This is a genomic window from Leptolyngbya sp. Heron Island J, from assembly GCF_000482245.1.
In the GTDB taxonomy this organism is placed as follows: domain Bacteria; phylum Cyanobacteriota; class Cyanobacteriia; order Phormidesmidales; family Phormidesmidaceae; genus Leptothoe.
Genome location: NZ_AWNH01000038.1, coordinates 57,672 through 115,342, shown reverse-complemented (window position 1 = coordinate 115,342; position 57,671 = coordinate 57,672). Strand labels below are relative to the sequence as shown.

The window sequence follows — 57,671 nt, the reverse complement described above, 5'->3', positions numbered from 1 at the left end:
CAAGGGGGAGTTAGAGGGGGTAGTGTCATCTCAACGCTATTTAAAGTCACTTGTGTACATACCGTAGATCATCATGGATATTAGTGAATTAAGACAAGAATATATTCGCGAAGGTCTCAGACGGGAATACCTGGAACCCGATCCCTTTAGTCAGTTTGAGAAATGGTTTCAGCAAGCCTGTGAGAGTGATGTGCCAGAACCCAATGCCATGAGTCTGGCGACTGTGTCAGCTGATGGTAAACCTTCACAGCGAATGGTGCTTTTGAAATATTTTGATCGCCAGGGATTTGTGTTTTTTACCAATTATGAAAGCCAAAAAGCTCAACAGATCGATGCAAATTCCCAGGTCTCTCTCTTATTTTTCTGGATTGCCCTGGAGCGTCAGGTCCGAATATCAGGGCAGGCGACTAAAATATCCACTGGTGAATCGTTTAAGTATTTTACGACTCGTCCACGGGGCAGCCAAATTGGAGCCTGGTGTTCACAACAAAGCACTGTCATCTCATCGCGTCAAGTGCTGGAGTTAAAGCTAGATGAAATGAAGCGTAAGTTCCAGAATCAGGAGGTGCCGCTTCCCTCGGCATGGGGGGGATATCGTGTAGTCCCCAATCAGTTTGAATTTTGGCAGGGTAGACCTAACCGGCTGCATGACCGCTTTTTATACTCTTTAGCCAATGAGCAATCTAATTGGACGATTCAACGCTTAGCCCCTTGAGGGAAATACCCAAGCATAAGCCCTGAGATTTTTTCAGTCTGTAAAATCTCAGGGCCTGTTGTAGGTTTATGTCAATTGGTTACTTACTCTTGATACCCCCGCAACTTACAAGCGAGTTCACCGCCGATCATTTGCTCTGACTTAGCAGAGTTGTCTAGAACAATAGGCGATGGAGAAACTTTCCAGATGTTTTGGCAATATTCTTGGATGGAGCGATCCGATGAGAAATTCCCCATACGGATAGAGTTAAGGATGGACATGTAGGTCCAGTGCCCTGTCTCACGATAGGCGTCACCGACGACTTGTTGACAATCGATGTATGACTGATAGTCGGCCATCAGCATAAAGGGATCGACATTGAGCAGTTTGTCTAAAATTGGTTTGAACAGGTCAGTATCACCCTGGGAAAAATGTCCGGAGGCAATCAGGTCAATGGCGTCTTTTAAGTACGGGTTACTCTCATAATAGTCCCGAGGCTTATAGCCTTCAGCTTTGAGTTGAGTGACTTGCTCAGCTGTCAAACCAAATAGAAAGAAATTGTCGGCACCGACGGCCTGGCGAATTTCAACGTTAGCGCCGTCCAATGTGCCGATAGTGAGGGCACCGTTCATGGCAAACTTCATGTTGCCAGTGCCTGATGCTTCAAAGCCAGCGGTCGAAATTTGTTCTGATAGGTCGGAAGCTGGATAAATTCTCTGACTGTTGGTGACGTTGTAGTTGGGTAAGAAGATAACCCGCAGCTGATTATGGAGGTCAGGATCCTTGTTGATCATGCTGCCGACTGAGTTAATCAGTTTAATGATCAATTTGGCCATGTGATACCCTGGAGCCGCTTTACCACCAAAGATAAAGGTGCGTGGGGTCACCTCTAGATTGGGGTTTTGTTTGAGCTGACTGTACAGGGTGATAATGTGCAATGCATTCAAATGTTGACGCTTATATTCATGAATGCGTTTAACCTGGACGTCAAATAAGGAGGCGGGGTCTACGAGAATACCAAATTGGTTATGAATACGGCTGGATAAGTCTCGCTTAGTGGCTTGTTTAATCTGTCGCCATTCTTCTTGGAATCCAGGGTCATGGGCTAAGGATTCTAGCTGCTGTAGCTCACCTAGATTCTTCAGCCAGCTGTCGCCAATGTGTTGGTTGATCATCTGAGTTAATCGGGTATTACTCAGGGCAATCCAACGACGGGGGGTGACCCCATTAGTCATATTGCAAAACTTTTCTGGGAAGAGTTCGTAAAAGTCTTTGAGCACCGTTTGTTTTAACAACTCACTGTGCAGCTCTGCCACACCATTGATGGTATGGCTGCTGACGCAGGCTAGATTGGCCATGCGGATATAACGCTCGCCACTTTCGTCAATCAGAGACATGCGGGCAAGCCGCTTGGTGTCTTTGGGAAACCGCATGCGGACGAGATCTAAAAATCTAGAGTTGATTTCATAGATGATTTCTAGATGACGCGGTAGCAGTTTGCCAAACAGGCTGACTGGCCACTTTTCCAGGGCCTCGGGCATGAGGGTGTGGTTGGTGTAGGCTAGGGTCTTTTGGGTGGTTTCCCAGGCCAGGTTCCAGTCGAGGTGATACTCATCTACCAGTAGACGCATCAGTTCTGCGGATGCGATCGCAGGATGCGTATCATTGAGCTGAATTGCAAATTTTTCAGGAAACTTCTCAATGGGAATATTTTGCCCCTTCAAAATGCGGAACATATCCTGTAGCGAACAGGAGACAAAGAAATATTGTTGTTCTAGGCGTAGCTGTTTACCGGCTAATGTCTCATCATTAGGATAGAGAACTTTGGTCAAGTTTTCAGAGGAAACTTTTTCTTCAACAGCGCCGTAATAATTACCCTGATTAAAAATGGCAAAGTCAAAAGACTCAATGGCCTCTGCTTTCCACAAACGTAAGGTATTGGCCGTATTGACCTTGTATCCAAGAATAGGGGTATCGTAGGGGATGCCTAATACTTCTCGCTCCGGTATCCAGTGAACCCGATACTGTCCCTGATCGTTGACATGGGCTTCAGTCTGTCCCCCAAATTTAACTTCCATTGCCCATTCTGGTCGGGCAACTTCCCAAGGGTTCCCATAGCGTAACCACTTATCAGTACGCTCTACTTGCCAACCATTACGAATCTCTTGGTGGAAAATTCCAAACTCATAGCGAATCCCATACCCTAGGGAAGGAACTTGTAACGATGCTAGCGAATCCAGGTAACAAGCGGCTAGTCGCCCCAGACCACCGTTTCCTAAGCCGGGTTCTTCTTCCTGGGCCAATAGCGCATCAAAGTCTAGACCGAGCTCCTCTATGGCTTGTTTAACCTGATCATAAATACCCATATTGATCAGGTTATTGCCCAGATGCGGCCCCATCAAAAACTCAGCTGAGAAATAGCACACTGTACGCGATCGATCCTGGGTGTAGCTTTCTGCTGTACTATTCCAGCGATACAGCATGCGATCGCGTACGAGATGGGCCAGGGCCATGTAATAGTCATGCTGAGTTGCCAAGGCAACGGGTTTGCCCTGAACAAAAAAGAGACTGTCTAAAAATGCTTGCTTCAGTGCTCCAATGGTAATGCCTGTACGATTTTCTGAAAGTACTGAGGGAATCGGGGCATAGTTGGCTTGGAGAGAATCGCTCATAGGAAGTTCAAAACTTTCAGCAAGAAAGCTTCTAAATGGACTGTTGGATTGATAAAGCTCAAAAAGAGTGTGGGACTTCTGTCGCTTGAGACACAGTTTTATTATGTTTTAAGCTTTCTGCCTGATCAGCAACATCTAGAACAGATTAGTCTAACTAACTCTTGGTTCCAACCGGTGTGCAACAAAACTCTACTATTGTGTTCTGCATAAATCATTAAGACTTTCTTGGTTGTGAGTCTCTGAATCATGTGGTTGTGGTTCTTGATGCAGAATGTTGTCTGGTTGAGGAGACAAGTTGCGATCGCAATACCCTGTGTTAAAACTGGGATAGGGTATTTGAGCCAATAGCTGCAGTTTGAGGATCTGCCAGGTTTTCTGCGACACCAATTTAGGGAGTACCAACAGAACAGATTGATCACGTTCTTCAATCAATCTGATTAATTGCTGAATAGCCATACTGCGCAAGGTATTGTCAATCTCATCATCTAATAATTGACTTAATCCAATGATCAGTGGATTAAGTTCTATCTTGTTCAAGCTTTCTTGAGCTAGAGAGTGAATGTTGGACTGCGTCTGTAAGCGGCATAGAAGCTTGACTAGAGGTGAGACAGCAGCACTGCCAAACTTAGTTAGCTGCAGGGCAAGTTGTTCACGAGTATGTTGCGATTGGGTGGTGATCAACATATGGACTACCATTCCCAGAAAATTGTCAAAGCTATAATTTTCGATATCCTCAGCCATCCCCTCAGCGCTGGCTAAATCACAGATTTTCAACATATCTTGACTTTGGAGACAGTGTTGACTGTTCAGTGCGACTAAGCGAGTGTCAAACAGAGTAGACATAGCAAAAACCTGCTAGCTGTAGGCTAGGATGTGGGTTGGCAGACTGAGGCAAAGCCTCTCTCAAATATCAGACTGCAAATTGCAATTTTTTATTTCAATGGAAACGATAGATTCAGGAGTTAAAAAAATGGAACTTATCTGCTAAGGCTAAAATTTATTGGGTTTAAACCTTAGTTGGCAAATAAGAGAAAGTAGGTATTGATTGATACGTTTCTACTTAGTACCTAAAGTTGTACAACGTGTTAAAACGTATTGCAAGTTACAGATGCAAAAACTTTAGTAGGGTGTGCTGATCTCCTGACATTGTTAGGTGTCAAGACTGTAAAATAATTATCCTTTGTCAGGTAGAGGATAGATTTTTAGGGAATAGCGATCACCTAAAAATCAGGCTATCGTTGCCCGCATCTTGTTCCCTAGAAAAGTAGTTAAACCCAGGGCAATAGCTGATTTCTAAGAATAGTGTCTATAATAATTTAAAGTCTCATGGGGCATGATGTCTGTTGAAGTGTAGACCCCATTTGCATATATTGAAAAATTTGACTGTATTTATATAAACTCTTGATGTGAAATCTTGAATATTGTTGAACTTAGAGTGCTAGAGGCATCCCCATGGGGATGCCTCTATAAGAGCCTTGATTACTGAGATAAGCTTTCGGGGCTCACCTCAATTGACTGTGCGGTGCCATCACGTTGTACTTCGACGGTAAGCGGCTGGCCAACTTTGCCATTGCTGACAATTCGCTGAACTTCGGTAGACTCGGTAACAGCTGTGCCGTCAATGGCGGTAATCACATCTCCGGCCCTCAGGCCACCCCTGGCTGCCGGTGAATCAGAGATTACCCGAGCAATGAGAATTCCCTTATCTTCATCAACGGTCAAGCCGCTATTGGGGTTGGTGTTAATATCCGCCTTCACGTCTGGACTCAGGGTAACCATTTGAATGCCTAAAAACGGATGCTGCACCTGACCGGTTTCGGCTAGTTCAGTGGCAATTCTTTCCACCATGTTGATGGGGATGGCAAACCCCAGACCCTGTGCGCCATTGATAATGGCGGTATTCACGCCGATCACTTCACCCTGCTGGTTGAGTAAAGGACCACCGGAATTGCCGGGGTTGATGGCTGTATCGGTTTGGATAAACTCCACCCGCTTATCGGGGACGCCGACCTGATTGCTAGAACGCCCTACGGCGCTGATAATCCCCACGGTGACGGTATTATCGAGACCCAGGGGGTTACCAATGGCGATGGACCATTCTCCTGGCTGTAGTTGCTCAGAGTTGCCTAGCTCTACTGTCGGTAGATTCTGCTCATCAACTTTGATGACAGCAATGTCGGTGACGGGATCACTACCCAGCACCTGGCCATCTAAAATGCGCCCATCTTTGAGGGTGACGGTAACGGTATCAGCGCCATCAACGACATGGGCATTGGTAATAATTTTGCCGTCATTGCTGATGATGAAGCCTGACCCTAAACCTCGCTCGGTGCGTTCTTGGCTACCCTGGGGGATACGATTACCAAAGAACTGTCGAAATGTGGGGGCCTTGAATACGTCAGGAATTTGTCGGCTCACGGTACGGGATGCATCAATCCGGACAACGGCTGGACCCACCTCATTGACCACATCGGTAATAAAGTTGGGGTTTGCGGTGGGAGCAATAGCGGGCGCAGTCGGTGGTGAAGTCTGGGCTACAGCTACTTGATTGTTCTGCCGCAGTGGTGATGCGGGTGACCAGGCTAAAAAGCTACCGGCTGTAGCTAACCCAGCTCCCAGGACCAGGCTGCTGAGGACCGAGATATGCCAGGGACGAGTGGATGGATGATGACTTGAATTAGACATGATTTGGGACACTTTTGATGCAGTTGTCCATAGCTTAAATAGTTGATGTGACATTCCTGTGACATCACGTTGTCGGTTTTGCGATCGCTAAATGCCCCCAAACTTTTGCCACTGCTGGGGAGGGGGTGGCAGAAACTCATAGGAGCCTGCAGCACTGCCAGGCTTTGCGGTTAAGACAACATCAAACGAGAGAGAAATTCTCAAACCCTCGGTATGGTTCATAGTAACGCCATGACGCTGTTTAGCCGGAAACAAAATTAATCGGCCTTCCGTAGGAAGATACATGGCCTGGTCCTGGTTGAGATAGTTCCAGCTCGCAATAATATTCGTGTTTTCGCTGCCCAGACCTGGGCTGACTTCATTGGGGCGCACATCGTCAAAAAAGACTAAACTACCGGCTTCATCACTGCCGGAGTTGGGCACTGAAACATAATAAACAGCACTAATGTGAGCCGTATTATGGCTATGGGACCCGACTTCTTGCTGGTGACGCGAGATGACTGGCCATGCTCGCTGGATATAGAGATCTATCTGATTGAGGTCTAATCCCAATGTTTGCAGATACTGCTGCACGTGAACTTCTACCTGACCGACAATCCAGCTAAACCGAGGGTCTATATGGATTTGTTCGGCTCCATGGAGATCACCAGTCCAGGCCATTTCTGGAAAAGCACGACGTTCATACCCCTCCTTTTCTAGCTGTAGGGACGCATCGATCAGCTGCTTTTTGTGGTTGTTAGCATCGGCTAGATCTTCGTAATAAACAGCGAGGGGAAACCAGGTGTCAACGGGCATGGGGATTTTTGCGATCGGAGAGCATCGTGTCAGGCGTTACGTCTGTCTGTTGAATCCAGTCATATAGCAGGTGCCAACAGGGCAGAAAATGATCCGCTAAGACCGCATCCATCTGCCAGAAATTACTATAGCTGTCACCGGAACAGTAGCAACCAATAAAAATCATCAACAGATCGTGGTACGGCGGTGGCTCAGCCGGGCCGTTGGCCACACCCGTAATCACCTCCTGGCAAACATCAACACACAAATGATTGATTGTGTTTTGTAAATAGACCAGATTGGTGGCAGCCTGACAAAAAATTCCCTGACTCGATTTGAGGGAGGATAAATAATGCTGACGATAGTTCTCTAAAAAAATCTCATGAAGGCGGCTTAATTTTTGTTTTAGATGAGCTTGTAATTCTAGGGAAGGAGACTTGATACCCCGGTCTTTCCAATTAGAGAGAATGCCTTGTTCCAAAGGGGAGGTCTCTAAGGCAGAAATGTTTATTTTTAGTAGTGGATTGATCACCCTAATAAATAGAAAGTCGAGATCGATCAAGCTGAGATCCAGTTTGACAGGTGTCGTCTTAAATACTGATGAGCTCGGGAGTTCATCCGTGAATTCTGGATTACACCAAACATACTTAAATTCGGCTACATCGGCCATCATTTCGCCAATTAGATGGGTGAAGACAAGCCCTAATCGCTGTTGCACTTCACCATGGAAAAAGACCTGGGCTTTCTCTTCATTGAGAGCAACTTCATCATCAGTTGGAGAGAACAACTCTCGGCAAGTAACAGGACCATTTTCTGTATAAGCCGTTTCTCCTACACGTAACGGTTCATCGCAGTGGGCCAAAACTGCATAGTCGGCTTCAAACTGGGTCATCATTAGCTGCCAATAATGTCCCCAAATGTCGTGGATCAGAAATGCTTCTGCTTTGTGGGTAGGTAAAATACTAACCGAGCTAGAGAGTGCCTCAATCACATGGTCAACAGATTTGTCTAACTGTTGCGCAATGAGAGTTGCCCAGGTGATGTCAATGTTTTGAGGCTGACAGGGACCAAAGGTAGGAAATCGGCGAAACTGATCAAAGCTAAAGGTTTGCATCGACTCTAGCAGCTGGGTAAGCCGCTGCTGATCGGTGGCAGAAATCTCGGCAAAGGCTTCAGATTGGTCGGTGGTTAGACAAAAATAAATTTGGAGCGGTGTGTAGACAATGTCGACTAGATGAGCGGGGAGCGTGATGCCAAATAAATGTTTGAATAAAACAGCTGCCTGGATGCGGCTCAGTTGAGTGGCTGTTTCGTCTTGAATGGTAGTTAGCCCTACGCTACGCAGAACGGCTTGAATGGTGGTGGCTTGTTCTGCAATGCGCTGCTCAATTTGTTGTAATGTGTCGGTCAGCTGACGCTGATCCTGGTTTGATAATTGAAAGTGTTGGCATAGGCTAACAATAGCTGTGTCTGATTCCAGAGCAAGGGGGATTTTATCCGGTATTTGTTTGCTGAGTGTGGGGGAGGATATTGTTCCCTGCCACTGGTGCCCAGCCAGTTGGTAATAGCGCTTGGTTAATAGGGCTGCCCTGACAAAGGCCCTGCGCACCGCCGTGGGGATACTCTCAGGGAGTTGTACTTGCTGTCTAATGGGATGTCGCCGCAGACTACCTAATTCGTCATGCAGTGTTTTGAGCCGCTGTTGTCGTCGGTGGTAAAAGGCATCCTTGGCAGAATCTCCACGTTTCCGTAAACAGCGAGCAATATCCAATGCTTCTGTTAATAATTCCTGATGGGTTTCGACCAGTGGTTTAGAGTGCATAACAAATTTATCTGTGGAGTAGTGCTGCCCCCTACTCCTTATTTTAAGGAATCAAAATTATTCTTGATTGATCCGGACTAAGCGAATCTCTGTGCGCTGATTGCGTGGATCATTGGCAGCTATGCCTGATAGGGGCTCGTTAAAGCCTTTGCCTTCAGCCAAAATGTTATGATTCACGGCCTGGCTTTTTAAGTACTGCACTACCGCTTCAGCCCGCTGCTGACTGAGGCGCTGGTTGAGGGTGGCAGTGCCGGTTTTGGAGGTGTGACCAATGACGCGGATGGCCACGGTTTCGGTATTAAATTCGTTAATCTCGGTGGCTAGCTGTGTGAGGGTTTGCTGTCCTTCCGCTGCGATCGCTGCTGATCCTGTCCCAAACGTTACTTTACCCCTAACTTCCAGGTCACCGATTGGCTGAGAACTTTGAATTGCTTCAGCTGTGAGCTGAGCTTGCGGCGGCGCTGCGTCTGCTTCTCCAGTGAGAAATTTAGCCAACTCAGGGTCATCCGCCTGTACTAGCTGAATCAGCGACTGAGTATTGGCAACGGCATCAGCAATAAAGCGATCGCTATAGAGTTCGTTTGCCAGGGGCACCTCAGGTAGTTGACCCGATAGCACCAGAATGGCAGCAGTTGCAGCAATCCGTTTTTCCAGGGTGCCATCGTCCATCCAGCGTCCAGCTTCTACCGACGTGAAAAAATCAATGCCATCAATCACTAAATCCGCCTGGGTGGGGGATAGACCTCCATCGGTCTGAATCAACGCTTTTAATTGGCTATTATCGCGGGCCGCTTGATCCATCCGTCGATAGTAGGTTGATAGTAAGTCTGTCAGCTTTTCAGGATCGTCTTGGATCACATCATCTGAGGCTACGATGACATCCAAAATGGCATTGGGCGCATCCTGGCTAGAGAGGACGACCGTATGACCTTGGTCGCGGGCCTGACTGACAAACGGCTCCCAGAGGACGGCGACCGCAATATTTTGGCTGGGGTCTTGTAACGTTTCCCAGGCTTCTGAGGCCTCTGCTACTTTGAGCTGGTTAAAGTCAGCTAGATTAAAACCATCAAAGCGAATATCCAGCACCTGAGCTAAAAACTCACTGGGGGTATCGGCGGCATAGGCTAAGCTCAGAGGCTGTCCCTGGGCCACCAGCTGACTGAGATCGTTGAGGGAGGTTAAGGTTGAATACTGAGGGGTATTGAGCACCACCGCATCCGCCCCCACCGTCCGATCAATGAGGCCCACAATCTGGCCGTCTGGTTGATGTTTCAGATACTGATCCAAGGTGGTAACAATCAGGTCGGCATTGCCTTTTTCCAGCCGTGCCGCTCGTTCAGCCTGGTCAAATTCATTTTCGAATCGTAACGATAAGCCCGATTGTTCTAACTCTTCATTAAAATCCGAAGAACGAAATATGCTGTAGCCGCTAAACGTGTCTCCCAGAATGACCAGATCATTCGTGTCACCACTGATAACGGCTAGCGGTTGTTGTGACCACGAGAATAATGTGTCCTTGAAGTTCCAAAACCCTAAAGAGACCGCAACAACACCCAAAATATAGACAATTGGTGGGGGGCCGCCTGTACGTTTTGACACTAACACTACCTCCAGTAATTTCCCATAAAGCTACCTACAGCCTCTATACCAGCGGGTCAGAATAGTACGTAGATTCCTGTATGGTCCTTATGTTAGTAAACCCCAAGGTTAGGTTGGTCATAACTCTGGTTATGATTTTTGGCCAGGAAACTGAGGGTTTTGGGTGAGTGTTTGCTGGCGTTGTTTAAGCTGCTGTAGGCGGCGAGCAATTTCTTGTTGCTGAGCCATGGGATCAATGGCTGACACCGCTTGTTCTGCCGGATTAACCGATAGCTCTACAAATGCTCGTTTCTCTAAATAGCGGGTATGCACGGAGTTTTTAGCGGCTTCAAATTGAGCACGGGCAGATTCGATATCCTGCTCATTGTGGGTTTCGGCAATGGCGGCCAGAGCTTCATTCACCTCGGTTAAATTTTTGAGGGCCTGCAGATCACTTTTATAGCTTTCTAGACGGGCTCGCTCCTGACGTAATTTTGCTAGGGAAGCATTGACGAGGGCTTCGGCTTGTTCGACCTGGGCTTCGATTTTTGGTAAAAGCTGCTCCAGGTGAATAGCGGAGCTAATGGCGGCTTCGGCGTCATCATGCCGTCCTTCTTTTTCAGCGTTGAGGGCTGATTGTTCGGCCCGTTTGAGGGCGGCTACTTTTTTTAGATAGACGCCTTTTTCCCGTTGAAAGGTGGCGTATTGTTGGTTGGTGGCTTCAGCTAGCTGCCGGACGGATGCTTGCATTTTTTGGATAGCGGCTTCGGCGGTTGCGATCGCATCATCATCCAAATCCGCATCTGATTCAGGCCCTGGACCCTCTTCAGAAATTCCCCACAGCCAGTTCCATACAGCCAGGGTTACCTTACCTCCACGCTCCCCCATCAACCAATAAACGGCCTTTTTCATGTGTCGTTACAGTGGAAACAGTATAGATATAGCAATTGCTTATTCAGGCACTTAGCCATCCCATCGGAACCGGCGCTAATGGGCCAGTATTCCTATCCTAATCAATGGGATCAACACTACAGTCATTACTTCAGACAAATCACACATAATTCCTCATATTTCACGGCGATCTTGATCACAGAGTTAGCTCAGTTTTGTTCAGATAACCCTTACCCAAACCTTAGAAACCCATCAACCTAGACTCAGGCATGACTCGGATAGTAGTAATCGAAGCCGCACACCGCGCTTCCATTCACTAGGAGACTACAAGGAAAAACTAAACCATGAAGAATCTACTATCCACTGGTCTATCTGCTTTAATGCTGACTGTTGCCATCGTCCCTGCTATCGAGACTATCCGCCTTAACGATGCCCTGGCGGCTCAACCTAGCATTACCCAAACGGTCGCGGCTAAAACCTTATTAACCTCTGGACAGTTTGTCACCGTTGACCAAAGCCATGCTACGACCGGTACAGCGCGCATTGTTGAAAAAGACGGTCAGCGTATCCTCGAATTTGATGGTGCTTTTGACACTGCCCGTGGTCCAGATGTTCAGGTTGTACTCTACAAGGGAGATTCTGTACCTGCTAGTTTGGCCGAGGATGATTATGTCTATGTCGCTGACTTAAAGAGTTTTGAAGGCTCTCAGGGGTACGTTTTACCCGCTGACATTAACCTTGAAGACTACGGCTCCGTTGCTATCTGGTGTGCAGAGTTCAACGTTACCTTTGGCTATGCGGATATCTAACGAATTCCTATGAGTAGTTGCTATTAACTGGATTCTTCCAGGTCTCTCCTGTTGCCAAGATGAGGTCTGGAAGAATATGCCGATTTCCCAAGTATTGCCTACTCAAACTCGGGTAAGTCTAGCTGCTTTTGCTTTTGTACTTCTATGGTGGGGGCCTGGGCTGGCATCAATTCCTTCTGACGCTCTTCTAGTTTCAGCGGCAGCTCGACTTTCTGTGGTTTCTGCGTCTTCGCTTGCTTCACCTTCGGTAGGCTACGTTCCAAATCATTCAGCGGTCGAGGAATGACCATAACAGCACTGAGTTCACCGATGCGTTCAGCTTCATGCATGCCTGCTTCGACGGCAATGGCTACATTCGATAGGGAACCTCGAATCAAAATCGTACACAGTCCTTCACCAATGGTTTCGTGGGAAATTAGTTCCACTTCAGCCGCTTTAGTCATGGCGTCTGCGGCTCCCACCATGGCTGGAAAACCACGAGTCTCTAATAAGCCAATAGCACCGCTACTCATCTGGGTTTCCCCAATCCCGTCTAGTTCACTGAGGCGGGGCAGAATGGGCAACACCTTTTCCATGTCGGCCATGGGTCTTGGAATCAGCGATGATGATACCAACTGGCCAAACTGCTTAGCGGTTTCCACTCCCGCATGCACCGCCATGCGAACATCGGCTACACCGCCTCGAACAATGGCGCTGCACTGCCCGCCGCCCGTCTTTTCATAGCCGACTAAATACACGTTAGACGACTTAATCATGGCGTCAGCAACGCCAATAATGGCCGGAAAACTTGTTGTCGATACCACACCCAGGGCTGAATCTTTGACCTGTCTTAGTAATGACCGGGCCTGATCGGTTGAACTAGCTAAAGCGGAAGAGTTTACTGGCATTGTGCGTCTCAAGTAGCGTTAGGGAGCCCTTGGGTGCGTATGGTTGTTTAAGGTCTAAACCAAGTTCAAGTTGAAACCTATAGTCGTCTTGACGGTAAAATTCCAGCTCTGAACATAGATAAATTTTATCTCAACACTCTATGGTGACAGTTTCAATAAAGGCTTATTAAAGGCGATATTACGTATCAATCTATTGATAGTTGTTGAGAAATCTTTAATGAGAGAGTTTCATCCGAGTGGATAGTACTCTATGTATTCCCTATCTTAAGAGTCTTGCTCAGCTTGACTACTGGTATCCTCTGTGTTTAGCGGTTGTCGATAGGGGAAGAGAGCCGATAGCAGAGTGTTGAGATGATCACGCCCATAAACGTACTGATTTGCAACAGTGGATGACGCATTGTTACCGTTTGTAGTGCTTGACGGTGGTACCGTTGGTTCATCAATATCGGGTACGTTGACTGCTTTAGGAGAAACTGCCTCCGGCTGTACCGTGGGTGATGTGCGTGGCGGCATCGGCATTGAGGGGACGGGATTGACGGGATTAGTGTCAGACTGAAAATTGGGTGTCTGAAAGCCGTTACTGGCTCCATTCTGAGAAGCTGGCGCTCCTGTTTGAGCTGTGGTTGCTTCTATCAACGAACAAGGGGGAATAACGGTACTAGGTGCGATCGCAGGGTTGATCAACGTACTGGACGGTCCTACACAAACATCCTTACCTACATATCCGTGCCCCACAATCAGAGCTCCTGTTCCCAAGCTGGCCCCCGCCTCAATAGATATACGACCCTGCCTGGCTTGGATAACGACCCCTGCACCCACACATACACCGGGACCAATGTGAACCGATGAGCCATCAGACGCAGCCCGCAATACTACACCTGGAGCAATAGCTGCTGAAGCATCAATAACAACGTCACCGCCGCGATAGTAATGGGTTTGACTCACAAAATGAAGAGGCGAGGGTTCCATCGCGACGGTCTCAGGTTACAGATATAGACTACGGACGCTGAATCGTTGTTTCCAACACACGGCACTTGGCGCGAGGGTCAACTCCTACAAGCCGGACATACTGACCCGCATGCTCAGCTAGCTGAGCCTTTAAGGCTGCAATCACCTCAGAAGGACGATTGCCACTAATGGGAGTACCGGTTTGCCATGCACCGCTGCGATAGCGACGCTTATCGGCATACTCAGTGCTAACGCGGTACCCTTGGTTGACCAGCTGAGTTACTTGCTGAGCTAGGTCTGGGCTCACCGAAGTACTACTGCCGTTACCGTTGGCGGTTGCCGGACGACTACTGCTATAGGTAGACGTTGACTCTGCACTAGCGCTTGAAACACTGACAGCCTGCCCTGGTTTCTGGATCGTGAGAGCACGACCGCGCTGTTTAACTCGGGGGTCAACCGCAAAAATTCTGACATAGTCATTAGCATGCTCTGCCAAAACCTGTTGGATGGCGGCAATGGCTGCGGACTCATTGACAGCTGATACGGCAGGAGCAGTTTGCCAGATGCCACTGCGGTAGCGACGCTTATCAGCAAACTCAATGCCAATTTTTTGTCCTTGAGCCAAAATTGAGCGGACTTGTGGGACTAACTCATTGCTGGTGGTAGGTGCTGCACCATTTTGACTAACTGTCGGAGCAGAACCATTGGTAGCTGTCTGTAGCGCGACTGGCTTACCATCACCTCGTTGAATCGTTATAGGCGCTATCCGACACTTGGCTACCGGATCAATGCCAAACATCCGCACATACTCGCCAGCATGCTCCGCTAAGCAACCTTGCAAAGCTGCCATAGCCTCAGATTCACGGGCTGCTTGAATCGGTGCGCAAGTTTGCCAAACACCGCTGCGATAGCGACGCTTATCGGCATGCTCGGTACCTATCTTGTAGCCTTGACGAATCCACGCACGTACCTGACCGGCAATATCTCCACCGACAGCAGCACCGTTTGTTGCAGGAGCAGAGACTTGAGAGGGAGCAGCTGAACTTCTGGTAACAGCAACAGGCTTTCCGTCGGGACGCTGTACTGTGAGCATGCCCACTCGACGCTTGCCCACCGGATCGATCCCAAAAATACGCACATAGCTGCCCTGATGTTCTGCCAGACAGCGCTCCAAGGAAGAGAATACTTCACCTTCACGATTGGACTGCACAATGGGGCAGCTCTGCCAAACGCCGCTGCGATAACGCCGTTTGTCGGCATATTCTGAACCAACCTTGTAGCCCTGGGCTAAAAACTGGCGAACCTGTTGAACAATTTCGGGTGCTAGTGCTTGCATAGTATCTCTACCAACATTATCAGTGGCGTATGGGGTGTGTGGGCTGCTCGCCGCATGGCGGGCGGAGTGAACAGGTACAGTGTTGGCTGCACCATTGGGGTATTTAAACGCTTTTGAAGCGTTGCCCGCCAGAGGATCGAGGGCACGCTCATGAAGATGGGGCTCAATAATATCTCGCACCAGGGCCAGATCCGCCTCAGTGACTTTGGGTAATGCATCAGCCTGCGCCTGGGTCGTGACCACCGAACCAGATGGTACACACCGACCAGGCGGCACTTCAACATCTTGAACTAGGGCGTGCATCATAACGATAACGCCTGCCCCCAGTCGTGCATTGAAGATGGTTGACCTAAATCCCACAAAACTCGCTTCACCCAGGTAAACCGGACCGTGAATCAATGCCTTGTGGGTCAAGGTAACGTTTGGGGATAGCCAAACGGCATACTGCTTGCCGTTGTCTCCTTGGACACAACCGCTGCTAAGACCGTGTATGACAACGCCATCCTGGATGTCACAATGACTACTGATGTAAAAGGGTAATCCCTCATCTGCCCGGATTGAGGTGCCAGGGGCAATCGACACGTCAGCCCCGACATAGACACTGCCCACGACCTGCGAAAACGAATGGACAAAGGCAGTAGGCTCAATCGTTGGCTTAGCCAATGATTGAAATTGAGCAGGGGATGTTGCCATGGTTTGCTTAACCATTGGCCCATATCCTCCCATGAAAGTTTTTAACTAAAATCCTCACGCTTGTCGTAGAGTGAGCCAGAATCCAAACTAACGGTATCAACAATAGCGACAATCGCTGCATCAACGGGGCGACCTTCGTAGCCACTATGTTGACGAGCAGAACTGCCGCGGGTAACCAGAACCCATTCACCGGGACCGGCACCCACAACATCGGCTGCTACCTCATAATCGGGCAGTAAATCGCCATTCTCACTAACAAACTGAATTAGTAAGAACTTGACCCCCGTTAAGCTTGGCTCCTTGCAAGTGCTGACAACCGTGCCACGAACTTTCCCTAGGCGCATGCCTTATCTACCGTAGGGACGAATGCCACTCACGCTTTCACGAAACTGCTCAACAGCCTCGGTGTAGCGAATAGGTAATACAAACTCCAGGTTCTCGTGGGGACGAGCAATAATATGTGTGGACAGGGTTTGACCGCCGTTGACCCGCTTAACGTTCTCGACGCCAGCGGCCACCGATGCCTGAACCTCAGAAACGTCGCCGCGCACGATAACAGTCACACGACCGCTACCGATTTTTTCATAACCAACTAAGGTTACACGAGCCGCCTTAACCATGGCGTCAGCCGCCTCAACTACCGCTGGGAAACCCAGGGTCTCAACCATTCCTACTGCGATTGCCATCGATTTTTACCTTGGTGTAATGCTATCTACTTGGATCTAATTCGAATCACGCTAAGTCCTAAACTGTTCGACCGCCTCGGTGTAGCGAATAGGCAGCACAAACTCCAAGTTTTCGTGGGGACGGGCAATAATATGGGTAGAGAGAACCTCCCCGCCGTTAACGCGCTTGGCAGACTCAACACCAGCCGCAACTGATGCCTGAACCTCAGAAACGTCGCCGCGTACGATAACAGTCACACGACCGCTACCAATCTTCTCGTAGCCTACCAGGGTTACACGGGCTGCCTTAACCATTGCGTCAGCAGCTTCAACGACAGCGGGAAAACCTCGCGTCTCAATCATTCCTACGGCAATCGGCATTGTCGCAAATCTCCTAGATAAAACAGCTTTAGCTCAAGCATTCGGGTCTCGAAAAATTGAGTTAAGAATTCCTTTAGAATTACTTCACACATCGAGACCTATCTTGCAAACCTTTAGTCTGCAATAACTCCATGACTACAATTCAGAATACGAGGGGGTTAGCCGTTTGACAATATAAGTCTCAATGATTGTTTCTAATGTTAAGCATTATCAATGCTGATAATTATTTGCTACAAAACGTAACTCACGGTTTTTATTTGTGTAGTGCGAAAATAGCTCAATTTCCCATGGGCATTTGTGCCTAGGAAATTTGAGGGGGTGAGCAATCTTGACGCTTGTCGATAGCTTTGGTGGAGGGCTGGCTTGGAGTCAAGCGGGGTATGGGAATTGAGAAATGCCCTTGTTTAGGGGTGTTCATCAGGTACCATTAATAATTATAGGTAATCTCAAAGCTAACTATAGAGATTCGTCTGGGATTGATCTGTTTAGGATTGAGGTTGCAATGGAAGTCCGATATCTGAGTTTTTTGTATGCCTCGTCTTGCTATCTTCCACCCATTACGGAATTAAGGGATGATTTAAGCAAATCTGTATTGTTAGCTCCGGATATTTGATTCTGGTGCGTTGGTGTTGGCAATATATACGGATTTGCTCGGTACTTTGGATGTTTACAGGTTGCCGGTGGGCGTTTGAATGGCAATGATGCAGGCTTTGATTCAGTTAAGTTGGCTGATCCCGCTTTATGGGTTCTTGGGGGTGATCCTGTCCTTGCCTTGGTCTATGGGCTGGGTGCAGCGCACCGGACCTAGGCCAGCGGTTTACATCAATATATTGATGACTGCGATCGCATTTTTCCATGGAGCCTTTGTGTTTATGGGCATCTGGAATGTAGGTTCTGTTGAGCTGCATTTTCCATGGTTGCAGGTCGCTGATATGGCCTTAAGCTTTGACCTGGATTTGTCGGTGCTTAATCTAGGGGCGATGGGGTTGTCGACGGGGTTAGCCCTGCTAGCTCAGGTCTATGGCCTAGGTTACATGGAAAAAGACTGGGCCCTGGCGCGCTTCTTTTCGCTTTTGGGCTTTTTTGAGGGAGCTGTGAACGGTGTTCTGCTCAGCGGTTCTTTCTTTTTGGCCTATTTCTTACTAGAAATGTTGACCCTTTCCACCTATTTGCTGGTGGGTTTCTGGTATGCCCAGCCTTTGGTGGTAAAGGCTGCCAGGGATGCGTTTTTAACCAAGCGGGTGGGCGACATTTTGCTGCTGATGGGCGTCTTGGGCCTAGCCAGCTGGGCTGGAGATTTACATTACAACGAGCTATACGAATGGGTTAAGGTGGCGGACTTGACGCCGCTGTCCGCCACGCTATTGGGGTTAGCCTTAATTGCAGGGCCAACTGGAAAATGTGCTCAGTTTCCGCTGCATCTTTGGTTGGATGAGGCCATGGAAGGCCCGAGTCCAGCGTCAATTTTGCGTAATTCAGTGGTGGTTACCTGTGGAGCCTATGTGCTGATTAAGCTGCAGCCGATTGTAGTGTTGTCGCCTGTGACCTTAGCTGTTCTGATTGGCATTGGCACAACAACGGCCATAGGAGCGTCACTGGTTGCGATCGCGCAGGTTGACCTTAAACGAGCTCTTTCCTATTCCACCAGCGCTTACATTGGTTTGGTCTTTATCGCTGTAGGAGCTGAATGGCCAGGGGTAGCCATAGGGTTGTTATTTACCCATGCCGTGGCCAAGGCACTGCTCTTTATGAGTTCTGGGGCAATTATCAACAACACCAGCTGTCAAAACATTACCGAGCTGGGGGGCGTATGGTCTCGGATGCCAGCCACAACGATTGCCTTTGTTGTGGGCAGTGCTGGCATGGTGGGTGTTTTACCCCTGGGTGGTTTTTGGGCACTGCAGCTCGGTATCGACTTTTTACGCCGTGAACATCCTGTTTTAGCGGCTGTATTTTTAGTGGTTAACGCCCTGACCGTCTTTAACTTGGTGCGCATCTTTCGACTGGTGTTCTTAGGGAAAATCACTCCCAAAACCCGTCGTTCTCCTTCGGTGAACTGGCTGATGGGCACCCCCATGATCGGTCTCAGTATTTTTGTTATTTTGCTGCCCTTGGCGTTGGTGCGAATGTCGCTACTACCACCTCTGCGCTACTGGGAGCCTTTGGTCTTTGGTTCATTAATTGTGTCAGGGATAATCGGTCTGGTCCTGGGCTGCACGGTGCCGTTAAGTCGCTCCCTGGCACGTTCTACCCAGCGGTCGATGCGCATTATGCAAGACTTTTTGGCCAATGACTTTTACACCGAACGGTTGTATCGAGTCACGGTGGTGTTTTTAGTCAGCCAGTTCTCTCGGGTTGTGAGCTGGTTTGACCGCTATGTGGTAGATGGAGCCGTCAACTTGGTGGGGATGGTTTCATTAATGAGTGGTGAGGGCCTGAAATACAGTATTTCTGGTCAGTCCCAGGGATATATCTTCACGATTGTTTTGGGGGTAAGTCTTCTGGGCGTTTTGATGACATGGGCGATGTGGTAAGGGGAAACGGATGCTAAGTGCGCTGTTATTGATTCCATTGCTAGGGGCCCTAGCAATTGGTTGTTGGCCAGGTAAGCTAACTAGCGAACGAGCTAGAACTGTAAGCATTGCCTTTTTGGCGGTTAACCTGATTGTCAGTCTTTACTTGCTAACGCAGTTTGACTTGGCGGTTGCCGGACTCCAGTTTAAAGAATCGTTACCCTGGCTCGAAACCCTGGGGTTGGGGTATGAGGTCGGCGTTGATGGTCTGTCACTCCCATTGTTGATTATCAACAGTCTGCTATCGCTGGTGGCAGTTTATGCCAGTGATACGGATACGCCTCGACCCAGACTTTACTATTCTTTGCTGCTGGTGATTACCTTTGCCGTAGCTGGAGCATTTGTAGCGCAAAACCTGTTGTTGTTCTTTATCTTTTATGAACTAGAGCTCATTCCCCTTTATCTGTTGATTGCGATTTGGGGTGGGGCACAGCGAGGGTATGCCGCCACCAAGTTTCTGATTTACACCGCCATATCCGGGATTTTGATTTTGGCCTCATTCCTGGGATTGGTTTGGCTGAGTGGGGCTTCTAGCTTTGACTACAGTGCCACTATGGCCCACGGTCTGCCTTGGATTCAGCAGGCAGTTTTGTTGGTAGCGCTATTGATTGGATTTGGGATCAAAATTCCGCTGTTTCCTCTGCATACCTGGTTGCCCGATGCCCACGTTCAGGCTTCAACACCCATATCGGTTTTGCTAGCAGGTGTATTGCTCAAGTTGGGTACCTACGGTCTTTTTCGCTTTGGTGTCTGTACCTTTTCTGAAGTATGGGTAGATTTGGCCCCGTATCTTGCCTGGTGGGCTGTGGTGAGTGTGCTTTATGGTTCCTTGGCTGCCATCGCCCAAACTGACATGAAAAAGATGGTGGCCTATAGTTCCGTTGGTCACATGGGTTATGTGTTACTGGCCGCATCGGCCTCCAATCCCATCAGTTTTGTCGGTACCGTGTTTCAGATGGTGAGCCATGGATTTATTTCCGCTCTGCTGTTTTTGGTGGTTGGGGTGGTTTACAAAAAGACTGGCACCCGTGATTTAAATGTGCTGCGAGGGTTACTGAATCCAGAGCGTGGTTTGCCGCTGATTGGTAGCGCTATGGTGCTGGCGGTGATGGCCAGTGCGGGTATTCCCGGTATGGTGGGATTCATTTCTGAATTTATCGTCTACCGGGGCAGCTTTGTCAGTTTTGCGCCTCAAACCCTGCTGTGTTTGCTAGGGTCTGGACTGACAGCCGTTTATTTTTTACTGTTGGTAAATCGTGCATTTTTTGGGCGCTTGGCAACGACGACCAAACAAGCTGTGGAACAAGATCCTGTGCTGCCTGTAGTGACTTGGCAGGATCGAATCCCTGTCTTGACTTTAGTGGGTTTGTTGTTTCTGTTTGGGTTAAGTCCTAGCTGGATGACGCGCTGGATTGAGCCGACGACAACAACTATGTATGATGCAATGCCGATCAAGTTGGAGTTGTCGATACATCCGGCTTATCGGCATCCTTTGGGTAATATTTCGGCGGCAGAAACGGTGGTTCAAACTGCTGCTGTTGGTGTTTCCGACCTTGCGGATGTGCCCACTGATTTAGCGATGTGTTCGGATGGGGACTGTGCTTTATGATCCAAACTATGCCTTCTCAACTAGACAATATTCATCCCTTTGCCCAATATGCAGATCGCCTATTGTCTGGTGGCACGTTGTTGCCAGATACACCTGACAATGTGGTCGAGGTGATGGGGGCACTGGATAGCTATGGTATTGTCCTGGATCGCTATTCCGTTAATCTAATTCACATTGCCGACCATCAGTTTTTGAACCTATTTCCGATCTTCAAATATTTTGACGGAGAGATTAATCCGGCAAGAATGTGGCGACACTTTTGCCATGACCGGATTAACTATGAGTACGCTGAGTACATCATGAGAGCCATGATGTGGCACGGTGGTGGCGGTATGGATGCGTATCTGGATACGGAGGAGTTTCGGCAGAACTGTCAGGTTGCGATCGCAGCCAAAATCAAGTTCAACCCGGTGCTACAGCTCTTTCATAAAGCGTTTCCTGAGTTTCTCATTGAGCAGATCCGTCAGCTCTCCTACTACAGTGGGCTAGGTCAGTTTTGGCGAGTGATGAGTGATATCTTTACCTCTCTGACCGATCGCTATCTTCGAGGAGAAATCAAACATATTCCTCAGATTGTTGACTACATCAAAAATGGGTTGGTGGCCGATGCAGCGCGACCCATCACCTATAGTGTGGAGATCGGTGGCAAAACCTATGATATTTTGCCAGCGTCTGCTGGGTTAACCTTTTTGCCAGATACGGCGATTCCCTACGTGGAATCCATTTTTTTCCGAGGTGCTCCTTTTTTGGGAATAGTCTCCTATAACGCTCAAGCCCAGCAAATTTCCCCGGATAAAAGTCGGTTTACCTACGGTGCTCTCTATGCTGATCCTCTGCCCGTCGGTGGCAGTGGCGTTCCACCTACGCTGCTGATGCAGGATATGTTCCGTCATTTGCCAGACTATCTGGAGGCGCACTACCTCAAGACCGAACGCGGTTTAGGGGATGTGCGCGTAAAGATTTGCGCCAGTTTCCAGCGGTCTATGTTCTGTGTCACTAATGCTGCTCTGGTGGGGCTATTACCCAAGGGAGCCGATGCGACAGACCCTGAAGACATCGCGGTGAATCGCGAATTTTTGTTGGGCTGGATGGATCGGCTAGCCTCTTCACAATTAGAACAGGTACAAACTCCGTAGATTTAAGTGAACTGTATTAAGCCCACCTAGGGGAGATGGTTTTCGGACCATGCTCAGATTTTGTCTGAGTCCGAAGATTTTCTTGAGAGTTTATGAGTGCTCCGTCCAATTGCTGGGATCGGCGCTAGGCTCAAAAGGTGCAATTATTAGCGGTCTATGTCTTCAACGGTTTCGTCATCCTCTACGTCAACGATCGTATCTGCGCTTTCGTCACCGGCTGTGGCTGAACTAGATGTAGCTGTACTCAACGTGGATGGCATGATGTGTGCTGGCTGTGTGCAGGCGGTGGAAACCCAGTTGCGTCAGTGTGATGGGGTGGCTAACGCAACGGTGAATTTGGTAACGAAGGCAGCAGCAGTGCAGTATCAGGCTGATGTGGTTGAGCCTGATCGACTGGCGACGCTGTTGACAGAAGCGGGTTTCCCCACTCAGGTGCGTCAGGGTGAGGATGCTGGCCATTGGGCTGAGCAGCAGACAGCTGATCAACAAGGACAGGGATGGCGAGTTGCGATCTCACTCACCCTCTTAGCCCTCTCCAGCTTGGGCCACTTGCAACACGTGGGCGCACCTGGCCAGTTTGCGGTGCCTATTCTCAGCACCCTGAGTTTTCACTTTGCCCTGGCGACGCTCACATTAGTGGGACCGGCCCGCGAGATTTTACAGGATGGGTGGCAAGGGGCTCGTCGCGCTCGTCCTAATATGAATACTTTAGTCAGCATTGGAGCTCTTAGTGCTTACACCACCAGCGTTGTAGCCTTGGGTTTTCCTCGCCTCGGCTGGGAGTGCTTTTTTGATGAACCCGTGATGCTACTCAGCTTTATTTTGCTGGGGCGTACCCTTGAGGAGCGAGCTCGTTTTCGGGCTACTGAGGCCCTGCGCCGGTTGATCTCACTGCAGCCTCAGGTCGCTCGCCTCATGACCGGCAATGGCTCTGATGAGACTTTAGAAATCCCCGTTAACCAGGTGCAGGTTGGCGATATTCTTCAGGTGCTGCCCGGAGACAAAATTCCAGTCGATGGCGAGATTACCGCTGGACAAACCACCATCAATGAAGCCATGGTGACGGGGGAATCTTTGCCCAGTGCTAAGCAGCCTGGTGATCCAGTCATTGGCGGCACCCTCAATCAGTCAAGCGCGATTTCTGTCCAAGTCAATCGCACTGGCGCTGACAGCACCTTGGCCCAGATGGTGGCCCTGGTGGAATCAGCTCAAACCCGTAAAGCCCCAATTCAGGGGTTGGCAGATAGGCTCGCTGGCTACTTCACCTACGGGATTTTGCTCCTGGCATTGCTGACATTTTGTTTTTGGTATGGCACTGGATTGAGCATCTGGCCTGAGGCGATCCAAGCAGCGCTCAATCCCCATCACCACAGCCATCATGTAGTAGCAACGTCGAGACTCTTGGTCAGTCTCAAATTAGCGATCGCAGTTCTGGTGATTGCCTGTCCTTGTGCGTTGGGGCTAGCAACTCCCATGGCAATTTTGGTTGGCTCTGGCATTGGGGCTCAGCGTGGTTTGCTAGTGCGTGGCGGCGATGTTCTAGAAACAGCCCATCGTTTAGATACCGTCATTTTTGATAAAACCGGTACTCTGACAACGGGGCAACCTTGGGTCACTGACTGCATTAGCTACGATCCTAGCCTGAGCGAGAACGATGTCATTCGTCTGGCCGCCAGTATTGAGCAAGGAACCCGTCATCCGTTGGCTGATGCGATTCTCACCGAGGCCGCTCAGCGCCAGCTATCCTTGACTGATGTCATCAATAGCACCACAACTCCAGGTTTGGGGGTAATGGCAACCTTAGGGGAGCAAATTCTCCATCTTGGCAATGATGCCTGGTTAGCCCAAGCCAGTATTGCTACCGATGCGGCTAACGACGCGGTCAATGCCTGGATTGCTGAGGGCAAGACCCTAGTGTATGTTGCCGTTGACCATCAGTTAATGGGGCTAATTGCCATCGCCGATCGCTCCCGTGAAGAAGCCAAAGCCGTGATCGAACAGCTGCAGCGCAATCATTTGGAGGTACAGCTGCTCAGCGGAGACCGACCGGCTGTTGTCCAGCGCTTAGCTCTGGATTTAGGCATTGCGGTTTCTGCAGGCAGTATGACTCCAGGCGATAAGCTGAGCGTCATTGAAACATTGCAGCAATCGGGGCACTGTGTTGGGTTTATTGGCGACGGCATCAACGATGCACCTGCCCTGGCCCAGGCAGATGTCGGTATTGCCATGCACTCAGGAACCGACATCGCTATGGAAACGGCGGATATTGTGCTGATGCGCGATGATCTGACGGATGTGCCCGCAGCCTTGGAACTTAGTCGCAGCACCTTTAATAAAATCCGTCAGAACCTGGCCTGGGCCTTTGGCTATAACCTGATTTGTATTCCCCTGGCTGCTGGGGTGCTGTTACCTAAATTTGGCATTGCTTTGAGTCCTGGTTTTGCCGGTGGCTTTATGGCCTTTAGCTCCATCAGTGTGGTACTCAACTCTTTGCTGTTACGGTGGCAATTAAGAGAGAAGACTGCTTAATTAAGCATCAGCCATCAAAATTAGCCGTTACTGATTTAGAGGGTGAACCGATCTGTTAGAGGTGCGGCATATCAGCATCTTTCAGCTAAAACCATAGTTCGGATCAGCAACGGCCCAAACTATTTAACCTGACCAAAAATCCGTCACCCTGTACCCCAATTCCCCGAGCATATCACGCAGCATTGGCATGCTCAGGCCAATCACATTGGTATGACAGCCTTCTAGTTTTTCGACAAAAAAGCCACCCTTGCCGTCGATGGTAAAGGCTCCAGCGCAGTTCATCGGCTCACCCGTGGCCACATAGTCTTCAATTTCGCGATCGCTAACCCAGGCAAGATGCACCCGAGTCACCTGACACCGAGTAATTGTCTTAGTTGCTTGTGGGGCGATTAGAGTATGTCCTGTAAATATCTCGCCCACTTTCCCGCGCATTTTCCACCAGCGCTTAATGGCATCCTCTGGCGTTTCAGGTTTGCCATAGATCTCACCATCAAAGGCCATGACCGAGTCACACCCCAATACAACCGCATTAGGAAATACAGGAGCAACCGTCTCCGCTTTCCCCAAGGATAGAGCCTTGACCAATGCACCAGGATCGCTCAGCGTAATTTGATCCTCATCAAACTTGCTGGGTGATACAAAGTGTTGCACCCCGGCATTGAGCAAAAGCTGACGTCGCGCTGCAGAGGCTGACGCTAATACAAACTGAGGAGCAGACATTTGCTAATAAACCGAGAAGGATGCTACCGACTGAGTGATTGAATTCTTTAGACGCTTCCAGCGGGCTTCGGGAACCGACGCATTGAACGTAAATAGCTGACCACGACGGACAATGGCGCTAGCTAGGTTGTGGCGTTGCCCGTCAGGGGTAGTCGCCAAGTACTCAAGAATGTAGTAGGTCTTGCCCCCAGGTGTTTCAACGTTTTGAGCATTCAGCAGTTCCACATCGCGGCTATCACCTGCCATATCTGTAATGCTCTTGGATAGCTTGTAGCCCACCTCACTAGGGCCACCCAATTCTTCTAAGGTTTTACCCTCCGCCACGGGGCTGACGACGACACTGACATTTTCAGTGACATTAATAATGTCGTGAAATACAACATCTGGGCCACCAGTCACCTTTACTTCTATCCAGCCAGTTGGATAGCTAAACTGATAGCCCTGATAGCTATTCACATAATCCAGCAAACTCACCGGAGCTGAACCGCTGCAGGCCTGGAGGCCAAACATCGTGACAAACACAATCATCAGAGCGGCTAGTCGCTTTAGCATTGGGAATACCAGTTAAGTAATGTGAAATGGATTGACAATAATCATTGTCGCATTTTGTGGAAAGTCTTTGTACCCTTTGTCTGTACAGTGAGCATGGCCGATTGCTTGTAAGCTGCTCAATATAGCTTTGCTCAATGGGCTTAATTGAATGGGCTTAATTGTGAAATAAATATATGCTAACAAGTTAAGGCCGGAGGCACTGCTGAAGCAAAGTAGGATGTGTCCCATGGACTGTTAGCCCATGGGCATTCAATGCCCACGAATATCCCTATGTCCCAGCGTGGCCTCCATTAAACTCGATGAACTGCATTCTGAGTGTTTTGATAATTGCTAATGTTGCCGCTCAGGGAAGAGTTGATACCTACCCCAGGCTAGTCCCAGCCAATCAGCACACTATAGTTCAGGCTAAAAATAGTTTTATTCGCCTAAGTCCAACAGAGGTCAGACTCCGCATGTTGAACTTACCAAACTGGACAACAGATGGGAACACCTTGTTCTACACGCGAACATTTGAAGATTTTGTCGAGGCTATTAACTTTATCAACAGTTTGGTCGAGCCTGCTGAACAACTTAATCACCATCCTGATATCAGGATTCAATATAATCGAGTTTTCCTGGAGCTAACGACCCATGATGCTCAGGGGCTAACAGATTTAGACTTTCAGCTAGCCCAAAAAATCTCTCAACTTCAAGTTTCACCACAATCTTTCAATTAGAAAATCATGTTCTTCCTAAGTCCTGACATTTATCTACTTTGGTCTAGGTAGATGAGTTCAATCTTCTGTACATTAAAACAAACTATCTAAACACAAGTTAATGCCCCCAACCCTTACACGCTGGAGGCGTTGAGTCTGCTTTTTCCCAGGCTTGGCGAAAGGAGGACTCGATATCTGATAGCTAATCGTGGGTGCCTATTTAACTTTAGACATAGGTACTTTAGGCATAGGTACTTTAGCCGCAGGTTTTCTTCTCAGTAAAAGCATCATGCTGGAAGCAAGCATAAATAGATATAGCGGATAGGGAATAGAAACCAGGTTCCAGTTTCCAGAAATGAGAATGTTGGCAAAGTTCATAGTATTGCCTACCCAAAAAATTGACCAAGATAATGAATCCTCAGTTTCAGGTTCAAAGTAGGTCTTCCTGAGGGTGGGTAATGCGCCTGTGATATCAATCCCCAGGTTAATTAGGAGTGCCAACGTTGGAATGGATGTGACTCTCCATAAAATCAGGCTGATTAATGAGACAATCAAGCAGTAAATGTCAAACTTTTCAAGAGAATTTACCTTGCCATACCAAAATGAAAGCAGGCCAATGGTAGTAGGTCCAAGGGCATAGCTGAGCATTAACCAAAATGTTTCTGTTCCTCCAGCAGAAAAGTAGCTGGCAACTGCAACCCAGCCTACAACACTCCAAATCCACCAAGTAGCCGGATTTGGAATAGTTTTTTTGCGTAAGATCGATATGACGTAAGGAATGTAGCCGAGCAGCCCTATTATTGCTGAGACTTTAGCGAGTTCTGCAATCATATAGTAGGAGTATGGTTGTTGAGTATGCTTGTAGTTAGGGCTACTCCAGTGTTGGTGAAGCCTTGAGCTATCTCATCACTTTATAGCATTGAATTGAGAGTATTAAATAGCCCCAAAAAGTCAAATTTCTCGTTGTCATAGTGACGACACCGACTTTAGTAGAGGGTGAGTCGTTGGGGGCATCCCATGCCGCCCAGACTTTGCCTCTAGTAAGTTATTCCTTGATCTACTCGTCTATTCCGTGCTGCGCACGTTGTTTATATTCTTTGGCTACTGACTGCCGAACTTCTTGTTGCAAACGTTCCAGAACAGAATCTGTTTTGGCGTTGTCTACGATGGTTTGCATAAGAGTTTTAATGCCCTGTGGTCCCCAGGAACACCCTTGCTCCAGATAAACACGGGCGGCCTGACCAACAGCATAGGTGCCATAGCCTGCCGCCGCCGCTTGGGCTCCCATCGCTCCAGCATAGGCGGTGAGACCTGCAGAACCATCTACCAGACTCCAGAGGGCAGCGCCACTTTTGCCAAGGCCCAATAATAAGCCGCTGCCTAGTTCGCTTAGGAGTAACGTTCCTGAACTGCGAACAATAGCTTGCCAAAGTTTGCTGGCTTCAAAGCTAGTCATGGGAAAGCCGTAAAGCTTAGCTAAGTTGCGGATCATCACTAAGTCGGAGGCGACACCGCCCAACAGATCCAACACCGCTACAGGATTGAGGGCAACAGCGACGGATTTGTATTTTGCGAATTGCAGAATAATGTCATCGGCAGCAGTTTGGTTTAATGCAGCCGTTGCCTGGGCTAAGTTGGTGTCGACCTGATGTGCCTGATGCAGTGTGTTAAGAGCTACCAGAGTTGGTCCTTCCAGGTGAATCAGGTCAATTAAGGCTGTTTTGAGGGGTTCAATGTCTGGAGGTGGAGTTTCCCAGTCTTCAGTGATGCGACCATCAGGCCATTCGATGCGTACCTGCATTGGGGCTGGTTCTGCCGCGATTAGAATTACGTCATCCACGATGGGGACGTCTGACTGTTTGATTGTTGTTGTGTTGTTACTATGGTTATTGTTGTCTGCAGTATTTTCTCTTGTTGCTAGCTGAGATTTGAGGCGCTGGAGATTGGCATAAACAGTTTGACGGTCGGTGTCTGGATAGAGATCTGTTTTGTTAAAGACCAACAGTAGGGGCTTATGTGTTTCGTGAAGCGTTTGCAGTGCCGTGTATTCGGTACGGGTAATATCTCCAGCGACTACAAACAAAATTAAGTCAGCTTGCTGGGCTACGTCTTGGGCAACTTGCCCCCGATCGGCACCTTCTATTTCGTCCAGGCCCGGGGTGTCAATCAGCTCAATTTTGAGGACAGACTCTCCTGCAGCGACAGATGGCGTCCAATAAATAGAGCGAGGCCATTGGGTAACACCATTTAGAGGGCCAGTTTCAAGGATTTTCTCTCCCACGAGGGCATTGAGTACTGCTGATTTACCCCGACTCACTAAACCAAACACAGCCACCCGTAGCAGTGTATTGTTGAGCTTATTGAGCAGGGTCGTTAGCTGATCGATCCCGGCTTTAACAGCGGCCTGACGCTTAAGTTCATCGGCATCGGAGCGAGTTAGCTCTAGCTGCGGGATGTAGCGATCAATGGTTTGGCGCAAGCTCTCACGAGCCTGGTCCACCAGTGGATGGGGCACCCTATCTGCCGCTGGTGGAGAGGCTGTGTTGCTGTTGGGAGATGTTTCCTGAATCAAGGCGGGATCGGTCATGGTTAGGGGTGATTCAGAACTGACTATTCAGTCTGAAAGGTATGGTTTGGCGATTAAATTTAAGCTAGCCTTACTGCCCGCCCCATCTTAAGCTAGCTAGCGACAGTCCTCATCGTTGGCAAGTGAGGCAGGGCCTGGGTAACAAAATCCTTGAGTGCTAGCCCCTGACGCGCCTGCTGGAATAATGCTTGCAAACGGCTACCCAGACTTTCAAAGTGCAGCTCGCTAGTTTCTAGCAGGCTTTGTTCTTCGAAATAGTCAATCAAAGTCAGACCGGCTAAACGGGTAAGGTAGGCGGCACTGATGCCCTGTAGGGCTCCACCGGCCAAATAGGTAGTCACATGACTTTTGAGCAGGGTGCCGAGGGCCTGGGATGCTAGTTCGACAAGACCTAGCTTGACAGTGAGTTCAGCAATAGTGCCTGCTGCAGCCTTAGCCTGATCCAGGGAGAATTTCTGACCATAGATAGCGCCGAGGTCTAATACGAGCTGACCGTTGATGGCAGCTGCTGCTAGCAGATCGATGGTGACGATGGGGCTGGCAAAGGCAGTACCGGCTGCGATCCATTGCATTTGTTCGAGCACGGGCATGGCTTTTTGACGACGATACTCGTTGAGTGTTTGAGTAATGCGCCGTTGCAGTGCTTTGGTCTGGCGTAGGGTAGTGGCCATGACTAGGGGACCAGGCTCAGTGGTGAAGCTATTGAGCTTTTGAGTCAGAGGCTGGAGTTCGGCAGCAGGCTGTTCAAAAAATTCGGTAATTTCGCCGGTTTCGGCATGGCGGCGAACTTTGATGGGGTTAGGGTTGGCTGCGATCGCAACCACATCTACCCCTCGCTCGGTTGCCCGCCCGTTAATCCGGTCTAGCACTACAGCTTTATCTATGGGGGAGTACTGGTCTTGCTTGTTCAGTACCACCAACACCTGATAGCCTTCAGCAACCAGCGTTTCCAGACGGTTTAGTTCAGACGCTGTCATATCGCCCGCAATCACCAACAGCACCAGATCAGCGTCGCTAATATCATCGGACTGGTCAGTAAAGGTTAGGGAGGAGGCGCTAGATGTCTCGAGGCAGTTGAGCAACGTGGTTTTACCCGTCGCCTTGTTGCCAGTGATCGCTAGCTTTAGATCAGTACGCTCCAGGCTATCTAATAGAAGATCATGTTCGGTACGATAAAGTTCTGCCTGAGCGACCGCCTGACTATTTTCAGTTAATAGCAGCTCAATCAGCTGATCCGCCCGCTCCAACGCCTGATCAATAGCGTCACGCTGAACGGTGACCTGTTTGGGAATGGTTGGGACTACGCTGCGCTGGCTGTGCTGATGGAACCACCATGCGCCTGAGCCCAGGGCGATCGCACCCAGGATTAACGAGCCGTCCATGGGCAGATGATGCACCACGTCCAATAACCACAGACTGGCGCTGAGACCTAAACCACCGATCAGAATAGGACGCTTGATTGCGATATCCATAAGTCCCTATACCCATGAGTTGCTTCTATTCCATTTTATAAAGTGAGTGTCGAATCACGAGGTAGAAAACCCCACAGAATTAACATAAGCCTTAAAAATCGGCTAATTGGCTGTGTGGTTTATAGATATTAGATTGGAGTGCTATAAATCAAGTACAGACGTTTTCTAGAGTTGCTCCTATGGCTGATCAGTCTGTCCTACGGCAAAGTTCACTGCTGGGCCGTTTAATGCTTGATTATGAGACCACAAATGAGCTGGGATTAGTGGATGGTCTACTAGTCGATGTGAACCAGGGAAAGGTGGTGGCGCTGGTGTGTAAAGGCCCTGTGTGGCAGCGGCAGCGTCCCGTCTACAGTTGGCAACAACTCGTTAATATCGGCAAAGATAGTATTGTTCTCCATGCTCAAGGGGCGGAGCAGTCCCAGGCCGCGGCTCAACCGATGGTGGGGCTGGAAGTCTGGACGGATATGGGCAACTGCGTGGGGCAGATTGTTGATTATCGGTTGGAGCGTGACGGTGCTGTCATTCAATATCTGTTTGCTCAGCCAGGACAGGCAGGGCTATACGGGCTAGATCCTGAGGCCATTATTAGTGCTGGCCGTAAACGCATAATGGTATCGTCTCGGGCTATTGAGCAAGCTAAGTATTATGCCGATGAAGCCATCCCGATGGCTCAACAGGATTGGCAAGCGACGGCTCAAACAACGGCTCAATCCCTAGCAGACCAGATGCAACAGCGAGCCCAGGGCTGGTCAGACTATGCTCAGGAGCACTGGCGGTCGGAGGATGTGAATGAACAGCTGCGATCTACTGGGCGGCAGCTACAGGATAAGACGCAAGGGTTGAGATCGCAGCTTAACCAACAGGTATTTAAAGCCAAAAAACGTCTCAGTCCTTTAAATAAAGCCTTGGAAAATACGTTAGAAAATGCCCTCGATAAACTGAGTGAGCCCAGCAGTCAGGCAGACTCGCCGCCTATCGATCTCGATTCCTTTGAAGTTTGGGAAGACGATGAATAGCTAGGCGATAGCCCGATCATCCGGAGGCGCTGGGCGGTGCTGATGAATTGTCATCACAACATCAATGTCACTAAAGGCCCCGGAGCGATCGCCCCGATCAAATCGGATCAAACTTCGGTTAATGTAAGCATCGGAAAACTGTGGCTGGAGTTCTAAAGCCCGGTTCACATCTGCTAGCGCGCCTTCTACATCCTTCAGCCGAAACCGCAGCACACTACGTTCATTGAGCGTATGGGCTGCATTGGGTTGCAGGATGAGAGCTTGATCAAAGTCAGCCATTGCCGCTTGATAGTTATGGAGATCCACATAAATGCGGCCTCGATGCACATAGGCAGTGGCTAAGGATGGGGTCAGCTCAATTGCCCGATTGACATCCTGGAGCGCCTTATCCAGATCACCGAGATGTTGGCGAATTCCCCCCCGGTGACTAAACGCTTCTGCACACTGAGGATTGAGTCTAATCGCTGCGCTAAAGTCAGTAACAGCTAGTTCGTAATGATGGAGATATAGCTGTACCAGTCCACGATTATGGTGGATATACGCATGATTTGGTGCCAGTCGCAGGGCCTCTGTGTAGTCGTCGAGGGCTCCATGACTATCTCCCAAGGTGGCCCGTGTGTTGCCGCGATTGTTCAATAGAGCCGCTTTTCCTGATGTGGGACTATCTTGAAGCTCAGGGTGTAATTGTTCTAATGTTTGTGGATATCCTTTGGGTAGGGACGGGCTGAGTTTTAAGGCTTTACAGTAATCTTGCATCGCGCCTCTATAGTCTCCAAATTCCATTTGCAGAGTCGCACGGTTGTTATAGGCATCTGCAAAGTTCTGGCTAAGACTAATGGCTTGATCAAAGTCTGCCATGGCCTGTGGGTGTTCTGCCTGATAAAAGTGAGCCAATCCTCGATAGTTATAGGTTTTGGCGCAGTCAGGGGTCAGTGTGAGGGCGCGGTTGAGATCGTGAATAGCTAACGAAAAATCGCCACATTGTAACCAGGCGACACCGCGCCAGAGATATCCTCGAGGCAAATGAGGCTCTAGCTTGAGGGCATAATCAAAGTCCCGCACAGCTCCTGTGTAGTTACCCATGTCTAGGCGTAGCAGGCCACGATTACAATATCCCCGTGCCGATAAGGGAGTTAGTTGAATCCCGTGTTCAAAATCGTCTAAGGCAGCATCTAGGTGGCCTAGCTGGCGCTGGACGTTGCCCCGATTGATATAGGCCGATGCGTAGTCAGGTGAGAGATGAATAGCCCAACTAAAGTCTTCGATGGCTCTGGCATAGTTGCCCAAAGTATAGTGAGCAGAACCTCGGTTGTAATAGGCTTTAGCATAGTTGGGTAAATACTCGATAACCGTATTGAAAATTGCGATCGCTCCTGTACAGTCCCGTCGCCTTGCCAGATTTACCCCTTGATTCAATAAGTCTTTAGCAGTCATGTAGCTCCACACTCACCACAAACTTGGTAACGTCAGCCCGTTAAAACGGACTTAGACGTAACCAATAACAACAGATACAAAACGAACCAATCAAAAATCGAGCGTTTTAATATCTGTGTATTCGGGCTTAGATGTCAGATATCTGGCAAATGTCCCTATTTTTCGAACTATTTGCTTGACCCATGCTTGCCTACCTTAAGTTCCCAGCCCTAAAGTGTTTAGGATTTGATGGGTTTTCGGCAACAGGGTTAATGATATAAACATAGGAAAAACCCTGATACAAGGAATATTCTATCCTTGATACGTTTCAAATAAGTACGGTCCCAAGTTTATTAACAACCTGTTGTCAGCTGTTGTGCATATCATTGTTGTGCCGTGGATGGGTTAGCCATAGCCAAGGCCTGAAATGCTTAAGCATTTCAGGCCTTGATTGAGCTTTGAGGCTAGAGTCCGTTAATACTAAACCCAGCCCCAGATAGCCGTTGCTGATTTAGAGATTGAACCGAAAATCAGTAAACATGCATCCCAATCCTTGGCTAAATGACAGCGAACTCTATGACTACATCATCGAAGTCCATATCTCCCAGCTCCGGTAGATCCTCGATGCCGAAGGTATTGTCACCCACTTTTCTAATGTGATCAGCATTACCAGTATTGGCACTACCGTAACTGAATACTACATCGTCGACTATTGGGTCAATACCATCAATAATCACAAAGATCCCTAGCTGCTGGCCAGCAAGTATTGACGCTTCAAATGTGCTTGCCTGGCCATTTTGACCCGTTAGTTCGATATCTAAACTGTTTGCGATCGCAGCCTCTTTATAGCCCGTTTCGCCTGGACGAATAGTATTCCCAGTCAGTGGATCTACTACACCACCATCATCGGTTGCCAATGTATAAAACCCTACGGTATTGTTAAATGCAGCTTCGCGGAAAACATTAAAGCTCACATCAACTGTCCCAGTCTGGCCAGTAAGGTCTATAGCCTGGGCATCATTCACTAATAGGTTGGTTGTTAAGACCTCCTCTGTTATGTAAGTAGTTCCTTGAATCCCATTGCCAAAGTCTAAGGAGACTTCGCTATCCGTAATAGCTGTGATCTCTGAAAAGAGTGTTACGTTATTTTCAACAATTGCAAATTGGAAAAAGTCACCCTTTGAAACGAAACTGCTATCAATGGTGAAAACAGGATTATAGGCGGCTGGAAGATCGCCTGTTTGTAGAAGTGAGAAACGAGTGATCTCAACATCATTGTTTCCAGATGCATCAGTTTCAAACACAATAATTTCACTGACATTATTGATGTCCCCCTGGTTCAGCTGCCATTGAATGGTATTGTTAGACTCCAGTTGGGTGACTGCCAGTACATTAATCTCAGAAAATACAGTCAGTATATTGCCAGTAGCACCTGCGCCGCCGTCACCGCCGCCGCCGCTGCCGCCATCGCCGCCATCGCCACCATCGCCACTACCACCGTCCTCAGAGTTGTCCAGTGTGTATGTCTCAACTGTGATTGGATCAATTGCAGATAAATTATTAGGAGTTGTTGCCAAATCGGTAATATCTGGACTATCTACTAGTTCAAGACCGATAACGCCATTAAAGTCCTCTAGTTCTTTACCTGAGATAGTAACGTTGTAGAGATCTCCAGCTACCTCTGTTACCTCAATATCAGCGTTGATACTTGCATTAGTGATAGCAAAGTCTGTGGCATCGACCCCCTGAACATCTTCGCTAAAAGCAACCTGAAAGACTAAAGTGTCTGCATCGGTTGTTTCAGTGTTCGGTGTTTGTCGGGTGATACTGATTAAATCTGGATCAATGTTATCAAGAACAACATTATTAGGTAGCCTTTGGACAGTCGGCTTCGATCTACCATCACCTTCAGACTCATCTCGATAAACAACATAGGGAATGCCACTGTTGTTGATTGCTAAATCAGTGTAAGGGGCTGCAGCTCCAGAAAAAGATGTATTACCCACATCGGTCCAGGTACCGTCCTGCAGTTTCCTGACAGTTGCACGGCCAGTATTATCGGCGTAGACCACATAGGGAGTGCCTGCGCGATCAAATTCCAGATCAGGAGAAAATGCACTAGTTGTAGAAGCCGCGCCATTACCTACTACAACCCACTCATTATTATCGTTCAGAGTCTGAACAACCGCCTTGTCCCCATCATTAGGATCACTGTAGGCAATATAAGGAGTCCCATCTAGAATCTCTAGATTTGGGAAACTTACCCTATTATCGGCAAAATCATCATTACCAATGGTGGTCCAGTTGCCATTGATAAAGGCTTGCACACTGGCCTTGTCACCCTCAGGGCCAGTGTAATTATAGATAACATAGGGGGTGCCATCAGCACTAATTTCCAGATCTAGGCCTGTAGTGCCATCGTTAGCGACAATAGGGCCTTCTGAGAAGCCTGCAGGGCCAACAGTTACCCAATTGTTGCCATCGAGCCTTTTGAGAGTGGCTTTTTCACCTTGATTAACATCTCGATAGAGAACATACAGCTTTCCATTGTTGTCTACCTCCAGGTCAATAAAAGCGGCTCCAGCTTCGGAAACAGCACCACCAACAGGTAGCCAACTGTTGCCATCAAATTGGATGACTTTAGCTTTATCCCCATCATTCGCATCGAGATATACGATATAGGGGGTATCGCCAATGAGTTCTACATCTGCATTAAAATTAAATCCACCAGCAGCCACTCCAGGAGTGCCAACAGTTGCCCAATTGCCGTTTTCAAACTTACTTAGAGTTAGTTGACCATCACCTCTGTTTTTATAAACAACGTAGGGAATATCTCCGTCAACTTCCAGATCGGCCATTTCAATCACGCCATCGGAAAATTGTGGTGCATTGCCAACTACTTCCCAATTGAGCGTGAAATTGTACTCACGTAGAGTTCTATCCGCGAATAAGCTTTCAGCTATAGATGGCCAATGTCCATTGCCAATGGTTCTATTACTAGCTGTGATTTTTGCATTGCAGAGGGTCTGTAGCTTCTGGATAAATTCAGTTCCGGCATCACCGACAGCTACATTACAAGCGAGCAACTGTAACTTAGGAGAATTTCCTACAGCAAACCATTCTTGAAGAAGATGTGAATAGTCTTGTAAGTTACTTAATTCTAAGCTACTATCTCCCAACTTTAAGCCGCCAGAGAAGCCATGGGCGACTAAGGTTAACGTTTCAGTCGGCTGTTGTTGCAAAATTTCCGTGATTTGCTCAACTCCATCACGCTCTGGGGAGAGCACATAGGATTGGATATGAGAGTTGAGCCCAGCCAGTAATAATGAGAGATCATCTACCTGCGCATCAAAAATGATGACCTGCTGTGTAGTTTGAACAGGTAAAGCTTGATTGCGTGTTTGAGAATTGTATGAATGGTTGTTGAAGCTTGTGGGAGCTATAGAATTTGGCATAGCAGCTTGTCTCATGAAATTGATTATTTGATGCTGATAAAACTTTTTACAAACTGCACCCTAAATACATCGTGAATGAAAAATCTCCTGATTGAAAAGAGATTCTACAGCCTTTTGATCGGCTCTTTGGCTAACTGCTGCACTAAGTGAAATTACTAATAATATATTCTTTTAGGAGGGCTGTAAGCCTGATGAACTCAAGAAAGTCATAGAGACTTAATAGGATAATGAAAGAAACGTTATGAGAGAGAGTCTTATAAGAGAGGTCTATAGGTGAGATCTATAGGTGAGATCTATAGGGAGTATTGAGAGTGAGCACGATTGGTCAAAAGTTATCTGCCTACGGCCTAACGAAGGGAAGAACGTTGTCCGATGTCCTATTTGAGATTATTTGACACGCGAAACTCTCATGTATGCGGGAGGGGCATACTCATAAGTGGATGGACAAAACTATCCATCAATCCGGGTTTCGACTCCGTTTAGCCCTCATCTCCTCTAAATTAGCTGGTTGAGCGGAGTCGAAACCAGCGGTGTTAGGGACGTTTACTTTCGGCTATCTACTTACATATCTAAAAAAATAGTTAATATAAAATGGCAGTGTAGTCGTCGACTACACTGCCATTTTCAAACGGTCTATCAAATGAATATATAGCTCTAAATGAGATTCTTTCGACGCTAATATAACGCCTCTGATAACGTTTATTTAGCGAGAGCTATGCTGCAACGAGTATTGATTTTTCTACTATTTGAGCGAATTTTGAATAATAGCCTTCAGGTGAAAGGTAGTTTAACCATAGATTACGGCACTCATGCTGAAGATCTTCAAATTCGGTGTCTGACAGCTTTCCATGGAAATTAGCAACTATCTCCGCAATATTGGGCATATCTTTTTCATCAACCCAGATGCAGTAGTCTTTCCAGTTAATGAATTCTTCTAAAGGGAGTTTACAGTCTGTATCTAGGAAGATAGGAATACGACCGCATGAAAGCACTTCATAAAATCGATTGGAGTAGTTGCCTGAGCCTCGACAACAAAACACATAGTCGCTATTCACCAGATTATCGACATAATCCATGCGAGCTTTCATTTTGTCTGTGGGGTCTGTCGCCTCAAAGAAAACCGCCCGCTCAAATACCTCAATATTGTCGTTAACTAAATCACTATTTTGTAGGATGCTCAGGGCTTTAGTTCTTAATACTTCTCCTTTGTAAGGTGAAGTGCCCAACTTCGAGTGCTTTAGAAGATTATGACTATGATAATAGAATGTTTTGATATGTCTATCTAAGCTAGGAGGTCTGGCAAACCCACGGAATCCAACGGTTGGCTTTTGACTTTTTTTGCGGATAGGAACCTGATTGTCCAAATACTTTGCGACAAAATCTTCACAGAAAAATGGGAAGATTGGGGTCTTGGCAAATTTAGCATCTGAACGATAGACAGATTGTCTAAAAATGAGTGCATTGTCGATGGGTAGAGCCTCATCAGAACATTCACTACCAAAGAAGACAACTAAAGGTTTCCCTGCTTTTTGCACGAGGTCGGCAAACTCTAAAGCCAGTGTCATCCCTGCCTGATCGGTTGTCCCTCGCCATGAATCTCCACGTATACTGCGCCAATCGAAAGGAAGAATAGCTACATCTGCATCGGCCAAGGACGTTAACTCAAAAAGATTGGCTCTATCCTGAACATACTTAATATAAGGGCTGGCCCATTGATAGATGAGTTCGGAATGTAAATCTGACCAAAGCGGATAAAGGATAGAGCTGGGATCTACACCTTCAGGCAAATATTCTCGACTAGAAAAAATCTTCAGTTTCATAACCAACTTCGTGAGCGTTGCTCTGAATTAAAACCTTACACAGTAGAAACATAGGTGTAGAGCCGCAGCAAAATATGCCTGGTTCTGTTGTGGCACAAAGCTAAACGCCAACTTTAGCGGGTGCCTTTGGTTCAGGACTTAATCCGATGACATTGTCAAGAACCTTTTCCAAGGAACGTGCACTTCCCTGGAATGAAAAAGTTTCTCGAGCATATGCTTGAGCATTACGGCCCAAACGATTTCTCAGCTCATCATCATTCCAAAGCAATTGGATAGCTTCTCGCATGCTCTCTTCAGATCCATGTTTTACTAACCAACCAGTTTCACCATGTTTCACATAGTCACTCATACCATACGTATCAGTCACAATGACCGCTCGGCCCATTAGCATGGCTTCTATAACTGTGACATGCCCCGCAGCTGTAACATCATCCTTAAATTGAAGAGGGATGACATTAATACGCGCTTCTTGTGCTAACTGACGGCAGTCTTCTCGCGAGATCCCAAAAGGCGTACTTACTTGACTTGGAATGTTGATGCCTTCTAGGGCAGTTTTGCTTGAGGCGACTACAGTTGGTATGTCGAGTTCTTCAATTATGTTAAATAAGCAAGGGAAATCTCGATGGGCAGATCCCAAAGCTGCAATAAATGGAGATTCTCTGTTTTCCTGAAACTTTACTTCGATATCAGGTGATGGAAAAGGCACAAACTTAAATCTACTTTTAGGCAAGTCTAGCCATTTGCTGTAGATGTCAATCTCATGTTTACTATGAACTACAAAGCAATCGATATGACTTAAGCTGGTCTTTGAGAGCCAACGACGAACAGAGCCAACTTGGTAATTTCCGATATTAAATGTCCAAGCAACAACTGGTTTTTTGGAACGCTTCAACATCTTTTGTAGACCAATGGCTGCTGGCAACTGGGGAAATAGTGTGATTACTCCATCAGTATCGCTATTTAAGGCTAATGCTGCATGCTCCCAATGTCCAAACCATTCTGAGCGCGTTGTGTACTTAACAGATTTATCGTGCCAGTTTGGTACAGGTGTAGGCCGAGCAATTAAATCGAAGCTATGCCTTGGGCTTGATATATAGCTACTAAGCCAGTTGTTGTTATCAACATCAGCTTGATTAAAGTAAGGTGCAACAACGGACCATTTCATATATCAGAATACCTCGATGAGTAGGAAAATAAGGAGTAATTTTTGCAAAGTGCCAAATGAGCCAGACAATTGAAAATAATGATTTACAATTCCCTATACAACTCAAAATATGGTTTTCAGCCTTTCATGGGTCTAAACCTTAATTACTTTTAGGTTGCACCTTTTTTGTGAAAAGATTTCTCGCTGCCTGCTCTAAGTGATCGTATAGCTTGATTGGCACCAAACATAGAAAATATGTTGCACCCATAGTAACCAATGTTTTAACAGGTTCTTCAGTAAATATTCTCTTGTCACTGGCAATGGCTTTGTGCATCATCTCTAGCGCAAGCTTGGAGTCACGTAAGCTAATTGCACGCCGTGCAATATACCTTTGGTAATATGCTCTGGCAAGGCTGGAAGAACTGACAAAAATTTCTGGATAAGCCTTGGTGTATTTAGTAATAATCCTCTCTAAATATTCATACTGTTTCAACAAGCTGGCTGATAGACCACCAGGATGAATCCTGTAAAGCGTTAGTAGTTCCGGAATGCCTTCGCATTTCCAGGATGTCTCCATCTCTATTCTCAGCCAACATTCAACATCCTCAGCTCTTTTGAAACTTTCATCAAAATAGAATTTCTCTTCTACTCCATGGATATTGTCAAAAAATCCAATATCCTGAAATACCTGCCGTTTGAATACTGGCGATGAGCCATTACCAATAGGGTTTCGACTTAAGATATATGGCGGTGTAATGCCTGTGATTCTTTTGGGAATTTGCTTTAAGCCTGTAGGTTTACTGTTTTGATCAATTAATTTTGAGTAACTAAAACTAATCCCTAATGTGGGGGAAGACTCTAGATGCCTAACATGTTTTTCAATTTTGTCTTCGGTCCATAGGTCATCCGCATCAATCAACGCTATGTACTCACCAGTAGCATTCCGAATACCGGTGTTTCTGGCCCCGGCTAGACCTCGATTAGCTTGCTGAATGATCTTTATTCTTGGATCATTAAACTGCCGACAAACCTTAATACTCTGGTCGGGAGACCCATCATCAATTAGAAGAATTTCAAGATTAGTATATGTTTGTCTCAAAACTGAATGCAAAGTTTCAGCTATAAAATCTTCCGCTTTGAAGATAGGGATAATAACAGATACGAGTTGACCTTCCATTCAAAGACACCATCCTACAGTGGATATTTTTCGTACTAAAAGAGAACACTTGAATTTATTTCTATAAGAGAATATCTGCGCAGTATCAGAGATTCTTCTAGGGGTAAATTACCCATCTTTCTGATTTGAAGCTCGTTCAAACTAGCTTTTTGCTATCGAACTATTCTCTTTAGACAGATAAAACTGTTGAAATAAAAACCTTATTCACTAAGATATATTACATGGCAAACACCCTTATCAGGGTAATCTGGCTAGCTTTACAGTGAGGAGACGCTAGGTTAAAGAGTTAACCTGATTGGGATAATTTAACTGATTCTCTTATATTCAAATCGTTCGATATGTTCTCAGGTTTCGATTCTAAGAATGTTTGAGGAATCGAAATTGAAGATAGAGAGGCCCAGATAAACAGTAGCCAAACATCATGATTGAAAAGCGTACTTTCTGTCATGTTGCTCAGTAATAGAAACACTATGATAAGCACAGGACAAGTAGCATAAGATTGCCTTGTCGTTCTGACTAGCTGAACGGCTTTAACTGTTGTAATGATAAGTACTATCAGCAGGAGAGAACTGCCAATCCATCCCACTGCTAATAGAGACTCTAGAAAGCCACTGTGGGCATTGGGGGCTGGCCAACCGACGATCTGCCTTAAGAGATCTGCAGGAGAGCCAGCAGTACCCCAGAAGCCCTCGTAGCCATATCCTAAGAATGGCTTACGGGAAATCATATGCCAAGCGGCTGGCCAAAGTTCATCTCTTCCTGACAGGTCAGTGCCTTTACCAAATATGCTTAATAGTTCATCTGCGTTCGCTTGAACGTATATAGTTGCACTTCCTGCCAGCAAGATAATTGCACTGATGACAATTACCATAGAGCGATAGCTAAGCTTCAAAGCATTGCAGACAATGAAGGTTAGTGTCATTGCGCCTGTTGCCAATAGTCCGGTCGTTGATTTACTTGCAACTACGAGGAATCCGGAAATTATTGTACTCGTTGAGATCGCAAGATTTGCTTTGCCCCTGAAAATCTTGGCGTATTGAATGACTATCAGAAAAACTGTAGTCAAGGCCATTTGTGAGCCTAGCTTATTTTTGTGTGTATATACGCCTCGCCAAGCCCCTGCATGCACTCCATCATGCATGATTCCGTAAGTTGGCAGCAATACTCCAAAAATAAAGCAGAGAATAACGTTAATACAGAGTGCGATCGCTAAAAAGCGCAACTGTTGCTTAAAGCTAAAGCTGGTGGATAAGAAGAACGCGAGAAACGTTGAACCGGCTAATAAAATTCCTCGACGTGACGTTTGAGAAGGATCAGCCGACCACTGAGTCGAAAAAATAACGATCACTAAGAATAATACGATTAGAATCGTCTGAGGATTCGAACGCAATCGACTGAGTATAAGCTTCCAGCGAAATAATAATAAACTAGAGGCTGTCGCGTAAATTGCCATGCTAATGCCAGGCAATAAGAAATTACTTTGCTGGGTGTAAACATCCACCAACTGGCCGGCACCACCGCTAGTAATTAAGTTAATAGGATTGCCAAAGAAAAACCATAGGGCAAAACAGATAAATACGTATTCTAAGTATCTTGGAATCCTTAACACGACATCCCCTTTTTGATGAACTAGAGCATCTTAGAATATTGGCAAAATTAAAAGGTATAAACTTAATAATCTGCTTTTATAGCACTCTTTTATAACACTCTTTAATCATATGGTTAAATGCTCAATCTGAGTGTATTAAACGTCGCCAACCTTAAATATATTAAAAAAGCTAATATAACTAGCTTTGGAGTTTTGTAGAGATTTTTCCAGTTGCTAATCAATGCTCGATTAATTAACGATACTCCCAAAAACATAGACATGTTTAAGCGAAGAGTTTGTCGAGCCAAATACTGTAGTTGAGCTGTTTGAGCAGCTTTATAATGCATGTCTACGAGGTGAGGAGCTTTTTGTCGAGCTTTTTTCATCAATGCTACCCAGCCTGCTTCCATTTTCATAAGTGTTGATGATAAGCCAGATGAATGGAGGCGGTATTGAACTAAAACTTGGTCAATGCCCTCAATTTTCCACTTGTCTTGAATAGATATTCTGAAAAGAAGATCAATGTCCTCATTGTATTGCATGGACTCATCAAATCCATTCAACTCTTGAAAAACAGATTTTCGAATTACAAAATTGGAGGTTGTGACGGTTGGATTACTATAGAAAAAGTCTTCTGGCTTCAGACTCTTAGTAATATTATTGGTGAGTTTATTAGTGGTTTCTCCATCAGATGAGATCAGCTCTACCCTTGCAAAACTGACTCCAACATCAGGATGATTGTGCATGTAGTTAATATGAGATGAAAGCTTTTCCTGATGCCAAAGATCGTCCGAATCTAGAAAGGCTACAAGCTCCCCATTAGCTAGCTGGGCTCCTAAGTTGCGGGATACAGAAACCCCTGAGTTTTCTCTGGAAACCAATTGGATGCGATCATCAGTTTCGCAATACTGATTGACAATTTCTTGGGTGTTATCCGTTGAACCATCGTTGATGATTAATAGCTCCCAGTTTGCATAGGATTGCGCTAAAACAGACTGGATGACCGATGGTAAAAAGACAGCTGCGTTGTAGGCTGGAACGATAACAGAAACTAAGGGATCTAGAGTCATGATGTTGTTCTTCAGAGGGCTCACATATACTCAGGTATTCAGGACGTAATCAATCAGATGCTAGCCTGCTAGGTTAATGAGAAAAGTTTTTTTCCAGAAAATACAGCTTTTGAAACCGAGATGCTAAATAGTGGCAGACATAGAAGATGAATCCCTAAAACAACAGCTGCTACGGCGAGAATACTAAACTGTGAGGCCAGCACGATACTAAGTATAAAGACAATAGTGAATACAACATTCCACTTCAGTCCAACCATGCCTCGATCAACTGCTAAGAGTAGCTGCTCCGATACTAAAGCAAATGGTCGAGGTAACGCTGATAGACAAATAAGAATAAGAATTGGGATAGCTGGGAGCCATTTTTCTCCAAAGACAATTGGTACATAAACTGGAGCAAGAGAGCTTTGAAGCAGCACTAGTGGAAATATAATGGCAGCGCAGATCTTAAGGCTTCTCATATATTTGTTCTTTAATGCTTTTAAATCACTGCGGACTTCACAAAGGTAAGGAAAAACAGAATTAGAAACCATGTTGATGGCTGTTAAGCTAATGCCCAAACCCGCATTAAAAGCAAAAAAGTAAAGCCCGAGTTGTTCAACATTGAAAAATTTGCCAATTAACAGATAGTCAATGTTCGATCTCAAGTAGTTGAGCATCTCAATTCCCAAAGGGAACTTTGAAAAATTAAAGATATCTTGCCATCCCTTTAGCGTAAACCCGCCAGATGGTTTCCAAGAATAGTTTTTACGATAGACGGTTAGCCAACTGGCTTGTGCTGCAATCAGGGCGAGGACAATGCTCCAAATGCCCAGCCCCATAATGGCAAATATAATTAGTAAAATTTGTGTGACTACTGCATTGATCGCTCCGGCTAAAGCGCCAACCTCTAATCTGTTATCCCGACGAATTAACGCATCTTGAACAGCATAAAAGGGATTAACTAAATAAGCGATCCCAGCCACAATGATCGGTAAGATCAGCTTGTCATTCTCATAAAATAAAGCGATGGGAAATGCGATTAGACACTGAAATGAAAAAATAGCTATGCATATAACCCAATTTGACCAATATGCTGTATTTACTAGCCCTTTTAATTCGTCTGGGTGTGCTTGAATCAGTTTGGGGGCAATGCCGCCTTTCTGGATAAATACATTGGCAAAATCAGTGATGGCAAACAGAATAGCCATTAAGCCGTAATCTTCGGTGGTTAAGTTACGAGCTAGAACAACTACTGTTGCAATGCGAATGATTCGTGTAAATATCTGACTAGCTGTTTGCCATCCAATATTCTTTACTAGCTTATCGGAAAATAACTTCTCGATTTTTGTTCGCATTATGTATATGAGCAAACTCTAGGGTAATTGATTCGATAGGGAGTCATGCTTGTAGGCGTTCAGTGCTGATACTAAAACTAGCTGTTTGCAGCTTTCTTTTTGCTGTGCACTTTTTAGTCGTTATCAAAAATATTGAATAAGAAATTTAAGGGATTAATTAAACGTGCTGCTAAATCTAAAACTGAGCCACTGGTGGTTTTGGGTACCAAAATCACATCTCCATCCTGGATCTGGTAGGTATCAACTAGGTTGCGAAGATCGACAACTTCTTGAACTACGTCACCAGTTGTGTCGTCCATACGGATAAATGCAACTTCTTTAAGTCTGGCATCATCTGTGGGACCACCTGCGATCGCAACCGCACTTGACAATGAACTATTTGGCGGAACTGCAACTTCACCAGGTCTCGTCACTTCACCAACAACTCGAACCCGAACAGTGTCTGGCGCTAAACTTGATCTGGCCAACAAATGATTATCAATGAGTTCGCCATCGGCTAAACGGGGAACAAAAACCAAATCTCCATCTCGCAGTAACATCTCCTCAGGCAGATTGGCCGACCAGAGAGCATCCCAAAGATTAATTTCCGTACTGGCAGTTTCACCGTTAGCAAGTTTACGAATAACAGTGACATTACGGATGTCAGCTGTCCGCCTCACACCGCCAGCTTCCACCAACGCCTCGCTGACAGACGGTGGCGCATAGGCTGCTTCAATTTCCTCATTAACATTGGTGGTGTCTTGAAGCTGAACAGGACCCGGTCGATAGACCTCCCCTGATACATTGATCACCACGGGACGCAGTGAGTTTAATGAAATGGAGATAGCAGGATCAACCAGAATCCTATCTAGAATCACGCTTAACTCTTGAGTCAGCTGGTCGGTGGTTTTCCCAGCTGCAGCCACTTTACCCACAAGCGGTAGGGTAATTGTTCCGTCCGGCAATACTGAAAGTGGACCTGTATACTCTGGGAATCCATAAACACTGACTTCGATGCGATCGCCAGGTCCCAGAAGATAAGACGATGCGTAGTTAGTTGGAGCCGTATTGAGTGGGAGACTCCTGAGTCTCCCACTCACAACCTCATCAGTAGTGGCCTCACCCAAGGATGAATGAGTCTGATCGACCTGTGCGATTCCGGCTGCTGGGGTGCAGCATAGTAGGCCCATTACTAGGGGCATCGCTATCTTGAACTGAGTGGAACTTAGTTGAAACATTGTGTTTAAAGTCATTTGAGGACGCGCACATTCCCTAGATAGAAACAGGGATGTAAACAAAACCAAAAGTCTATGAATGGTTATTAGCCTGAGCAGATTTAGTGATGGCTCCATTGCTGGAGGCGTGAGCAAACTTTATTTGCTTTTCACTAGGTGTATATCCCTGATTGCCGTAGAAGTAATGATCAGGATTGCCCTTCACATTAATGCCATTGGCAACTAGGCCTAAGATATTCTGCTGAGACTGAGCCAACATTGCTTTGGTCGCACGAATGTTATCGGCATTAGCCATGCCAGGTCGCATAACTAGAAGCACTCCGTCTGTTGCCCGCCCGATGGTGACTGCATCAACAAGACCTAGAATCGGTGGACTATCAATAATGATGTAGTCGTAGGCCTTTTCACTGGCTTCTAACAGTGAAGTGATCAGATTCGACTCTAAAACTGCAAGAGGATTAGAGGGAATCACACCCGCTGGCAGGATATGCAGGTTTGGTTCCTGGGAGATGATGACATCTTTTAAAGAAACTTGCCCTGTCGCAAAGTTGCTGAGTCCTTGTAAGTTGGGTAAATCCCAAATCAGATGTTGCGTTGGCTTCCGCATATCAGCATCAACAACCAACACCATATGACCCAAATGAGCGAGTGTCAGGGCTAGGTTGGCAGCAACCTCTGATTTACCTTCGCCACCAACTGCACTAGTGATTGTAATTGTCTTAACCTGAGATTCTACACATGAGAACTTTAGGTTTGCCTGTAACGACTGGTACGCATCCAATACTGAGGAGTACTCAGTATTTCTTACTAGGATGCTAGGCACATCTGTTCCTTTAGCATTGTTTCTTTTCCAAGCCGGAATGATACCTAAAAGCGGATACTCATAGAGTTCTTGGCCTTCTTGAACCGTGGTTATGGACTGATCAATGATGTCCGCAAAGAAGGCAGCAATCAGACCAAGCAAGAACCCGACAAAACCACCTGCCAACAAGAACAGCTTCAGTGATGGGCCAATGGGTTCTGTGGGTGACAAGGCTGGAGAAACAATGCGAGCATTACCAACATTCTGGTTTTCTAATACCTGAGCCTGTTGAAGATTTTGTAATAGCGTCTCATAGGTGGTTTGAGCCGCATCAAGTTGTCGTTCTAATCCTCGTTCCTGCTTTTCTAAAACAGGAATCACCCTAGCCCGACTTTGCTGACTTAGACGGGCATTAGCCAGTTGTTCAACCTGCTGCTGTAAACCTGACTGTTCGCCGTCTAGACGTAAATATTCTGCAATGAGCTCTTGTTCCAGATCGCCTGATTGCAGATCATCCTCCGGGAGGTCTAACTGATTGGCACCCAGGGTGATATCAAGGCGCTGTTGAAGTAATGCTTGTAGGGAAGATTCTTGATTACGGAGGGTGACAATTTCAGGATGCTCTTCTCGATATCGAGTGCGAGCTAATGCCAAATCCGACTGGACAGTTTGTAGCTGTTCGAGCGCATTCTGAATGCCCGGAGACTCACTAACTAGTCCTACCGCATAGGCCTCTTGAGAACTCAACTTTAGCTTTTGTTGAAGTTGGGAAGCTTGTGCGGTGCTATCGGCTAGCTCGGACTTGAGCTGGATCAGTGCATTATCTAATGTGAAGAGTGACTCAACCAGGTTACGTGACTCTTCTTCAAGATCCACAATACTATTCCCTTCCCTGAATTGTCTCAGAGCCTCTTCGGCTTCATTGACAGCCGCCTCAGATTCAGGCAGTTGAGCTGAAATAAACTCTTGCGCTGCTACAGCAGCAGCTCGGTTAGTTTGAATATCGTTTTCAATATAAATATCTGTCAGTGTATTGACAACGTTGGCTGCTAATTCTGGATCGTCAGAGGTATAGGTGACTTTTAGGACGTCTGTTCCAGGAATACCAGTGATCGTAAGGTCACGTAACAGTTCATCAGGCTGCAATAGTTCACCCTCATCATTTTGCAGCTTTAATTGCTCGATGACTTGCTGTACGAGAGGGATAGAGCCGAATACTTCAATTTGAGTGTCTAGAGGATTATCCAGATTAGTAAGGGCTCTAAGTTCCCTTGTGCCGCCCTCAAAACCTACTAAGGAAGATGTTTGATTGGATAATTCAAACAAAAGCTTTGCTTCGGCTTCATACTCAGGTTTCTGAGTAATGCCAACGCCAACCGCTGCGGTCGTTGTGAGTCCGAAGATAGTCAACGCAATTAGCCAGCGACGCTTTAGAACTCGCCAATACTTCTGTAAATCTATTTCTACCTCTTTAACAGAGTTCTCTTGAGATGCCATTGAACCTCACTGGGGAAAGGAGCTAACTACGACGGGGAGGGTAATATTACGGATCAATATCAGACTCTAAAGTCTGAGTTTCAAACTATATAATTTCAACCAGCAATCCCATTGACAGAAAAAGACAAGGACTAAGTTCTAGAGAAACGACGTTGATAACTTTAGTCAGATACACAGGTCTCAAAAATATCTAGAGATTATTCCTAGATATCTTCAATAGAATTATGCCCATCTTTTCAAATGAACCAGTGGCGAACCGTGAGAATTCGGTTGAGACATAAGAACTTCATAGCGCTCATCACCTTTCTAAAAAACTGATAAAGCTGAAGTATAGTCACAGCATTTTTGCAGTTGCGTCACATGGACTAGGCTGCAATAAGTCTTTCTATGTCAACTGCTTTTCAGCAGAACGTTTTCCTAGAAAACAATGAAATTTGTCGATAACGCATTAGATTTATTGAGAAGCTGTATAAAAAGTATTCAGTGTGTTAGGTGATTTCCTAAAGACCATGGCTTTAGGGGCTTTTAGGCAGATGATCCTAACCTTGGGTAGCCCTATAATACTTGAGCACTTAGTTCAGATATCCTCTTAAGATGTCTTGCTCAGTGTTGATTACACTTTTGAAAACATCCTCTGAGTAATGACCTGACTAGCATCTGAATTAGGACATGTAATTACAACCTCACATCGGTAAACAATAAATCATCAAATAAAAGCAGCACCCTAAGAGATTGTATGCAAAATATTCAGTGCATTAGTTGGCCCATAAATCCTTAAGCTTATTGCTTTTTAAGATAAATTTTCCCGAACTTTTGAGAGATCAAGAAGGCATGTCCAGTGCTGAATTACTCTAAAAACACCCTCTAAAACTCAGTAGATATCTTTAGAAATACACTGAGGCTTACGGACATACCCATAAGCCACTACCTCAGGTTCTGATTTTGACATCGCTGTCGAAATAGCCCTGAGATAATTACCTAAGTAATTCCAACAACTGATGATCAGCACGGGTGTCGGTAGAGACAGACATTGCTGTCAACAGGCTGTCCTCACTAGACTAGGGATCATGAATCAAAATACTTGATTAAGTTCCTGACGAACTTTTCTTTAAATTGATGTTTTCTGATGTTTTCCTATGGATTAACTGTCTAATTTTTTCCAGAGCGATCAAATGAAGCAGGGATTACGGTTCCGTATTTTCCGTAGGAGAGTCACTGGAGTCGTTGGTATCATTTTTATCTGGGGCTGCCGATGGGGTAGTAGTCTGGGGGGGCAACTCACCATTTGTACTGTCTGGATCTTCAACATCAGCAAGCCAGTCAGCAATTGGACGCTCAATCCCATTTTCGATTCCTTTGGGAATTAGGTAGACGTCAACGGAATTGGTCGTTACTGCCTCCTGATGGGTGATCGCATAAAGTGATGTGCCACTAAAATCTTCGTCACCTAGACTTAACGTATAAGTGGCTTCATCCACTGTTAGCTGAATGGTGGCTGTGGGGTCATCTAACCCATAGGTTTCTAATTGATCTGGAGTCGTGGTAATAGTTTCCTGGATGGTGTCATTGGTGATGATGTTGAGCAAAAAAGCCACTGAGGAGGGATCTGCTGCTGCGTCCTCGGGCTCTGTCATTCTCCAGATGTTGTCCGTTTTAGTAAAGGCCAGAGTCTCCTCCGGTTTTTCAAGGGTAAAGGCGCTGACATCGGCTTCGGCAAAGTCATATAGCGTTTCTCCCTGATCAGATTGAGGCCCTTTTTGAGTTTCAAAAAGGGCAACGGTGGTCACGAGCGCGATCGCAACCCCTAGTAGAATGCCTGTGCTGCGCTGTAACTTCATTGTTTACCCTTCCTTAGCGACGACGGAACCAAGTTATACTCGCGCCCCCCAGACCCAAAATGGGAAATACCAGTAGCGCTAGAACGATCACTAAAACCTGTCGAGAGTTTGTCATTGTAATCCGACGATTTGTAATTTCCTTAGGCCGAATCGACAAGATTGCATCATCTAAGTTGCTGAGCCAGGTGACGCTGTTGAGAAATACATCTCCATTCAATTGCTGATCAAACAGACCATCGGTGGCAAAGGTGGCATTACCGATCACAACAAGTCGTGCTTTGCCATCGGCTGCAGCTGCGTCTTCGGTGTTTTCAGATGAGTTATCTAAAGGCTGTTGTTCAGCCGATGCTGCTTCATTTTGTACCTCGGGTGCGGTATCCTCGGGTGCGGCTATATTGGTGTCGAGTGTATTCTCTTGTAACTCGATCTCTGCCTGATTTGCAGAGGTCTCTTCAGGAGAGGTCTCTTCAGGAGAGGTCTCTTCTGTAGAGGTCTCTGTTGCAGTCTCTTCAGGAGAGGCTTCGACAGCTTTGGTTAAGGCAACACCAATATTAAATGGGCCTTCTGGGGCTTCCTGGGTATCAACATTGAGTTCTCCTGTATCAGTAAGAGTTTCGGCATAACTTTGAGCATTACTTAGCAGTAGCGGCGTTGCTTCTACCCCTGCAACAGGTTCTATCAATACCGGACGAGCCAGGGGATAAAATGAACGACCGTTGCTAAGGGCTTCGGTAATCGGATGCTGACCATAGGTGGTGACTAAGGGTGTGGCTGGACCTAACCCCACTAGCCGTCCAGTTTCAGAGGCATCAACAATTAACTGCTCATCTAGGGATACTCCCCAATCTGCCAAAAGAGCATCCAACTCAGGATCGGTCTGTGGATCAACCATGAGGAGAACGCTGCCCCCTTGGTTGAGATAGGCTTCTAGCGCCGCTACCTCGGGTGCAAAAAATGCTTGTTTAGGGCCTGCAATGACCACAGCATTGGCGTCGTCGGGTACAGTAGCTGTTTGATCTAGATTCAGGCTCTCAACCGTGAAATTGTCTGCCTCTAACGCAGCAGCAGCCTGAGCATAGCCTGTGGCGCTGCCGTCAATAACAAACTCTTCATGTCCTTGTAGGAAATAAACAACGGCATTGCGATCGCGGCCCACCTGAGCCAGTTTATTAGTCAAATCCTGTTCATTTAACCCCTGTGCTCCCAAGGGCTGCACAAAAATTTTCCGATCCCCTACTTCTAACTGCACCTCACGCCCTTCACCACTGAGATTAAATTCACGAGCGGCTGTCGGATCTTGAATGGGATTAATGTGTTCGTAAGTGAGCTGGTTACTCAGCTTTTGATAACTCTCTAGTAGCTGTCGATCGTTAGGATTTAGCGCCGAGTCAAAAATCACAACCTTAACGGGTTGGTCGAGATTTCTGACGACAGAGATTGATTCAGGTGACAGTGTAAACAGCCCGCCCTCGGTCAGGTCAAGACGAGGGCCGTATTGCACTGCCAAAAAGTTAATGATGCCCAGAATCAATAACACTGATACTGTGGCCAGGATGGCATTGGTGCCTGCCTGGGTGGAGCGACTTTGCCAGAAGCTGCGGTAGCCGAATCCTCCCAAGATGAGACTGCTCAGGGTTAGCACTAACCCTAATGCCAGAAGAACAATGGGAAGAACGCTCCAGCTATCAACAAAGCCAGCTACCAAGCCAGCTGTGGTTAAAGCTAATCCAGGCCATATGAGCCAACGAAGATATTTACGAGAGGTAGATAGCGCTTTCATATGATGAGAGGCATGAAGAAGAATGATCAGAGGGAGTAAGAGAGTTTTGGGTTATGAGCGGTTGCTGAGTTGTAAAGAGGAATTAACTGTGAACGGACAATTTACAACTGAACTTAACAACTAAACTTAGTTTCTCTGGAATCTGAATGCCTCAATAGATTGAGCCGTTAGGAACAAACCCAAAAGACAATAGGAGAGAAAGAGAACAAGCCCGCTAATGTCAAAAACACCTTGAATAAAATCGTTATAGTGTTTGAGCAGAGACAAATGGCTGATAGCCTCGCCCAGAGGGCCTGGCAGTCCACTGGCCACACCTTCAATTACAAATAAAACTAAGACCAGTGCAAAGGTTAAAATTGCGGCGAGCACTGTGCTTTCGGTAAGTGACGAGATAAACATACCCAAGGAAAGAACACCTGCGGCCAGCAAGATCAGACCGCCGTGACCTAAAAATAACAACCGCATGTCAAACGGTGGATCCGATGCTCCGACGATTAATGATTCGAGGACAAGCAGAGGTAGCACCATGGTGAAAAAGAAGGTGACTACACCCAGCAGCTTACCCAGGGCAACGGCCCAATTAGTGACGGGGGATGTGGCTAACAGCTCCAGGGTGCCTTGCTTACGTTCTTCTGTGTAGAGACCCATGGACAAAGCAGGCAGAATAAACATGGCCAGAGACCCTAAAAGACCCAGATACAGCTGGGTGAACTCATAGGGCAGATCGAGGGGGGATGTCTGCAGACCAGCCTGATCGGCAAAGGCTGTCTGAGCTAAAATTCCCTGGGGGCCAAAGACGATGATGACTAGGAAAAAACCAGCGAGTAACCAAAAAATAGTGGCAATACCGTAGGCCAGCGGTGAGGCAAAGTAGCTTTGTAGCTCTCGACGGTAGATGGCAAGAATATTGCTAATAACGGTAATAATGCTATTCATCGGTATCCGAGGGACTATCTGCAGTGGGCGTATCGGTGGGCGTGTCGCTAAAGGTTGCTTCTTCCGTTGTCAGGTTAATGAATACGTCTTCCAGGCTGACTCGGTTGCGGGAAAGTTCATAGAGACCGAGATTGGCATTGATAATCGCTTCTGCGATCGCACTGCCTGGATCTTGCTCAGTGGCCGCCATTACCTGAAAGCGATGGTGGTTGTCAGCCAGGCTTTCAGCCGGTAACGCTTTAACAGAGTCCACCTGTTGCAGCTGATTAAGTGTGGCTTGTGCCTGTTCTGGGTCGCCAGCTACCTCAAGGGCATAGCCGAGCTGTCCGGCCAGGCGGGCCGTTAAATTGTCTGGGGTGTCTGTGGCGACAATGTGACCTTTATTAATGATGGTGATGCGATCGCAGGTCATACTCACCTCAGGCAAAATGTGCGTTGAGAGAATGATGGTATGCTGACCGGCCAACCCTTTGATCAGATTGCGCACATCGATAATCTGCTTAGGGTCCAGACCCACCGTCGGCTCATCCAAAATAATCACTGGCGGATCGTGGACAATTGCCTGGGCGATACCCACTCGCTGTCGAAATCCCTTGGAGAGCTTACGAATCAATACATGTTTCTTTTCGCTGAGGTTACACCGCTCCATGGCGGAGGCAACTTGCTTGCCCCGGTCACCAATAGGCAGCCCCTTAATACGAGCGACAAAATATAGAAATGCCTCCACAGTCATCTCTGGATATAACGGTGGCGTTTCTGGCAGATAGCCAATCTTTTGCCGCACTGCCATGGAGTCACTATGAACCTCGTGGTTGGCAATGCGAGCGGTGCCACTGGTAGCTGGCAAATACCCTGCCAAAATACGCATAGTTGTGGTTTTGCCAGCCCCATTGGGACCTAAAAACCCTAAAATTTCTCCAGGTTCTACCTTAAAGGACACATCGCTAATAGCAACGGTCGAGCCGTAAGCTTTGCTAAGCTGCTCTACCTCAATCATGGTTTACCAGCCCTATTAGACGCCAAATATCAAGCTAAGTATCAAACAATGGCGATTAAGTATCGCTTGACCATTCTGCCACTGAATATTCATAACGGTGGCCACGAAATTGTGCAACCCTATACGGAAAGAACGCATCAGCCCATTATGACCAGTAATAATTTAGGCCCTGAGCATTCCCTTACCTTTCTCTATTACTTTGGCACTACCACCTTAATTACGATTATGCTGGCCAGCGTGGTGCTTCACCTGAGCCCTATGAGTGGTTTGCCTAATCAGCTGGGTTTGGCGATGGGGTTGGCGGGTGGCATGCTGGGACTGTACTTTAATCGCTCCATTACCCTCAAACAAACGATTAAAGGGCATAAAGTATTTCTCAATCAGATTAGCCAGCCGCTAGAAAAGTTAGGCTACACCCAAGTTGAGGATGACAGCATGCCCGCTGATATCGTTGTTTATGCTCGCCGCAACCTGAGGGGGATACTGTCTGGAAAGGTGTACATCCGTCTGGATGCGAAGACGGCATACATTACGAGTCGAGCCGTTCATATTCGTGGGTTAAAACGAGCGCTTGAGTGATTGCAATGTCTAAACCTAAAAAGCAAAAATTTCCCCATCTCTTGGGTTCCAAGTGGACAGCCCAGCAACGCACCATGGGATGGCGGCATTTTCAAGTTACCAATCGTAAAAATCAGGGTAAGCTCGTTTTTGCTGAGCTCGTGGCTTCGTGCGATCCAACGGTTCGATTTTGGATTAATGCCAATGTGTTGAAGAACCGTCAGCTCTGGCGAGCAGGCTGGCAAACTATGGATCAAATTGCTGACGGTCAACCCGATAGTTGCAGCAAAATTGATGGCATATCTTAACCATTACTCTTTGAAAATGGCGCTAATATATTGATTGAGTAATAATCTTTACAGAAGGTGCATCGGGTTTGTCTTTTGTCCATAAAAGGCACATCCTGAGTAGCGTTCACTAAAGGTTCTGTTTAAGCTAGTAGTGGTTTATGTTTCTTCAGTGATTGCATAAGCCTTCGGAAACTTTTTAGCTTAAGTGCGATTAATGTACAGCTCTAATGCTCCCGAACCTGAATTAATGAAAGCGGTTCTCCAACCCCTGTTGAATGATTTTCAGCATTGGTTTGGTCGCTCCATTGATTTGCTTGAATCTGAAACTCTTGATTTTCTTGGCGAGTACGAGCAGCAGGATTTACTCAACCGGGTGCGTCAAGCTCAACAGCTGGTGAGTGCATCTCAGTCTTTATCTCAGGCTACTGGTAACCAAGCAGGTGTGGATATGGCTGTTGTAATGTCTTGGCATCAGCTGGTTCATGAATGTTGGAATGTGGGTTTCCGCCTTCGACAGCAGCAAGCCCAATCGGCCCCAAGAAAACTCCAAGAGGATAATTAGCGCGATCGCTTTTCCCTATGCTGCATTTACTCTATATCTTCGCTTTCACCATCCTGGCCGTATTGGCAATTGTCAATTTGGTACGCAACCTGATTAGCCTGGGTATTGAAACCAGACGAGTCGGTGGTAGGACGGCTGAATCAACCCAAGGTCAGTCCCGTCGAGTTCCTCATCCTGAGCTGCTAGACGAGGATGGCAATGTTTTAGATGAGCCCTTGCTAGTGATGCGCTCTATTTCTATCAAGGATGCTCGCGAGCAATTGGATGCCATCTATGAGTCATCGGGTGGTGGTAATCCTTTGGATGATACGAAGGACGATTAATCGCCTTCAAAACAATTTGGTTCTTTTAGGCTGTAGAGCATAGTGGAAGTTGTCTAAGGGCTTCGCTGTGCTCTCAGTTGATTTTAGCCATATGCTGAGATGTGAGCCCCACGAGTCTGAGAATTTGCTGGTAACGAGTTCAGCGGAATTTCATCCAATTCCTATTTAATAGGGCTGGACCTCGTTGCGTGGCATTTCATGGATTTAGATAATACGTTAGTCGTGATGCCAGCGCTCAATGAAGCGGCCACGATTGCCAATGTAGTTCAAGCACTACGAGAGCAAGGCTTAATTCATATTCGCGTGGTGGATAACGGCAGCCAGGATGGGACGGCAGCTGAGGCCGCCCAAGCCGGAGCTGAGGTGGTGCAGGAGCCGATCAAGGGCTATGGACAGGCCTGTTGGCGAGGGTTGCAAGCTATTCCTGATGGTATTGAATGGATTTTGTTTTGCGATGCCGATGGTAGTGACGACCTGAGGCAATTGCCCGAGTTTTTTGCCCAACGAGAAAGCCACGATCTGATTTTAGGGAATCGACGAGGGACTAAAACGGGGCGTCAGCAGCTGAGCTCGGTGCAAAATTTTGGTAACTGCTTGTCAGGCACGCTGATTGCCCTGGGATGGGGCTATCGCTTTCATGATTTGGGACCGCTCAGATTAGTGCGAAAAACGGCGCTGGATCAGATCGGGATGTGCGATCGCAACTTTGGTTGGACCGTAGAAATGCAGGCTCGTGCCATAGAATGCGGACTCCGCATTTGTGAGCTACCGGTTAACTATTTACCTCGCCAGGGGGGGCAATCCAAAATCTCAGGCACTCTTGTCGGCAGTTTTAAGGCTGGCACCATCATTCTATCCACCCTGGCTGCTCTGTATTGGAAAACTCTCTGGCCAAGTGATGCAGTTGACTTCAGTCACGAAAAACGCCAGCCTATCCTACTTTTTCTCAGTACCTTATTGTTGTTAGCAGGTACCGTCTACATCTTGCCCTACGGCAACTTTAAAGAACCGTTTGCTGTTCCTCACTTTTGGGTTGGTAGCGCCTGTATGGGATCCGGTTTTGTTCTGTCCTGGAGGCTGCGTAGCATTCCGAGCTTTTGGTTTTGGAGTGTTGCCATAGTGACTCGGCTGTTGTTGATCACTATGTATCCCGGCGACGATATCTGGCGCTACATTTGGGAGGGCCACATTCAACTCCAGGGGTATAGTCCCTATGATTTTGCCCCCCTGGCTGATGTCCTCAAATCCTTCCGTCCAGAATGGTGGGGTGAAATCAACCATCCCTACGCTTCAGCAATTTATCCGCCGATCACCCAGCTTGGATTTCGTACCTTAGCCAGCATTGGGCTATGGGTGTCCCTATTCAAAGCCGCATTTACCGCCGCTGATTTAGCCATTTGTTGGCTGCTCGGCCATCGCTTTGGTCGGCGAGCCACCCTACTCTATGCCTGGAATCCTCTGGTGCTCTACAGTTTTGCCGGTGGTGGTCACTATGACAGCTGGTTTGTGCTGCCGCTGGTAATGGCCTGGTTCTGGTTTGATCGCCCCGGCGGAGATACCTTCGACAAGCCTTTCCCTCCTTTAACCTACCTAGGTAGCTCCCTATTGGTCGGTATTAGCATAGCTGTTAAATGGATTTCGCTACCAATTCTGACCTTCTTGGTATGGCATGCAATACGGCGAAAGCGCATCGGCATAGCCGTGTTGAGCGGCATCATGGGCCTACTACCCATGGTACTAGCGGCAATACCCTATTGCAGCCTGACGTCATGCCCTCTAGTCCAAGTCAACTCGTCCTTTGTGGTCACAGGACGTTCTGCTGAACTAATTCCCCATATTGTTGGACAGTTTTGGGACCCATCCCGCTCAGCTAACTGGCTTTATGCGTTTCCATTGGCTCTGGTAGTGGTGTGGCTGCTGCTACGAGCAAGCACCTTTCACAAATTTACCGAATGGTATCTAATTGGCCTGATGGTGATTTCACCGATTGTCCATTTCTGGTATCTCAGCTGGCTGATGCCCTTTTTAGTGTTGAGTCGCAATTTGGGCCTGCGGCTAATTAGTCTCTCCGCCTATACGTACTTCACCCTGCTCTATATGGCTTCTGCAGGAAACTATAGCTGGCTTTTGCCAGCTGCTCAACGCC

The 57,671-nt window shown here is 47.0% G+C and carries 45 protein-coding genes (1 of these 45 only partly in view); 13 read left to right on the top strand and 32 right to left on the bottom strand.

Annotated elements, in window-relative coordinates:
• The first annotated feature begins 73 nt into the window (after positions 1-73).
• Positions 74-715, top strand: coding sequence for a pyridoxamine 5'-phosphate oxidase (gene pdxH, locus N836_RS50790; RefSeq protein WP_023072479.1), 642 nt, complete (start codon positions 74-76; stop codon positions 713-715).
• Between the two features lie 83 nt (positions 716-798).
• On the opposite strand, the gene N836_RS50785 is transcribed toward pdxH, so the two are convergent.
• The 7 genes from N836_RS50785 to N836_RS50755 form a co-directional block, all read right to left on the bottom strand.
• Positions 799-3,366: a glycogen/starch/alpha-glucan phosphorylase gene (locus N836_RS50785; RefSeq protein ID WP_023072478.1), complete on the bottom strand. Its 2,568-nt coding sequence runs from the start codon at positions 3,364-3,366 to the stop codon at positions 799-801.
• Positions 3,367-3,558: 192 nt separating this feature from the next.
• The gene (locus N836_RS50780; RefSeq protein ID WP_023072477.1) at positions 3,559-4,209 is read right to left on the bottom strand and encodes a hypothetical protein; all 651 of its coding nucleotides are present in this window, start codon (positions 4,207-4,209) and stop codon (positions 3,559-3,561) included.
• Between the two features lie 636 nt (positions 4,210-4,845).
• Positions 4,846-6,051, bottom strand: a complete 1,206-nt coding sequence (locus N836_RS50775) for an HhoA/HhoB/HtrA family serine endopeptidase (protein ID WP_036053058.1) — start codon at positions 6,049-6,051, stop codon at positions 4,846-4,848.
• An 87-nt stretch (positions 6,052-6,138) separates the two neighbouring features.
• On the bottom strand, positions 6,139-6,846 hold the full coding sequence (locus tag N836_RS50770; protein WP_023072475.1) for a TIGR02466 family protein: 708 nt from the start codon (positions 6,844-6,846) through the stop codon (positions 6,139-6,141).
• A complete protein-coding gene (locus tag N836_RS50765; RefSeq protein WP_023072474.1) occupies positions 6,836-8,647 on the bottom strand; it encodes a hypothetical protein in 1,812 nt (603 codons plus the stop codon). Before N836_RS50765 ends, N836_RS50770 begins: the two co-directional genes overlap by 11 nt.
• Positions 8,648-8,704: 57 nt before the next feature.
• Positions 8,705-10,246 carry an OmpA family protein gene (locus N836_RS50760; RefSeq protein ID WP_031292607.1) on the bottom strand — a complete coding sequence of 514 codons (1,542 nt, stop codon included), beginning with the start codon at positions 10,244-10,246 and terminating at the stop codon, positions 8,705-8,707.
• Between the two features lie 129 nt (positions 10,247-10,375).
• Entirely contained in the window at positions 10,376-11,137 is a 762-nt protein-coding gene (locus tag N836_RS50755; RefSeq protein ID WP_023072472.1) for a PspA/IM30 family protein, read from the bottom strand.
• 323 nt (positions 11,138-11,460) lie between these two features.
• Between N836_RS50755 and N836_RS50750 the strand changes: the two genes are divergently transcribed.
• A complete protein-coding gene (locus N836_RS50750) occupies positions 11,461-11,925 on the top strand; it encodes a DM13 domain-containing protein (protein WP_023072471.1) in 465 nt (154 codons plus the stop codon).
• A gap of 98 nt (positions 11,926-12,023) precedes the next feature.
• On the opposite strand, the gene N836_RS50745 is transcribed toward N836_RS50750, so the two are convergent.
• The 6 genes from N836_RS50745 to N836_RS50720 form a co-directional block, all read right to left on the bottom strand.
• Positions 12,024-12,812 carry a carbon dioxide-concentrating mechanism protein CcmK gene (locus tag N836_RS50745; protein WP_023072470.1) on the bottom strand — a complete coding sequence of 263 codons (789 nt, stop codon included), beginning with the start codon at positions 12,810-12,812 and terminating at the stop codon, positions 12,024-12,026.
• A gap of 264 nt (positions 12,813-13,076) precedes the next feature.
• Positions 13,077-13,781, bottom strand: coding sequence for a carbon dioxide concentrating mechanism protein (locus N836_RS50740; RefSeq protein ID WP_023072469.1), 705 nt, complete (start codon positions 13,779-13,781; stop codon positions 13,077-13,079).
• Positions 13,782-13,809: 28 nt separating this feature from the next.
• Positions 13,810-15,804 carry a ribulose bisphosphate carboxylase small subunit gene (locus N836_RS50735; protein WP_023072468.1) on the bottom strand — a complete coding sequence of 665 codons (1,995 nt, stop codon included), beginning with the start codon at positions 15,802-15,804 and terminating at the stop codon, positions 13,810-13,812.
• Positions 15,805-15,830: 26 nt separating this feature from the next.
• Positions 15,831-16,133 (bottom strand): EutN/CcmL family microcompartment protein, encoded by a 303-nt coding sequence (locus N836_RS50730; protein ID WP_023072467.1) that lies wholly within the window; start codon positions 16,131-16,133, stop codon positions 15,831-15,833.
• A gap of 3 nt (positions 16,134-16,136) precedes the next feature.
• Positions 16,137-16,475, bottom strand: a complete 339-nt coding sequence (locus N836_RS50725) for a carbon dioxide-concentrating mechanism protein CcmK (protein ID WP_006518195.1) — start codon at positions 16,473-16,475, stop codon at positions 16,137-16,139.
• A gap of 51 nt (positions 16,476-16,526) precedes the next feature.
• Entirely contained in the window at positions 16,527-16,835 is a 309-nt protein-coding gene (locus N836_RS50720; RefSeq protein ID WP_023072466.1) for a carbon dioxide-concentrating mechanism protein CcmK, read from the bottom strand.
• Between the two features lie 698 nt (positions 16,836-17,533).
• Here N836_RS50720 and N836_RS50715 point away from each other — a divergent pair.
• The 4 genes from N836_RS50715 to N836_RS50700 all read left to right on the top strand — a co-directional run bounded on the left by N836_RS50715 (position 17,534) and on the right by N836_RS50700 (position 24,682).
• Positions 17,534-19,369, top strand: a complete 1,836-nt coding sequence (locus N836_RS50715) for an NAD(P)H-quinone oxidoreductase subunit F (RefSeq protein ID WP_031292603.1) — start codon at positions 17,534-17,536, stop codon at positions 19,367-19,369.
• Between the two features lie 10 nt (positions 19,370-19,379).
• On the top strand, positions 19,380-21,017 hold the full coding sequence (locus tag N836_RS50710) for an NADH-quinone oxidoreductase subunit M (RefSeq protein WP_023072464.1): 1,638 nt from the start codon (positions 19,380-19,382) through the stop codon (positions 21,015-21,017).
• An 8-nt stretch (positions 21,018-21,025) separates the two neighbouring features.
• The gene (locus N836_RS50705) at positions 21,026-22,153 is read left to right on the top strand and encodes a CO2 hydration protein (protein ID WP_235071084.1); all 1,128 of its coding nucleotides are present in this window, start codon (positions 21,026-21,028) and stop codon (positions 22,151-22,153) included.
• 156 nt (positions 22,154-22,309) lie between these two features.
• The gene (locus N836_RS50700; protein WP_031292600.1) at positions 22,310-24,682 is read left to right on the top strand and encodes a heavy metal translocating P-type ATPase; all 2,373 of its coding nucleotides are present in this window, start codon (positions 22,310-22,312) and stop codon (positions 24,680-24,682) included.
• A 123-nt stretch (positions 24,683-24,805) separates the two neighbouring features.
• Here the strand turns inward: N836_RS50700 and N836_RS50695 are convergent, their stop codons facing one another.
• Both N836_RS50695 and psbP read right to left on the bottom strand, forming a co-directional pair.
• A complete protein-coding gene (locus tag N836_RS50695) occupies positions 24,806-25,402 on the bottom strand; it encodes a Maf family protein (protein ID WP_023072461.1) in 597 nt (198 codons plus the stop codon).
• 3 nt (positions 25,403-25,405) lie between these two features.
• Positions 25,406-25,954: a photosystem II reaction center PsbP gene (psbP, locus tag N836_RS50690; protein ID WP_023072460.1), complete on the bottom strand. Its 549-nt coding sequence runs from the start codon at positions 25,952-25,954 to the stop codon at positions 25,406-25,408.
• A 299-nt stretch (positions 25,955-26,253) separates the two neighbouring features.
• Between psbP and N836_RS77530 the strand changes: the two genes are divergently transcribed.
• Positions 26,254-26,670: a 4a-hydroxytetrahydrobiopterin dehydratase gene (locus N836_RS77530; protein WP_023072459.1), complete on the top strand. Its 417-nt coding sequence runs from the start codon at positions 26,254-26,256 to the stop codon at positions 26,668-26,670.
• Between the two features lie 195 nt (positions 26,671-26,865).
• Here N836_RS77530 and N836_RS50685 read toward each other — a convergent pair whose 3' ends face one another.
• From N836_RS50685 to N836_RS50675, 3 genes are all read right to left on the bottom strand, one after another.
• A complete protein-coding gene (locus tag N836_RS50685) occupies positions 26,866-27,480 on the bottom strand; it encodes a hypothetical protein (RefSeq protein WP_023072458.1) in 615 nt (204 codons plus the stop codon).
• 226 nt (positions 27,481-27,706) lie between these two features.
• Positions 27,707-29,236 carry a GTP-binding protein gene (locus N836_RS50680; protein ID WP_023072457.1) on the bottom strand — a complete coding sequence of 510 codons (1,530 nt, stop codon included), beginning with the start codon at positions 29,234-29,236 and terminating at the stop codon, positions 27,707-27,709.
• Positions 29,237-29,328: 92 nt separating this feature from the next.
• Positions 29,329-30,708, bottom strand: a complete 1,380-nt coding sequence (locus N836_RS50675; RefSeq protein WP_023072456.1) for a slr1306 family protein — start codon at positions 30,706-30,708, stop codon at positions 29,329-29,331.
• Between the two features lie 179 nt (positions 30,709-30,887).
• Here N836_RS50675 and N836_RS50670 point away from each other — a divergent pair, with 179 nt between their 5' ends.
• Positions 30,888-31,727, top strand: coding sequence for a PRC-barrel domain-containing protein (locus N836_RS50670; protein ID WP_023072455.1), 840 nt, complete (start codon positions 30,888-30,890; stop codon positions 31,725-31,727).
• On the opposite strand, the gene N836_RS50665 is transcribed toward N836_RS50670, so the two are convergent.
• The 14 genes from N836_RS50665 to N836_RS50605 form a co-directional block, all read right to left on the bottom strand.
• Complete coding sequence (locus N836_RS50665; protein WP_023072454.1) at positions 31,728-33,161, bottom strand: tetratricopeptide repeat protein; 1,434 nt, start codon at positions 33,159-33,161, stop codon at positions 31,728-31,730.
• Between the two features lie 536 nt (positions 33,162-33,697).
• Positions 33,698-36,595 (bottom strand): DUF4347 domain-containing protein, encoded by a 2,898-nt coding sequence (locus N836_RS73225; protein WP_161634962.1) that lies wholly within the window; start codon positions 36,593-36,595, stop codon positions 33,698-33,700.
• 713 nt (positions 36,596-37,308) lie between these two features.
• A complete protein-coding gene (locus N836_RS50660; RefSeq protein ID WP_023072452.1) occupies positions 37,309-38,415 on the bottom strand; it encodes an exostosin domain-containing protein in 1,107 nt (368 codons plus the stop codon).
• A 100-nt stretch (positions 38,416-38,515) separates the two neighbouring features.
• On the bottom strand, positions 38,516-39,580 hold the full coding sequence (locus N836_RS50655; RefSeq protein WP_023072451.1) for a glycosyltransferase family 4 protein: 1,065 nt from the start codon (positions 39,578-39,580) through the stop codon (positions 38,516-38,518).
• A gap of 139 nt (positions 39,581-39,719) precedes the next feature.
• The gene (locus N836_RS50650) at positions 39,720-40,736 is read right to left on the bottom strand and encodes a glycosyltransferase family 2 protein (protein WP_023072450.1); all 1,017 of its coding nucleotides are present in this window, start codon (positions 40,734-40,736) and stop codon (positions 39,720-39,722) included.
• A 286-nt stretch (positions 40,737-41,022) separates the two neighbouring features.
• Complete coding sequence (locus N836_RS50645; protein WP_023072449.1) at positions 41,023-42,345, bottom strand: O-antigen ligase family protein; 1,323 nt, start codon at positions 42,343-42,345, stop codon at positions 41,023-41,025.
• Between the two features lie 113 nt (positions 42,346-42,458).
• Positions 42,459-43,394, bottom strand: coding sequence for a glycosyltransferase family 2 protein (locus N836_RS50640; protein ID WP_023072448.1), 936 nt, complete (start codon positions 43,392-43,394; stop codon positions 42,459-42,461).
• A gap of 68 nt (positions 43,395-43,462) precedes the next feature.
• On the bottom strand, positions 43,463-44,728 hold the full coding sequence (locus N836_RS50635; protein WP_023072447.1) for a lipopolysaccharide biosynthesis protein: 1,266 nt from the start codon (positions 44,726-44,728) through the stop codon (positions 43,463-43,465).
• Between the two features lie 113 nt (positions 44,729-44,841).
• Positions 44,842-45,909 (bottom strand): polysaccharide biosynthesis/export family protein, encoded by a 1,068-nt coding sequence (locus tag N836_RS50630; RefSeq protein WP_023072446.1) that lies wholly within the window; start codon positions 45,907-45,909, stop codon positions 44,842-44,844.
• Positions 45,910-46,015: 106 nt separating this feature from the next.
• A complete protein-coding gene (locus N836_RS50625) occupies positions 46,016-48,241 on the bottom strand; it encodes a GumC family protein (protein WP_023072445.1) in 2,226 nt (741 codons plus the stop codon).
• 1,184 nt (positions 48,242-49,425) lie between these two features.
• Positions 49,426-50,079 carry a DUF4340 domain-containing protein gene (locus tag N836_RS50620; RefSeq protein WP_023072444.1) on the bottom strand — a complete coding sequence of 218 codons (654 nt, stop codon included), beginning with the start codon at positions 50,077-50,079 and terminating at the stop codon, positions 49,426-49,428.
• Positions 50,080-50,092: 13 nt separating this feature from the next.
• Positions 50,093-51,859 carry a GldG family protein gene (locus N836_RS50615; RefSeq protein WP_023072443.1) on the bottom strand — a complete coding sequence of 589 codons (1,767 nt, stop codon included), beginning with the start codon at positions 51,857-51,859 and terminating at the stop codon, positions 50,093-50,095.
• Positions 51,860-51,985: 126 nt separating this feature from the next.
• Positions 51,986-52,795 (bottom strand): ABC transporter permease, encoded by an 810-nt coding sequence (locus N836_RS50610; protein ID WP_023072442.1) that lies wholly within the window; start codon positions 52,793-52,795, stop codon positions 51,986-51,988.
• Complete coding sequence (locus tag N836_RS50605; protein WP_023072441.1) at positions 52,788-53,792, bottom strand: ABC transporter ATP-binding protein; 1,005 nt, start codon at positions 53,790-53,792, stop codon at positions 52,788-52,790. Before N836_RS50605 ends, N836_RS50610 begins: the two co-directional genes overlap by 8 nt.
• A 48-nt stretch (positions 53,793-53,840) precedes the next feature.
• Between N836_RS50605 and N836_RS50600 the strand changes: the two genes are divergently transcribed.
• The 5 genes from N836_RS50600 to N836_RS50580 all read left to right on the top strand — a co-directional run.
• On the top strand, positions 53,841-54,371 hold the full coding sequence (locus N836_RS50600) for a hypothetical protein (protein ID WP_023072440.1): 531 nt from the start codon (positions 53,841-53,843) through the stop codon (positions 54,369-54,371).
• A gap of 5 nt (positions 54,372-54,376) precedes the next feature.
• The gene (locus N836_RS50595; protein ID WP_023072439.1) at positions 54,377-54,658 is read left to right on the top strand and encodes a TIGR02450 family Trp-rich protein; all 282 of its coding nucleotides are present in this window, start codon (positions 54,377-54,379) and stop codon (positions 54,656-54,658) included.
• 196 nt (positions 54,659-54,854) lie between these two features.
• Entirely contained in the window at positions 54,855-55,202 is a 348-nt protein-coding gene (locus N836_RS50590) for a DUF2605 domain-containing protein (RefSeq protein WP_023072438.1), read from the top strand.
• Positions 55,203-55,219: 17 nt separating this feature from the next.
• On the top strand, positions 55,220-55,525 hold the full coding sequence (locus N836_RS50585; RefSeq protein WP_023072437.1) for a DUF2973 domain-containing protein: 306 nt from the start codon (positions 55,220-55,222) through the stop codon (positions 55,523-55,525).
• 198 nt (positions 55,526-55,723) lie between these two features.
• Positions 55,724-57,671, top strand: the 5' portion of a protein-coding gene (locus N836_RS50580; protein ID WP_023072436.1) for a glycosyltransferase family 2 protein. It continues 98 nt past the right edge of the window; 1,948 of the gene's 2,046 nt are visible here — the first part of the coding sequence; it begins with the start codon at positions 55,724-55,726; the stop codon falls past the right edge of the window.

What these genes read in the sequence shown, in the direction of transcription:
- pdxH (WP_023072479.1), top strand. Translation starts at nt 74, where the DNA reads ATGGATATTAGTGAATTAAGACAAGAATATATTCGCGAAGGTCTCAGA.
- N836_RS50785 (WP_023072478.1), bottom strand. Translation starts at nt 3,366, where the DNA reads ATGAGCGATTCTCTCCAAGCCAACTATGCCCCGATTCCCTCAGTACTT.
- N836_RS50780 (WP_023072477.1), bottom strand. Translation starts at nt 4,209, where the DNA reads ATGTCTACTCTGTTTGACACTCGCTTAGTCGCACTGAACAGTCAACAC.
- N836_RS50775 (WP_036053058.1), bottom strand. Translation starts at nt 6,051, where the DNA reads ATGTCTAATTCAAGTCATCATCCATCCACTCGTCCCTGGCATATCTCG.
- N836_RS50770 (WP_023072475.1), bottom strand. Translation starts at nt 6,846, where the DNA reads ATGCCCGTTGACACCTGGTTTCCCCTCGCTGTTTATTACGAAGATCTA.
- N836_RS50765 (WP_023072474.1), bottom strand. Translation starts at nt 8,647, where the DNA reads ATGCACTCTAAACCACTGGTCGAAACCCATCAGGAATTATTAACAGAA.
- N836_RS50755 (WP_023072472.1), bottom strand. Translation starts at nt 11,137, where the DNA reads ATGAAAAAGGCCGTTTATTGGTTGATGGGGGAGCGTGGAGGTAAGGTA.
- N836_RS50750 (WP_023072471.1), top strand. Translation starts at nt 11,461, where the DNA reads ATGAAGAATCTACTATCCACTGGTCTATCTGCTTTAATGCTGACTGTT.
- N836_RS50745 (WP_023072470.1), bottom strand. Translation starts at nt 12,812, where the DNA reads ATGCCAGTAAACTCTTCCGCTTTAGCTAGTTCAACCGATCAGGCCCGG.
- N836_RS50740 (WP_023072469.1), bottom strand. Translation starts at nt 13,781, where the DNA reads ATGGAACCCTCGCCTCTTCATTTTGTGAGTCAAACCCATTACTATCGC.
- N836_RS50735 (WP_023072468.1), bottom strand. Translation starts at nt 15,804, where the DNA reads ATGGTTAAGCAAACCATGGCAACATCCCCTGCTCAATTTCAATCATTG.
- N836_RS50730 (WP_023072467.1), bottom strand. Translation starts at nt 16,133, where the DNA reads ATGCGCCTAGGGAAAGTTCGTGGCACGGTTGTCAGCACTTGCAAGGAG.
- N836_RS50725 (WP_006518195.1), bottom strand. Translation starts at nt 16,475, where the DNA reads ATGGCAATCGCAGTAGGAATGGTTGAGACCCTGGGTTTCCCAGCGGTA.
- N836_RS50720 (WP_023072466.1), bottom strand. Translation starts at nt 16,835, where the DNA reads ATGCCGATTGCCGTAGGAATGATTGAGACGCGAGGTTTTCCCGCTGTC.
- N836_RS50715 (WP_031292603.1), top strand. Translation starts at nt 17,534, where the DNA reads ATGATGCAGGCTTTGATTCAGTTAAGTTGGCTGATCCCGCTTTATGGG.
- N836_RS50710 (WP_023072464.1), top strand. Translation starts at nt 19,380, where the DNA reads ATGCTAAGTGCGCTGTTATTGATTCCATTGCTAGGGGCCCTAGCAATT.
- N836_RS50705 (WP_235071084.1), top strand. Translation starts at nt 21,026, where the DNA reads ATGCCTTCTCAACTAGACAATATTCATCCCTTTGCCCAATATGCAGAT.
- N836_RS50700 (WP_031292600.1), top strand. Translation starts at nt 22,310, where the DNA reads ATGTCTTCAACGGTTTCGTCATCCTCTACGTCAACGATCGTATCTGCG.
- N836_RS50695 (WP_023072461.1), bottom strand. Translation starts at nt 25,402, where the DNA reads ATGTCTGCTCCTCAGTTTGTATTAGCGTCAGCCTCTGCAGCGCGACGT.
- psbP (WP_023072460.1), bottom strand. Translation starts at nt 25,954, where the DNA reads ATGCTAAAGCGACTAGCCGCTCTGATGATTGTGTTTGTCACGATGTTT.
- N836_RS77530 (WP_023072459.1), top strand. Translation starts at nt 26,254, where the DNA reads ATGAACTGCATTCTGAGTGTTTTGATAATTGCTAATGTTGCCGCTCAG.
- N836_RS50685 (WP_023072458.1), bottom strand. Translation starts at nt 27,480, where the DNA reads ATGATTGCAGAACTCGCTAAAGTCTCAGCAATAATAGGGCTGCTCGGC.
- N836_RS50680 (WP_023072457.1), bottom strand. Translation starts at nt 29,236, where the DNA reads ATGACCGATCCCGCCTTGATTCAGGAAACATCTCCCAACAGCAACACA.
- N836_RS50675 (WP_023072456.1), bottom strand. Translation starts at nt 30,708, where the DNA reads ATGGATATCGCAATCAAGCGTCCTATTCTGATCGGTGGTTTAGGTCTC.
- N836_RS50670 (WP_023072455.1), top strand. Translation starts at nt 30,888, where the DNA reads ATGGCTGATCAGTCTGTCCTACGGCAAAGTTCACTGCTGGGCCGTTTA.
- N836_RS50665 (WP_023072454.1), bottom strand. Translation starts at nt 33,161, where the DNA reads ATGACTGCTAAAGACTTATTGAATCAAGGGGTAAATCTGGCAAGGCGA.
- N836_RS73225 (WP_161634962.1), bottom strand. Translation starts at nt 36,595, where the DNA reads ATGCCAAATTCTATAGCTCCCACAAGCTTCAACAACCATTCATACAAT.
- N836_RS50660 (WP_023072452.1), bottom strand. Translation starts at nt 38,415, where the DNA reads ATGAAACTGAAGATTTTTTCTAGTCGAGAATATTTGCCTGAAGGTGTA.
- N836_RS50655 (WP_023072451.1), bottom strand. Translation starts at nt 39,580, where the DNA reads ATGAAATGGTCCGTTGTTGCACCTTACTTTAATCAAGCTGATGTTGAT.
- N836_RS50650 (WP_023072450.1), bottom strand. Translation starts at nt 40,736, where the DNA reads ATGGAAGGTCAACTCGTATCTGTTATTATCCCTATCTTCAAAGCGGAA.
- N836_RS50640 (WP_023072448.1), bottom strand. Translation starts at nt 43,394, where the DNA reads ATGACTCTAGATCCCTTAGTTTCTGTTATCGTTCCAGCCTACAACGCA.
- N836_RS50635 (WP_023072447.1), bottom strand. Translation starts at nt 44,728, where the DNA reads ATGCGAACAAAAATCGAGAAGTTATTTTCCGATAAGCTAGTAAAGAAT.
- N836_RS50630 (WP_023072446.1), bottom strand. Translation starts at nt 45,909, where the DNA reads ATGCCCCTAGTAATGGGCCTACTATGCTGCACCCCAGCAGCCGGAATC.
- N836_RS50625 (WP_023072445.1), bottom strand. Translation starts at nt 48,241, where the DNA reads ATGGCATCTCAAGAGAACTCTGTTAAAGAGGTAGAAATAGATTTACAG.
- N836_RS50620 (WP_023072444.1), bottom strand. Translation starts at nt 50,079, where the DNA reads ATGAAGTTACAGCGCAGCACAGGCATTCTACTAGGGGTTGCGATCGCG.
- N836_RS50615 (WP_023072443.1), bottom strand. Translation starts at nt 51,859, where the DNA reads ATGAAAGCGCTATCTACCTCTCGTAAATATCTTCGTTGGCTCATATGG.
- N836_RS50610 (WP_023072442.1), bottom strand. Translation starts at nt 52,795, where the DNA reads ATGAATAGCATTATTACCGTTATTAGCAATATTCTTGCCATCTACCGT.
- N836_RS50605 (WP_023072441.1), bottom strand. Translation starts at nt 53,792, where the DNA reads ATGATTGAGGTAGAGCAGCTTAGCAAAGCTTACGGCTCGACCGTTGCT.
- N836_RS50600 (WP_023072440.1), top strand. Translation starts at nt 53,841, where the DNA reads ATGGCGATTAAGTATCGCTTGACCATTCTGCCACTGAATATTCATAAC.
- N836_RS50595 (WP_023072439.1), top strand. Translation starts at nt 54,377, where the DNA reads ATGTCTAAACCTAAAAAGCAAAAATTTCCCCATCTCTTGGGTTCCAAG.
- N836_RS50590 (WP_023072438.1), top strand. Translation starts at nt 54,855, where the DNA reads ATGTACAGCTCTAATGCTCCCGAACCTGAATTAATGAAAGCGGTTCTC.
- N836_RS50585 (WP_023072437.1), top strand. Translation starts at nt 55,220, where the DNA reads ATGCTGCATTTACTCTATATCTTCGCTTTCACCATCCTGGCCGTATTG.